We start from the raw sequence: 55,580 nt of genomic DNA on the forward strand, positions 1-55,580 counted from the left end.
CAAGGTCTGCCGGTGGCCAATGGGCCATCCCGGCGAACCCGACTTCCATTTCTGCGGGGTCGCGGTGAATCCCGGCTTCCCTTATTGCGTCGAGCATTGCGGACGGGCTTATCAGGCACAGCTGCCCCGCGGTGCCCGCCGTCCCCCTCCCCCCTTGCCTTTCGGCGGTCCGCGCGTACGCTGACTGCGGCCCAAGGCAAATTCGAAAGCCCGCCCTCCGAACTCTCGGAGCGGCGGGCTTTTCGTTCAACGAGGTGGCTGAAACTCAGCGCCGATGTGCGAACCAGATGGTATGATGCGGACCCTTGTTATTGGGCCGGGCACGCACAACGCGCTCCTCGACCTGGAAACCCGCTTCTTTCAACCTGATGCGAAACCGGTGGTCCGGCGCCGCTGACCAGATCGACAGCACGCCGCCGGGCATCAGCGCGTCGCGCGCCTTGCCGAGGCCGGTGCGCGAATACAATCTCTGGTTGCCGTCCCGCACGATACCGTCGGGTCCGTTGTCGACATCGAGCAGGATTGCATCCCACTTTCCGCAGGTCCCATCGTTGGCATCGTCGATCAACGCTGCGACATCGCAAAGCACGACCTCGCCCCGCTGATCTTCTAGGCTGTCTCCGGTCAAATGCGCCAATGGCCCCTTCGCCCATTCGAGGATTTCGGGCACCACCTCCGCCACGACCACCCGCGCGCCCTCGCCTGCCTTCTCCAGCGCCTTGCGGAATGTGAAGCCCATGCCATAGCCGCCGACCAGCACGCGCGGTGCTTTCCGGTTCAGTTCCGCCAAGGTGAGTTCGGCGAGCTGCTCCTCGCTGAACTGCATGCGCGTGCCCATCAGTTCGTCACGTCCGAGCATGATGATATGATCGCGTCCGTGACTGACCAGCGTAAGCGTTTCCCCTCCAGGGATTTCGGCAGTGGCAATGGTTTCACGGGGCAGCATGGCGGGCCTTTCGGGCTTGCAGGATCTACAACTCGCGCCCGATAGCGCGCTCGCTGCCACAGCGATAGTCAGCCCGTCACTTCGAGAACCATGTTGGTGGGCGTCTCCGATGCCCTACGAATATTGGAGAACCCTGCCTCGTTAAGAACCTCGGTGAGGCGCTTCTGGCCAGCCTGCGCACCCAGACCGAGACCAACAGGTTGAGACAGCGATGCAGGAGTGCACACGGTGGTGGAAAAGGCGTAGAAAATCTGCCCCAGGGGATGCATGTTATCCGCCATGGAATCGCCGGCCATCGGTTCGACCAGCATCAGCGTACCGTCATCTTTCAGCGTATCGCGAATGTGCCGGGCCGCGCCTACTGGATCGCCCATGTCGTGGAGAGCGTCGAAAATGCAGGCGAAGTCATAGTCGCGCCCGCTGAAATCCTGCGCGGTTGCCACCTGAAAATCGACATTCGTGACGCCCGCCTCTGCCGCCTTGCGGCGCGCCTCCTGAATCGAGGGCTCATGGAAATCGATGCCGTGGATAGTGGAGTTGGGATAGGCCTTGGCGAGCAGCACGGTCGAGGATCCGTGCCCGCATCCGATGTCGGCCACTTTCGCGCCCTTGGTCAGTTTGGCCTCGACACCGCCAAGTGCGGGTATCCAGGTCTCCACCAGATTGGCCTGATAGCCGGGGCGGAAAAACCGGTCGGTCCCACAGAAAAGACATTGCGAATGCTCTCCCCATGGCCTGCCTTGTCCCGAACGGAAGGTGTCGACCGACTTCTGGTGCTCTTCATATTGCGAGACCACCGCCATGATGAATCCCTGCATGTTTGCCGGCTGCCCTTCCCGCGCGAAGACAAGTGCCTGTTCGGGCGAGAGCGAAAAGGTTTCATCTTCGGGATGAAAAGTCACGTAGCCTGCCGCGCTGACCGAACCGAGCCACTGATGCAGGTACTTCTCGTTATATCCGGTCTTACCTGCGATCTGCGCTAGGGTCAGCCGCCCTTCGCCGTCGAGCGTGTCGAAAACGCCCGCCTGATCGCCGATATAGGCCATGAAAAGGCTTAGTGCGCCAGCGACGTCGCCGATCACCTTGCCGGCCAGTTCTTCCACTTTTGTCGTGTCGATCTGCTGGATCATTTTCGCTCTCCACAATGCAGGAAAAGCGACCCTTTGCGATCCGGGTCCTCAGTTGCCGCGACTCGCTCGTGCATGGCGAGAAACCGACTGCCGACCCTTTAGCACCTGCGATCCGACACAAGAAGAGGGGCCGCCGGCGGACCGGCGACCCCTCTGTGTCTGCTTGTCCCGCGCTTGCGGGCAAAGCGGCTTAGTCTTTCAGGAAGTCGGGCACATGGTTTTCACCGCCGCCATCGTTTCCGCCGCGACCTTCACCGCGACTACCGCCACGACCGCCGCCGCGGGGACCACCGCGACCGCCGCGACGATCACCGCCACCGCCGCCGCCGCGCGGGCCACGGTCACCACGATCACCGCGCGGTTCGCGCGGCGGGCGGGTGTCTTCCAGCTCTTCGCCGGTTTCCTGGTCGACGACGCGCATCGACAGTCGGACCTTGCCACGCTGGTCGATCTCGAGGACCTTGACCTTAACTTCCTGGCCTTCGGTCACGACATCGGTCGGCTTCTCGACGCGTTCGTTCTTCATTTCGCTGACGTGGACGAGACCGTCCTTGCCGCCCATGAAGTTCACGAAAGCTCCGAAGTCGACGATGTTGACGACCTTGCCGTCGTAGATCTTGCCGACCTCTGCTTCTTCGGTAATGCCTTCGATCCACTTGCGTGCTGCTGCGATCTCGTCGGCATTCGAGGAGCTGATCTTGATCACGCCTTCGTCGTCGATGTCGACCTTGGCACCGGTTTCGGCAACGATCTCGCGGATAACCTTGCCGCCCGTACCGATGACGTCACGGATCTTCGACTTGTCGATCTGCATCGTTTCGATACGCGGAGCGTGCTTCGACACTTCACCGCGAGCCGTGCCCAAGGCCTTCTGCATTTCGCCGAGGATGTGCGCGCGACCGGCCTTCGCCTGCTCGAGCGCCTTGGTCATGATTTCCTGCGTGATGCCGGCAACCTTGATGTCCATCTGGAGCGAGGTGATACCGTTTTCCGAACCTGCGACCTTGAAGTCCATGTCGCCGAGGTGATCTTCGTCACCCAGGATGTCCGACAGGACGGCGAACTTGTCGCCTTCGAGGATCAGACCCATCGCGATACCGGAAACCGGGCGTTCGATCGGAACACCGGCGTCCATCATGGCCAGACAGCCGCCGCAAACGGTCGCCATCGAGCTCGAGCCGTTCGACTCGGTGATGTCCGACAGGATGCGAATGGTGTAAGGGAAATCCTCGCGGCTCGGCAGCACCGGGTGCAGCGCACGCCATGCGAGCTTTCCGTGGCCCGTCTCGCGGCGGCTGGTGAAGCCGAAGCGGCCGACTTCGCCGACCGAATAGGGCGGGAAGTTGTAGTGCAGCATGAAGTGATTGTACGACAGGCCTTCGAGACCGTCGATCATCTGCTCTGCATCCTTGGTGCCCAGCGTGGTGGTGCAGATCGCTTGCGTTTCACCGCGTGTGAACAGCGCCGAACCGTGTGTGCGGGGCAGCAGTCCGACCATCGCCTCGATCGGGCGAACCTGGTCGACCTTGCGTCCGTCGATGCGGGTGCCGTCCTTGAGGATCGACCCGCGCACGATGTCGCTTTCGAGCTTCTTCACCAGCTTGAGCTTGCCGAGATATTCGGCCGGATCGTCGTGATCGAGGCCTTCGTAATGCTCGCGCGCCTTGGCACGGGCGGCGTTGATCGCATCCTGGCGCTCGGCCTTGTTGGTGATCTTGTAGGCGGCTTCGAGGTCTGCGCCGATGATGCCGCGAAGTTCGTCGAGCGTGGCCGACTTGTCTTCTACCGGATCGAGATCCCACGGATCCTTGGCAGCCTGTTCGGCGAGATCGATGATCGCACCGATGACCTTGCGGCTTTCCTCATGCGCGAACATGACGGCGCCGAGCATTTCCTCTTCGGTCAGCTCCTTGGCTTCGGATTCGACCATCATCACCGCGTCCTGCGTGCCGGCGACGACGAGGTCGAGGCGACCTTTTTCGTCCAGCGCCTTGTCGAGGCTTGGGTTGAGTTCGTATTCGCCATTGCGGAAACCGACGCGTGCGGCGCCGATCGGGCCCATGAAGGGCACGCCAGAAAGGGTCAGCGCAGCCGATGCGGCGATCATCGCGACGATATCGGGCTCGGTCTCGCCGTCATAGGACAGGACCTGCGCGATAACGTTGATTTCGTTGTAGAAGCCTTCCGGGAACAGCGGCCGCAGCGGGCGGTCGATCAGGCGGGAGGTCAGCGTTTCCTTCTCCGTGGCGCGGCCTTCGCGCTTGAAGAAGCCACCCGGGATACGGCCCGCGGCGGAGAATTTTTCCTGGTAGTGGACGGTCAGCGGGAAGAAATCCTGCCCTTCCTTCACACTCTTGGCGGCGGTCACTGCGCAGAGCACCACGGTTTCGCCATAGGTGGCCAGAACGGCGCCGTCAGCCTGACGGGCGATGCGGCCGGTTTCGAGGGTGAGGGTCTTTCCGCCCCACTCCAGCGATACGGTTTTCGTGTCGAACATGTATTTTCCTTTTGAACCCGCACGGCCTTATTGCGGTGCGGGGCCTACTGTGCCGGGCAATCCGTCCCGGTCCGGTTCGAGGCGATATGTCTTGCCTCTGGTGGGCCGCCCGCGCCGGATTGCGAAGGGGCCATATGCGAAAAGGGCGGCCCGTTTGAGCCGCCCTTCCCGAAAACTCTTATTTGCGAAGACCCAGCTTCTGGATCAGGGCATTGTAACGCTCGACATCTATCTTCTTGAGATAGGCGAGCAGGTTACGGCGCTTGTTGACCATCATGAGGAGGCCACGACGCGAGTGGTTATCCTTGTGATTGGCCTTGAAGTGGTCGGTGAGGTTGCGAATACGCTGCGTGAGGATCGCGACTTGGACTTCCGGCGAACCGGTATCGCCTTCGTTCTGGGCGTTGTCCTTGATGATTTCTTGTTTCTGTTCGGCAGATACCGACATGCATTTTACTCCGCGACATCCGGTAGGTTGAAGCCCCGCACGACCTTGGCCGAGCCTCCTTCGAGTTCCATCAGCGCCACCGGGATGTTTCCCAGCTTTGCAAGGTGGAGCCCGTCGGCCCATTCTCCATGAACGGGGGGCAGGTCCGACAGTACCCGGCCTTGGCGGACCGCCTGCGCGCTGTCGGGATCGAGGGGAAGGACCGGGATGTCGTCCAGTCCGGCCTCTAGCGGCAGGAGAAGGTTTTCGATGGGCGCGCCCTTAGCGATTTCCTCTGCCGAGTCCAGCGAAATCGCCTGATCCTCGCGGAACGGGCCAGCCTTTATCCGCCTGAGATAGGTGACATGGCCCACCGCACCAAGGGCGTGTGCGATATCCCGTGCCAGAGAACGGATGTAGGTGCCCTTGGAGACGTGCGCGACCAAGGTCACGCTGTCCGCCAGTTCGAGCGGAGCCTGCGGATCGTAGGGATCCGGCCTGCCGGAGGTTGTGGCAAAGCTGGAGCGCAGGTCAGCATCCTCGCGCTGGGCCAGCAAGCGGAGGTCGTGAATAATCACCCTGCGGGTCTTCATTTCGACCTCTTCGCCTGCCCGCGCGAGATCATAGGCGCGCTTTCCGCCGACCTTGATGGCCGAAAAGGCAGGCGGTGTCTGTTCGATTTCTCCCGAGAAATGTCCGAGCACCGCGGCGATGGCAGCCATGGGCGGGCGGCGGTCGCTGCGGTGGACAACCTCACCCTCGGTATCCAGTGTGTCGGTCTGTTCCCCGAACTGGATGGTGAATTCGTAGATCTTGTCGCTGTCCAGCATCCGCCCCGCCAACTTGGTCGCTTCGCCCAGCGCAATCGGCAATACGCCTTCCGCGAGCGGGTCCAGCGTCCCGCCATGGCCGACCTTGGTCTTCGCGTAGCCGCCCTGCCGGAGCACGCGCTTGACCAGTCCGACGGCCTGGGTCGAGCCGAGCCCGCGCGGCTTGTCGAGCAGCAGCCATCCGTGCGGTGCGGGTTTGCTGCGCTCGCTCACGTGATGAAATCCTCGATCCCGGCAGCGACGGAATAAAACAGGCCCGTCATCCACTCGACCGGTGGAAAGAGGGTATTCTCGATCCAGCGCGCATCGGGAAAGGCCCAGGTCGCGGCGATGAGCACGGCGAGCAGCAACATGCCCATGGCCTGCAGTTTCTGCCAATGATGAGCCCAGCGGCGCGGCATCAGCCCGCCGACGATATGCGACCCGTCGAATGGCGGGATCGGGAGCATGTTGAACAGGGCGAGGAAGACGTTGATGACGATGAAGGAGCCGAATGCGGTCAACATCCAATCGGGGAGCGCGACGCCCCAAGTCGTTGCAAGGCCCGCCAGCATCCCGAAGATGATCGCGCCGACCAGCGCGAGAACGATATTTGTCCCCGGGCCTGCAGCGGCAACGGCCATCATGCCGTAACGAGGGTTGTCGAGCCGGCGCGCATTGACGGGTACCGGCTTGGCCCAACCGAAGATCGGCCCGCCGAACAGCGCCAGCGCGCCCGGCACCAGCAATGTCCCGATGGGATCGACGTGTTTGATGGGATTGAGCGTCAGCCGCCCCATGTCGCGCGCGGTGGTGTCGCCCAGCGCCAGCGCGGTCCAGCCATGCGCTACTTCATGGAAGACGATTGCAATGATGAGGCACGGGATCAGGATCGCCGCGAGGGTAAGTGTATCGAGCATATCGCGTTATGTAGGAAGGCGGGAGGGCTGACGCACCCTCTAGCGGGTCAGCGCCTCGGAAAAGTGCCTGCGGCACATGGCAACATAGCGATCGTTGCCGCCAATTTCGGTTTGCGCACCTTCGCTGACCGCCTTGCCGTTTGCATCGACACGCAGGTTCATCGTTGCCTTGCGGCCGCAATCGCACACTGCCTTCATCTCAACCAATGCGTCCGCAATTCCCAGAAGCGCCGCCGAGCCGGGAAAGAGTTCGCCCTGAAAATCCGTGCGCAGGCCGTAACACAGCACCGGAATGCCCGCATCGTCAGCCAGCCGAGCCAGCTGCCAGACCTGATCGCGGGTAAGGAACTGCGCCTCGTCGACCAGCACGCAAGCGAGCGTGGTATCTTTATGTTCTTCCAGCACACGCGCTTCGATATCGGTGTCGGCTTCATAGCGATGCGCATCGCTGGCGAGGCCGATACGGCTAGAAATCGCGCCGAATCCGGGCCGGTCGTCCAGCGCGGCGGTCCAGAGCGAGACCTTCATCCCCCGCTCACCATAGTTGAACGCGGTCTGGAGCAGCGTGGAGCTCTTCCCCGCATTCATGCTGGCGTAGTAGAAATACAGCTTGGCCATCGCCGGCTTCTAGCCCCGGGGGACAGGGCTGTTAAGGAGATCGACAGACAGGATTGGGGATGAGATACCCCGAAAACTAACAAAAGGTGAGGTGAGCGGGATTCCCATGGCTGAAGCACAGGCAGGTTCGGGCACGCAGAGCGGCATTCTCGGCTGGATCGAAAGAAGCGGCAACAAGCTGCCCGATCCGGTTTTCCTGTTCTTCTGGCTGATCGCGATATTGGTGGTCGTTTCGATCGCCGCTTCGCTTGCCGGACTCTCCGCCGCGCACCCAACCGAAGTCGATGCCGACACCGGGGCGGCCACGGTCATCACTGCACAGAGCCTGCTGAGCGCAGAGAACATCGCGCGGCTCTGGGTCGAAATGCCGCAGACATTCACCCACTTCCACCCGCTCGGCTACGTGCTGGTCGTGATGCTGGGAGCAGGTGTTGCCGAGCGTGCGGGGCTGTTCGGCACCGCCATGCGGGCGGGCGTGCGAAATGCGCCCATTTACCTGCTGACGCCCATCGTCGCGTTCGTCGGCATGATGGGCAATCTCGCCGCCGATGCCGCGTACGTGGTCCTGATCCCGCTGGCCGGGATCATCTTCCATGCCGCTGGGCGCCATCCGGTTGCGGGGATCGCCGCCGCATTTGCGGGCGTATCGGGGGGATTTTCGGCCAATTTGCTGCCCGGCCAGCTGGACGCGCTGCTCTTCGGCATTACCGAGGCCAGCGTCGAGACGGTGTTCGGGGATTTCACGGCCAATATCGCAGGCAACTGGTATTTCATCGCCGCGATGACTTTCGTCTTCCTGCCGGTGATCTGGTTCGTGACCGACAAGATGATCGAACCCCGCCTTGGGCCGTGGAACCCTTCCATGGCGGGCAAGGCGGTATCGCCCGAACAACAGGGCGAAGTCGCCGATGGGGACCGCGCACTCTCGTCTGCGGAAAGCAAGGGACTGCGCTGGGCAGGCCTCGCCGTGCTGTTCGTCGTCGGCCTCTGGCTGTTCTTCACGCTCGGCCCGGGCACGCCGCTGATCGACGAGACCGCTTCGGCGGAAGCGCGGCTGACACCTTTCTATCAGAGCCTCGTCGCAGGCTTCTTCCTGCTCTTCCTCCTCGCGGGCTGGGCCTATGGCAAGGCCGCCGGGACGATCGAAGATCACCGCGGCCTGGTGAAGATGATGGCCGGCGCGATGGAGGATCTTGCCTATTACTTGGTACTTGCCTTCGCCGCCGCGCATTTCGTGGCGATGTTCGCCTGGTCAAACCTCGGCCTGATCCTCGCAGTGAACGGAGCCGACTTTCTCGGCAACAGCGGGCTTCCCGCATGGGCGCTGCTGACGGCGATCATTCTGGTATCAGCCCTCCTCAACATCTTCGTCGGTTCGGCGAGTGCAAAGTGGGCGCTGCTGGCTCCGGTTCTCGTGCCCATGCTGATGCTGCTGGGCATTTCGCCGGAAATGGCGACAGCTGCTTATCGCGTTGGCGACGGGGCGACGAATATCATCACGCCGCTGATGGTCTATTTCCCGCTGATCCTGATCTTCTGCCAACGCTGGCAGAAGGATTTCGGCCTCGGCAGCCTTGCCGCGACAATGCTGCCCTATTCGGTCGGCCTGTTGCTGGCAGGGCTCGCGATGACCATCGGATGGGTCGTGCTGGATCTTCCGCTCGGCCCGGGCGCCGAAGTTTTCATGGAAGTACCCACCACGGTCGATCCGACCGGACCGGCCAGCGCCGAGTAAAGCCTACTCTTCGTCCTCGAGGTCTTTCGCGACCTTGGGGTCGGAGAGCAGCTTCTCGATCCGTTCCGCCTCGTCGAAGCTTTCATCGGGCTGGAAAGAAAGTTTGGGCGCAAACTTGAGGCCCAGGCGCTTGGCGACTTCCTTCTGGAAGAACGCCGTATTGGTACGCAATGCCTTCAGCACCGCCGCTTCGTCCTGCCCCAGCAGGGGTTTGACATAGGCCTTGGCGTTCCTGAGATCCGGGCTCATCCGCACCTCGGTTACAGAGATGTTCGACGCGCGCAGCACATCATCATGCGCCTCCCCGCGTGCGAGCAGTTCGGACAGTATATGCCGAACCCGCTCGCCAACTTTTAGGACGCGAACCGATTGCTGTTCGGGAGTGGAAGAGTTTCTCACCATTATGCCCACCGGACCCACGAGCGAGAATCGAACTCGCCAAATGGTCGATACAACTCAACCACCTCCGCCGACCGGATCAGGGCCACAACGATCCTTTCTTATAGCGTCCGTTCGCGCTCCTCGACCTCGAACACTTCGAGCTGGTCGCCAGCCTTGATGTCGTTGGTGTCGGCAAGGACCACACCGCATTCCAAACCGGCGCGGACTTCGTCCACATCGTCTTTGAAGCGGCGCAGCGAGGCGATGGTCGTGGCTGAGACGATGACGTCGTCGCGAGTGAGGCGTGCGTGCAGCCCCTTGCGAATGACGCCTTCCTCGACCAGCAGGCCGGCGGCCTTGTCTTTCTTGCCCGAACGGAACACTTCCTTGACCGCGGCACGGCCGACGACGTGTTCGATCCGCTCCGGACCAAGCTCGCCCGCCATCTCCTTGGCGATTTCCTCGGTGAGGTGGTAGATAACGTCGTAATACTTCATCTCTACGCCGTCGTGCTTTACCAGTTCGCGCGCCTTGGCATTGGGACGCACGTTGAACCCGATGATCGGCGCCTTCGAGGCTGCTGCCAGCTGCACGTCGCTTTCGGTGATCGCACCCACGCCTGCGTGCAGAACGCGGACCTTGATGAGATCGTTCGACAGATTGTGCAGCGCGGTCGTGATGGCTTCCACCGAACCCTGCACATCGGCTTTCACCAATACGGGGAATTCGACCACATTCGAGGCGAGGTTGTTGAACATCGTATCGAAGCTGGTCGGCGCAAGCGCGGTACGCTTTTCGGTCGCCTTTTCCTGACGATATTGCGCGACTTCACGGGCACGCTGTTCGTTTTCGACCACGGTAAGCACGTCGCCGGCACTCGGTACACCGCCGAGGCCGAGGACCTCGACCGGCATCGAAGGTCCGGCCTTCTTGATCTGTTTGCCCTGGTCGTCGACGATGGCGCGGACACGGCCACTCTGGGTGCCGACCACGAAAGTGTTGCCACGCTCCAGCGTACCGCGGGTGACGAGCACGGTCGCGACCGGGCCGCGACCTTTGTCGAGCTGCGCTTCGATGACTGTTGCCTCGGCCATGCGGTCGGGGTTCGCCTTTAGCTCCAGCAGTTCGGCCTGCAGCGCAATCTTCTCGAGCAGATCGTCGAGACCGGTCTTCTCCTTGGCGGAGATTTCCACGTCCTGCACATCGCCGGACATCGATTCCACGATCACTTCGTGTTCGAGCAGACGGGTGCGGATATTGTCGGGATTCGCTTCCGGCTTGTCCATCTTGTTGATCGCCACAATCATCGGGACGCCGGCGGCCTTGGTGTGATTGATGGCCTCGATCGTCTGCGGCATGATGCCGTCATCGGCGGCAACCACCAGCACCACGATGTCAGTGACGTTGGCACCGCGCTGGCGCATCTGGGTAAAGGCGGCGTGGCCCGGCGTGTCGAGGAAGGTGACGGCATCGCCGCTCTTCGTCTGCACCTGGTAACTGCCGATATGCTGCGTGATGCCGCCAGCTTCGCCCTTCACCACATTGGCACCGCGAAGCGCGTCGAGTAGCGAAGTCTTGCCGTGGTCGACGTGGCCCATGATGGTAACCACGGGCGGACGGGGCTTCAGCGTCTCTTCCGGATCGACATCTGAATCATTCGCAATATCGACATCGGCCTCGGAGACCTTCTCGATATTGTGGCCGAACTGCTCGACCAGCAGTTCTGCCGTATCCTGGTCGATTGTCTGATTGACGGTGACCATCATGTCGAGATTGAAGAGCTCCTTCACGAGGTCGGCGCCCTTTTCGCCCATGCGCTTGGCCAGTTCGCCGACGGTGATCGCCTCGGGCACGATAACGTCGCGTACCTGCTTCTCACGCGGCTTGCTGGAGCCGCCACCCTGCATGCGGCGTTCCTTTTCGCGCGCACGCTTGAGCGCGGCGAGGCTACGCGCACGGCGGCCTTCGTCCTCGTTCAGGGCCTTCTTGACCGACAGCTTGCCGGAACGGCGCTTGTCCGGTGTTTCGGCCACGCGCGCAGGCTTGTCGTCTTTCTTCTTGGCGCGTTCGGGTTTCTTGATTTCCGGACGCTTGACGGGCGTGAACTGGCGAGGAGCCGGCGCAGGCGAGCTCTCATCGGCAGGCGCTTCCTCGTGAGCCGGTGCTTCTGCTGCCTTCTCGGCAGGCGGACTCGCGGGCTCTTCCGCTGCCTTGCTGGCAGCCTCTTCGTCGGCCTTGCGTTTGTCTTCGGCGCGCTTCTTCTCGTCTTCGGCGGCCTTCTTGGCCTGTTCGTCGTCACGCTTGCGCGCTTCTTCGGTCAGGCGCAGGCGCTCTTCCTCGGCTTCGCGGGTAAGACGCGCAACGCGTTCCTGAGGAGTTTCCGAAGCGGGCGCGGCCTTTTTCGGCGCGGGCTTCTTGGCTGCAGGCGCAGGTGCGGGAGCCGGGGTCGGCTCCGGAGCAGGCGCCGGAGGAGGCGGCGGCGGAGTTTCGCCGGGCTTCAGGAGCTTACGGCGGCGCTTCACCTCGACCGCCACCTTGTTGGTGCGGCCGTGGCTGAAGGTCTGCTTGACCTCGCCCGGCTGCGCGCCCTTGAGGCTCAGCGGTTTGCGGGCAGGTTTCTTGTCGTCGTCGCTCATTCTTGCTCGTTTCTCTTCGTTCAATCGTTCGTATCGTCAGCGGTGCGTACGGAGGCGCGCCCGAATTCGTCAGTCCAAGATCCGCTTGGAATTTCTTGCCCCAGATAATGCATCAGCCGCTTGAAGGGCTTGAGCACCCGCGCGGTCGCAGCATCGTCGGCCAGACCGAAGTGGACGACATTGTCGCGGCCCAATGCCACAGACAGCACCTCACGGTCCAGTGGCAGAGTCCAGCCGCGTTCGCCGCTGCCTTCCGCCTCGCGTCCTACGCGCCAGGCCTGATCGAGTTTCTTGCGCCCGTCTTCGCTCGCATCTCTGGCGTGGAAGAGTGCGGAAACTCCGCCCATACGCGCAGTCTCCGCAATGCGCTGCGTGCCCAAGATAAGGGCTCCGACGCGCATTTCGAGACCCAGGCGGTCAAGAAACACGCGAGTGAGCGCATCTTCGATCTTCTGCGGCAAGTCCTCGGGTATCTCGAGGTCACCAGTCTTGAATGCACGCGCCAGGCCTGCCTTCAATTTTCCGTTGGCCTTCGCCTCCTCGATCGCCGTGCGCGAGGAACTGACCCATGCACCCCGTCCCGGCGCCTTTTCCTGGGCATCCGGCAGGACGAGGCCGGAAGGCGAGGCGACGAGGCGAAGCAGCGCGTCGCGCGGCCCCGTCTCTCCGGTCAGTATGCAGCGCCGTTCGGGCTCCGGTTTACGGGGCCTGCGGGCTTCAGCGATGTCGGACGTCAGGCTCTCATTGGGTGGAGTCCGCATCGGCGGCCTCCTGCGTGTCGGCGGCAGCGGCAGATGCCGGAGCTTCCTCTTCGGACTTGGACCCCGACGAAGCCGCCTTCGGCTCTTCGTCCTCGAACCAGTGGGCGCGGGCAGCCATGATGATCTCGTTGCCCTGCTCTTCGGTCAGGCCATATTCGCCTAGCACTCCACCCTTGTCCTGCTCACGCATCGGACGGTCGCGGCGCATCGGCGGCCCATCGGTATTGTTCCGGCGGCGCGGAGCTTCGCGCTTCTTGGCGATAAGCTCATCTGTGGCGAGGTCCGCCACATCGTCGAGCGTCTTGAATCCTGCCTTGCCGAGCGTGACAAGCATCGCTTCGTTCATATGCGGCAGTTCGGCCAGATCGTCTTCGACGCCCAGTTCACGGCGCGCTGCACGATGCGTTTCTTCCTGCCGGGCGAGCGCTTCCCTGGCGCGGTTCTGGAGTTCTTCGGCCAGTTCCTCGTCGAAGCCTTCGATGCCGGCGAGCTCTTCCAGCTCGACGTAAGCGACTTCTTCCAGTTCTGCGAAGCCTTCGGCTACGAGCAGCTGCGAAAGCGTTTCGTCGACGTCGAGTTCCTCTTCGAACATTTTGGAGCGCTCGGCGAATTCCTTGCTGCGCTTTTCCGAGGCTTCTTCCTCGGTCATGATGTCGATCTGGTTGCCGGTCAGCTGGCTGGCGAGGCGCACGTTCTGGCCGCGGCGGCCGATGGCCAGAGAGAGCTGGTCGTCGGGTACGACGACTTCGATGCGGCCATCTTCCTCGTCGAGGACGACGCGGCTGACGGTGGCCGGTTGAAGCGCATTGACGATGAAGGTCGCGCCATCTTCCGACCAGGGAATGATGTCGATCTTTTCGCCCTGCAGTTCCTGGACGACGGCCTGCACGCGGCTGCCCTTCATGCCGACGCAGGCGCCGACCGGGTCGATGCTGCTGTCATGGCTGATCACGCCGATCTTGGCGCGGCTGCCCGGATCGCGGGCGGCGGCCTTGATTTCGATAATACCGTCGTAGATTTCGGGTACTTCCTGAGCGAACAGCTTACGCATGAAATCGGGATGCGCGCGGCTGAGGAAAATCTGCGGTCCGCGGTTGTTGCGTTCCACCTTGGTGATCAGCGCGCGGACACGCTCGCCCACACGGGCGGCTTCGCGCGGGATCTGCTGATCGCGGCGGATGACACCTTCGGCGCGGCCGAGGTTGACGATCACATGGCCGAATTCGACCGACTTGATCACACCGGTGATGACTTCGCCGGAGCGATCCTTGAACTCTTCGAACTGGCGCTCACGCTCGGCATCGCGGACCTTCTGGAAGATCACCTGCTTGGCGGACTGCGCATCGATGCGGCCGAGATCGACCGGCGGCAGCGGATCTACGATGAAGTCGCCGACCTTGGCGTCCTTCTCGAGCTTCTTGGCAGCCTTCAGATCGACCTGCTTGAAATAATCCTCGACCTCTTCGACAACTTCGACGACGCGCCATAGTCGAAGGTCGCCGGTCAACGGATCGAGCTTGGCGCGAATGTCGTTTTCCGCGCCATAACGGTTGCGGGCGGACTTCTGGATCGCCTCTTCCATCGCCTCGATGACGATGGATTTGTCGATCATCTTTTCCGATGCGACCGCATTCGCAATTGCAAGGAGTTCTGCCTTATTGGCGGAAATGGCACTGGCCATCAGTCGTCTGCCTTTTCTTCTACAATGTCTTCGGCACCACTCGTATCGAGCGGCTGGGTGGCGGCAATGAGCGCGTCGGTCAAGACGAGCTTTGCCGTGTGAATCTGGTCACGGTCGAGCTTCACCTTGCCCGCCTTGGCATCTGCAATGACCACGCAATGACCGTCGATGCCCTTGAGGTCACCTTTGTAATTGCGCTGACCGTCGAAGCCTTTGACCATGCTGATCTTCGCTTCGTGTCCGGCCCATTTCTCGAAATCCTTCTCGCGGGTGAGCGGACGGTCGATGCCGGGCGAACTGACTTCGAGGTGATAGGCGCCTTCGATCAGGACTTCGCCCTTTTCTTCGAGCTCGTCGATCCGGTCCGACACGCGGCGCGAAAGTGCAGCGCATTGTTCGATCAGCAGCTGGCCCGTTGACGGGTCTTCCGCCATAATCTGGAGCGCCTGCGCCCCGTCACCGGCTTCGGACGGCATCATCTTGACCCGCACGAGCTCGAATCCGAGCGATTTCGCTTCGGGTTCGATTACTTCGTTCAAGCGGTCAATATCAGCCATTCACACTCCGGTATGGACTTGCTTTGCGACAAGTGGGTTTCGTGCCGGCCCCTTGCGGCGCCAGCCCCACAGTGTCGCGACAATGTCGGGATTGACGGCGAGATAGGCTCGAGTCCCGCCAAAAGCAAGCCTCGTTCAATCGTCGTCGGTGAGACCGTGCTTTTTGATGGCATGGCGCAGCTGGTCGTAGCTGAGGCCCAGCGCCTTGGCCGTCTGGCGCTGGTTCCAGCGATGCTTGCCGAGCGCATGTTCGAGAATCGCCTTCTCATGCGCATCCACCGCGCTGCGCAGGTCCTCGACAGCGTCGAGATCGGGTGCGGCCGGTTGGGCCCTAGCCGTGAGAGCTGCGTCGGAACGTTTCCGCGGCGACGGCGGAGAGACGGGCTTCCAGGGGCTCTCGAACGGATCGAACTGGACGTGGCCGATCGGGTTTTGCCAATCGTCCCACCGATAGACCGCCCGTTCGATCACATTGCGCAATTCGCGGACGTTGCCGGGCCATTGATGATTCTCGAGCTGATCGGCGACGTGGTCGGAAAAGCCCGGCCAGGCTTCCCAGCCCAGTTCGGCGCCCATGCGGCGGCCGAAATAGTCTGCCAGCACTTCGATATCGCCCTCGCGCACGCGCAGCGGCGGCAAAGTGATCACTTCGAAGCTGAGGCGGTCGAGCAGGTCGGCGCGAAACTCGCCGCGCTCTGCCTTGGCGGGCAGGTCCTCATTGGTGGCGGCGACGATGCGGACATCGACATGGATCGGGCGCGAGGAGCCGATACGCGTTACCTCGCCATATTCCACGGCACGCAGCAGGCGTTCCTGCGCGCCCATCGACAGTGTGCCCAGCTCGTCGAGAAACAGCGTGCCTTTGTCGGCTTCTTCGAACCTTCCGGCGCGCTGTCTGGTAGCACCAGTGAATGCCCCGGCCTCGTGACCGAACAGTTCCGCTTCGATCAGCGTTTCGGGCAAGGCTGCGCAATTCATCGTGACCAGCGGCTCTTCCCATCTGTTGGAAAGACGGTGAAGACGTTCGGCGATCAGCTCCTTGCCGGTACCGCGCTCGCCGATGACCAACACAGGCCGGCGCATGGGCGCCGCGCGGCTGGTCCGCTCGACCGCATCGAGGAAAGCTCCCGACTGGCCAATATACTGATTTTCCCGCTCCATGACCAAGATATAGGAATTTTCACCAAGGGTTGGCAATAGCCGCCACTGTGCCATTCGTCGAAAACTTGGAGAATCGCAATTTTCCGCCGGAATCTAAGTTTGGCACACCGCTTGCTTAACATGGAACAACACCAATTCACGTCCAGGGAGGACACCATGTACAACCGCAAGTTCTTCAGCACACAGCTCGGCAAGGCGGCCATTGCCAGCATTGCGATGATGACTGCTTTCGTCGCGCTGAGCTCGCAAATCACGGTCTCTACGCCGATGCCGATGGTGGCTTCGATCGGCACCGTGGAAATCGCGTGAGCGACCACAAGCACCCTCTTGAGCCGGAGCGCCGCACTCCCGACAGTCCCCCGCGCAAGTCCCGCGCAGCGGACGCTCCGGCTCGCCCCAACCGCGTGACCCTGTCGCGCCTCGACAGCGAGGTCGAACGGCTGCGCCGCTCGCCCACGCCGACTCAGGACACCGGCCGTGAACGGACCAACCAGTTTTTCTCCAGTGGAGTACCTTTGATGGGAATCTTCAGCCGTACCCGCGATATTATCGCGGCCAATTTCAATGACCTTCTCGACCAGGCGGACGATCCCCAGAAGATGATCCGCATGATCATCATGGAAATGGAGGAGACGCTGGTCGAAGTTCGTGCCAGCGCCGCGCGCACCATCGCCGACCAGAAGGAAATGCATCGCCACACTGTGAAGCTGGACAAGCTCCAGGCCGATTGGGGCGAAAAAGCGCAGCTCGCGCTGTCGAAGGACCGCGAGGATCTTGCCCGTGCCGCTCTGGTCGAGAAAAAGAAGGCCGTGGACATGGCCGACCAGCTCAAGCAGGAAATTGGGGTGCTCGACGATGCGCTACGCGCTTACGAGCAGGACATTCACAAGCTGCAGAACCGCCTGCGCGAAGCCCGCAGCCGCCAGACCGCCATCGCTGCGCGTCTCGAAAGCGCGGAGAACCGCGTCAAGCTGCGCAGCCTGATGACCGAAGACCGCGTGGACGATGCGCTGAGCCGCTTCGACCAGCTCGAACGCCGCGTGGACTATGCCGAAGGGCGCGCCGATGCACTGAGCATTTCGGATAGCTCGGGCAAACCGAACCTGGCGGACGAAATTGCCGCGCTGGAAGGCGCCGACGCGATCGACGACGAACTTGCACAAATGAAGAAAGCGCTCGGCAAGTCCGAAGACGCCAAAAAAGAGGACTGAGCCGTGGAAGAAGTATTAGCCATTGTCGCCATCTTCATCGCCTTGCCGTGGATCATCCTCCACTACATCACCAAGTGGAAGACCTCGGCCACCATCACCACCGACGACGAAGCCCTGCTCGAGGAACTCTACAACCTCGCCAAGCGGCTCGATGAACGAATGGACACGGTCGAGCGCCTCGTCGCTTCCGACAACCCCGACTTCCGTCCCGCCCGCCTCGTCCATGACAGCGAGCAGGACAATCAGCAGCTGCGCGAACTCGAACAGCTGATCGCCGAGAAAAAAGGAGCCCAACAGTGAACAGCCCCCGCACCACCCTTTATCGTGACAAGGCCAATGCGAAGCTGATGGGCGTGTGCTCCGGCATCGCGGACTACACCGGTGTCGATGCCTTCTGGGTTCGTCTCGGCTTCCTGGGTCTGACTTTCATCACCGGCGGATCGACCATCCCGTTCTACTTCCTGGCCGGCATCCTGCTGAACAAGAAGCCCGCGCATCTCTATTCGGAACCGGACGAGCACCGTTACTGGCAGCGCGTCCGCCAGAGCCCGAAGCGCACCGCGCGCGAAATTCGCGCCAAGATGAAGGATGTGGACCGCCGCCTGGCCGATGTCGAAACCTTCTACGTCAGCAGCAATCCGCGCCTGAACGCCGAAATCGAACGGCTGCGGTAAGCACACCAGAAGGGGGAGGAGAACAATGGAAAACATGGGCATCCTGATACCGATCATCGCGCTGATGATCCCAATTGTGGCGATCTGGACAAAGCACCAGCAGAAGCTGGCCGAGATGAACGTCCAGACCACTGCACAGGCGACCGCCGAAAAGGCCGCCCAATATGCCAGCCGTGTGCATGATCTCGAAGACCGCGTTCGGGTGCTTGAGAGGATCGTGACCGACAAGGGGTACGATGTCGCCACCCAGATCGAAGCTTTGCGCGACAATCGCCGGGTGGACGATCAGGGAGCGGGCGTGCCGCTCGAAATGAAAAAGGGGGAGAGGGCATAATGGATTTCGGCGACGCGACATTCGTCATCGTACTCATCGGATTGAGCTATAGCGCGTGGGTAATCAACAACTGGATCCGCGCTAAGAACGGCTATCCGCTGGAAGACGAGTTCGGCGGCAAGACCGAGCGGTCGGACACGGTCGAAACGAAGGCCCTGCGCCAGGAAAACCGCCAGCTTCACGACAAGCTCGATGCCATGCAGGACCGCATGGTGGTGCTCGAAAAAATCGTGACCGACCGCGGCTATTCGCTCCACGACGAAATCGAGGCCCTGCGCGACCGCCAGCCCAATAACGGCGTACCGCTCAACGTGAAGTACGGGGAGAAAGCGTAATGGAACTGATCACCGAAACCACAGTGGTCCTCGGCGTCGTTGCGATGTCGCTGGCCTGGGTCGCCAATACCTGGATCAGGGTCAAGAACGGCTACCCGCTCGAAAACAGCTGGGGCAAGGCAGTCTATCCCAAGAACGACCAGGCGGTCGAACGGGTTAAACTGCTGACCCAGGAAAATGCCGAACTGCGCGCCGAGCTCGGCTCGCTCAAGGACCGGCTCGGCAATGTCGAGCGCATCGTGACCGACAGCGGCTATCACCTGACCAGCGAAATCAACCGATTGCGCGACGGCAGGGAGACAAACTGATGGACTCCGACCTCATCCTGATTTTCGGCTTCATCCTGCTGACGCTCATGATCGTCATGCCAATGGCCTATCTTTTCCAGAAGCGCGAGGCCGAGCACAAGGAACGCAAGCTGGAACTCCAGGCACGCGCAGACGAAGCCAAGGCGGAGCAGGCACGCTTTTCCAACGGCGACTACTCCAAGATGGAAGAGCGCGTCCGCGTGCTCGAACGGATCGCGACGGACGGCAATCATGCCTTGGCCTCGCAGATCGACGAATTGCGCAAGCTCGACCGGATCGAGGATCGCACGGGAGCATCGTCATGAGCGCCTGGGCCACTGTCGCAATCATCGCCATCATCGTGTGGGGCGTGGTTCAGCTGAGCAAGGCCCGCCACCGTGCCGACCGCGGCATCGTCGTCGACGAACGCGGTAACGAAAGCGTCGCGGACAGCGGAACCGATGCCGAGACGAACAGGGAAATCGAGGACTTGCGCGAACGCATCAAGGTGCTCGAGAGAATCGCCACCGATGGCAATTCGCTCGACACGCAGGAAACCAAGAGGATAGCCGCTGAAATCGAAGCCCTGCGCGACAAGCGGGCCGAGTGAGGCGGAAACTGGTTCAAGGAGGACATGGGGAAATGTTCGAACCGACACTGATAGTCGCCGCCGCCAGCCTGACTGGCCTGGTCATCATAGCCGCCGCCATGTTACGCGGATGGCAGGGATGGCTGGACCTGAAGCGCAGCGAGCTCGAAGGCCATAGCGGCCCCAGGCAGCAGGAAGGCTCGTCGATGGGTGCCGCCCGGATCGAGCTTGCCGATCTGAAGGAGCGGATCAAGAAGCTCGAGGCGATCGCCAGCGGGGTTGACCTGTGAGCAGCCGTACCGGAGACGCTGCACGGGCCGGCATCGGCCTCGGCAGCGCGATCGCCGTGGCGATTTCCTGGACCCAGAACCAGTCGATCCTGTGGGCCATATTTCACGGCTTCATCAGCTGGATCTATGTGATCTATCATGCCCTCACCCGGCCCGGCGGCATCACCGGCTAAGCGCAATGGACGCGTGCGCCGGCACCCGCTAGATGCCCCGCCCATGCGAGACCTTTCCGACATCCAAGAAGAATACGAGTTCCTCGAAGGCGACGAGCGTTACCGGCTGCTGATCGAGCTGGGCCGCGAGCTGGACGAGATGCCGGATGCGCTCAAGACCGACGCCACCTTGGTGCGCGGCTGTTCGGCCAGCGTATGGGTCTATCCCACGAACGAAGAGGGTCAGCTCCATTTCCTTGCCGACAGCAATGCCGCCATCACCAGAGGCATCGTCGCGCTGGTGATTGCCGCGGTTCAGGATCGGCCTGCTAGCGAGGTTGCCGAAATGGATATTCACGCTGCACTCGAGCCCTTTGACCTCAAGAACCAGTTGTCGAGCAATCGCACACAAGGCGTCCCGAACATGATCGCGCTGGTGAAACAACACGCGGCCCGTATCGCGGCCGACTGAGATGCGCACCCTGTACCGCGTGCTTGGCTATTTCGCGGTGGCTCTCGGCGCGATCGGGGCTTTCCTGCCGATCATGCCGACGGTCCCCTTCCTGCTGCTGGCGGTGTATTTCTTCGCCCGCTCCAGCCCCGAACTCGAGAAGAAAATCCTCGATCATCCACATTGGGGCCCGCAGGTGAAGGACTGGCGCGACCGCCGCGCGATCAGCCGCCGCGCCAAGACCTTGGCGATCGGCGCGATGATGACTGGCGCGGTGTTCACCTATTTCACACTGGGCGCGCCTTATTACTGGATATCGATCGCCATCCTCGTCATCGCGGGAAGCTGGATCGCGACGCGCAACGAATAATCCTCTTTGGAACACGCCAGCAGCCATGCCGTTGAGTCTCCATACGGCGGGCGGGCGCTACGAAAGGATTATTACCATGGCCATTCTCATACTCATCGCAACCATTCTGCTGCCGCCGCTGGGCGTTGCCGCAAAGCACGGTCTCGGCAAGACGACGCTGCTCAATCTGGTGCTGACCGTCCTCGGCTTTGTGCCAGGGCTGATTCACGGACTGTATGTGAATTACGCGCGGTAAGGACGTACCGGATTTTCCAGGAAGCGCCGGGGCTTCAGGCTCCGGCGCTTTCGCGTACCACGGCTTCGCCCGCTTCGCGCTGGCGCCTTAGTTCAGCCTTCAAGCTGGCCGGATCGCGGGCGAAGAGAAAGCCGAAGCTGACCCCGCCTTGCTTGCCGATGGTCGCATGGTGCAGCTTGTGCGCCTGAACCAGCCGCTTGGCGTAGCCCTTCTTCGGAACCCATCTGAAATATCGCTGGTGAACCAGCCCGTCATGCACCAGCGTGTAGATGATCCCGTAAAACAGGATACCCACCCCGATCCATGTTGCGGGCAACCAGGCATCAGCCCCCATGACCCACGGGCTGCCCAGCGCGAACATCGAAATGCTCATCACTGCGCCGACGATGGCATAGAGATCGTTTTTCTCCAGCATATTCTCGTGCGGTTCGTGATGATCGCGGTGCCATCCCCAGCCGAAGCCATGCATGATGTATTTGTGGCTGGCCCATGCCGCCCACTCCATGGCCAGCACAGTCGCCAGCACGATCAGTATGGGAAGGACGATTTCCATATTTGCAATATAGGCGCTGCCCGCGATCAGCGCAAAGTCTACTCAGCCGCGGCCGACGCCTTGCGCGGAATGCCGAAGCATTTTTCCGCGACTTCGCGGCTGATGCGCGCAGGCCGGTGACTGTCGGCGTCGAGGCAGCACCACATACTCTGCACCTCGGCCAGCACGTCTTCACCGCGGCGGATTACCGTATTGTAGAAGCTGCGCGCGCCCTTGATCTTTTCCAGCACGGTTTCGGCGATCACCTCGTCATCGAGGAAGGCCGGCTTCCGGTAGGTGATCTCATGCTTGAGCGCGACCCAGGCCTTGCTCGCCACCTCGTCCGCAGGCGCCAGCTTGCGCCAGTGCGCCAGCACGGTGTCCTGTACCCAGTTCAGGTAGCGCGCGTTGTTCACGTGCCCCATGAAATCGATATCTGTTGGAAGGACCTTGATGGGGAAGGAGAAGGGTTTTGCTGACATGAGTGTCAGTTAACAGACAAAACATTACGGTTCCATGATTCTCTGGTGACAAAGCCAATCTTGGGCCGCCCTTCGATTTGCCATTTTGCCAAATCCACCCACCCTGCCACACATTGGGCACATGACGAGCAAACCGCGCACACTCTATGAAAAGATCTGGGACGCTCATGTCGTGGAACGGCAGGAGGATGGCACCTGCCTGATCTATATCGACCGGCACTTGGTCCATGAAGTCACCAGCCCGCAGGCCTTCGAGGCGTTGCGCCTCACCGGACGAAAGGTCCGCCGCCCGGATCTGACATTGGCCGTTCCCGACCACAATCTCCCGACCACCGCCCGCACGGCCGCCGACGGTTCGCGGCTGCCCATCGAGGACGCGCAAAGCGCAGCGCAGCTTGCCGCACTCGAAGCCAACGCCCCCTCTTTCGGGATTGACTACATCGATGCCGTCGCGCCCGAACAAGGCATCGTGCATGTCGTCGGTCCCGAGCAGGGTTTCTCGCTTCCAGGCACCACGATCGTATGCGGCGACAGCCACACCGCGGCGCACGGCGGGATCGGCGCGCTGGCCTTCGGGATCGGCACGAGCGAGGTGGAACACGTCCTTGCTACGCAGACCCTGCTGCTGCGCCCGAGCAGGACCATGGAAATACGCGTCGAGGGTGAGCTTGGCCCCGGAGTTACGCCCAAGGATCTCATCCTGCATATCATCGGCGTGATCGGCACCGCGGGCGGTACAGGCCACGTCATCGAATACCGCGGCGATGTGTTCGAGCGCATGAGCGTGGAAGGGCGGCTGACAGTCTGCAACATGAGCATCGAGGGCGGCGCGCGCGCCGGGCTGATCGCGCCCGACGAGAACGTTTTCCGATATCTCAAGGGTCGCCCTTACGCACCCTCCGGCGAGGCATGGGATCGGGCCGTTCGGTGGTGGCGCTCGCTCGCTACCGAGGAGGACGCGAATTTCGACAAGTCGGTCGTCATCCAAGCTGAAGATATCGAGCCGACCGTGAGCTGGGGAACTAGCCCGGAGGACGTGGTTGCGATCGGCGGCAACGTCCCCTCACCCGACAGCTTCGGCGATCCTTCCAAGCAGGAAGCGGTACGCAAGAGCCTCTATTACATGGGACTTGCCCCAGGCACTCCGATGGAAGAGGTCGCAGTCGAAAACATCTTCATCGGTTCCTGCACCAACAGTCGGATCGAGGACCTTCGCGCCGCTGCCGATGTCCTGAAAGGCCGCCGAAAGGCACCGGGCGTGCGCTGGGCGATTGCCGTCCCGGGTTCGGGTCTGGTGAAACGCCAGGCGGAAGAAGAGGGTCTGGACCGCATCTTCATCGATGCCGGTTTCGAATGGCGCGAGCCGGGCTGTTCGGCCTGTCTCGCCATGAACCCGGACAAGGTCCCGCCGGGTGAGCGCTGCGCCTCCACTTCGAACCGCAATTTTGTCGGGCGACAGGGTCCCGGATCGCGCACCCACCTCCTCAGCCCGGCGATGGCCGCCGCCGCCGCAGTGACCGGCCGCCTCACCGATGTACGCAAACTGATGGGCGAGTGACCCCTTGCCCTCGACGCACGTAAATCCCATGAGTGGGACATGACAAAGCTCCCCAAAGGCAAGGCCGCCATCGCCGGTGCGATTGGTTCCGCCGCAATCGCCGCAGCGCTGCTCTATGCGAACAAGCGCCGCGAAAAGAAAAACCAACCGAAGCAGCCGGGGCCGATCCCTTCCGGCGAGAAACCGGAGACCGATTGATGGACAAGGTGTCGACGATCCATGGCCGCGCGATCCCGCTGGGCCTCAAGAATGTCGACACCGACGTCATCATCCCGGCGCACTGGCTGAAAACCGTCAGCCGCGAAGGCTTGGGCAAAGGCGCGTTCGAAACGATCCGCCAGACTCCGGGAAACCCCTTCGATGTCGAGGATTCTGCCGGAGCTCCGATCCTGATCGCGGGCGACAATTTCGGCTGCGGGTCGAGCCGCGAACACGCGGCTTGGGCCATGCTCGACATGGGCCTCACCGCAGTGATCGCGCCGAGTTTTTCGGACATCTTCTCGGGCAATGCCTTCAAGAACGGCATCCTCGCGGTCGAACTGCCGCAGGAACAGGTCGACCGGTTGCTCGAAGTGGCGAAGGATCACCCGATCACGATCGACCTAGAAAACCAGGTCGTCACCACCCCCTTCCAGGATCGTTTCGCATTCGAAATCGATCCTTTCCGCAAGCAGTGCCTCCTGAATGGCCTCGACGAGATCGGCCTGACGCTGGAACGCGATGCGGCAATCGAAAATCACGAGAAACAGCGCGCAGTCGGCCTTCCCTGGCTCGACGCGCCCAGTAAAAACCGGAGAGAACACGCATGAAAGCAGTCCTGTCGAAAGAGACCGGCGGCCCCGAAACACTCGTCGTCGAGGAGGTGGACACGCCCACCCCCGCCAAAGGCGAGGTGGTGATCGACGTCGCAGCCTGTGCGATCAACTTTCCCGACACGCTGATCATCCGCGACATGTACCAGTTCAAGCCGCCCCGCCCCTTCGCACCCGGCGGAGAAATCTCGGGCACGATCGAGGCGCTGGGCGAAGGCGTCGAGGGATTTGCGGTTGGCGACCGGGTGATCTGCGGCGTCGGCAATGGCGGCTTGCAGGAAAAAGTGGCTGTCTCGGCTGCGCGCCTGTTCAAGGTACCCGAAGGCATCGACCTGGTCCAGGCATCGGCGCTGCTGATGACCTACGGCACGACGATCCACGGGCTCAAAGACCGCGGCGATATCAAGGAGGGCGAGACCGTCCTGATACTTGGCGCGGCTGGCGGTGTGGGCCTCTCGGCGGTCGAACTCGCCAAGGCCTATGGCGGCCGCGTGGTCGCTGCAGTCTCTACCGAGGAGAAGGGCGATGTGGCGAAGAAGGCCGGGGCCGATGAGGTCGTGATCTATCCTCGCGCACCCTTCGACAAGGACCAGTCCAAGGCGCTGGCGCAGGCGTTCAAGGATGCGGTCGGCCCGAATGGCGCCGACATCGTTTACGACATCGTCGGCGGAGACTATTCCGAACCGGCCCTGCGCTCGATCGCCTGGGAGGGGCGCTTCCTCGTGGTCGGCTTCCCGGCAGGAATCGCGAAGATGCCGCTCAACCTCACCCTGCTCAAGAGCTGCGACATTCGCGGCATCTTCTGGGGCGCGTTCACTGCGCGCGAGCCGGAGCGGAACAATGCCAATATCGCCGAGCTGTTCGACCTCTGGAAGGCTGGCAAGATCAATCCGCTGATCAGCGAAACCTATTCCCTCGATCGCGCGCATGAGGCGATCGCCAAGCTAGAAAATCGAGGCGCCATCGGCAAGCTCGTGGTGACAATGGATTAATCCTGCCGAGCGTACTTGCTCCCCTGCGGCGCGAGGCCTATCCGGGAAGCAACTTCTTCCAAGGGGAATGACATGACCGACTTCAAGGATCGCGAACGCGGCGAAGAAACCAAATACGCCTTCGACCAGGAAACGGATTTCAAGATCGCCGCACGCCGTAATCGTCTGCTGGGCGAATGGGCCGCCGGGCTCATGGGCCTCACCGCAGAGGAAACCGATGCCTACAAGAAGGCTGTCGTCCAAGCCGACTTCGAGGAAGCTGGCGATGAGGATGTGGTCCGCAAGCTGCTGGGCGATCTGACCGCCGCCGAGTGCGACGTTTCCGAAGCGGACATCCGCACCAAGCTGGACGAATGCTCGGTCGAGGCGCGCCGCCAGTTCATGAGCGATCAGAAGTAAACGTCATGCCGATGAAATCCGAAGATATCGTCGCTCTCATCGAAGAAGCACTTCCGGGCGCCAAGGTTGAGATGCGCGACCTTGCAGGCGATAACGACCATTGGGCGGCGAAAGTCACAGCGCCCCAATTCGCCGGCAAGACGCGTGTCGCGCAGCACAAGCTGGTGTACGACGCCCTTGGCTCGCGGATGGGGGGCGAACTCCACGCCTTGCAACTGACCACCCAAGCCCCCAACTAATTTCCTGACAGTTTCAGCAATTCCAGAGGCAGGGCACTTATGTCCGACGTAAATTCGCGCATCTCCGACATCGTCAAAGGCAATGACGTCGTCCTCTTCATGAAGGGCACCCCGCTCTTCCCCCAGTGCGGCTTTTCCAGTCGTGCCGTGGCCATCCTCGACCATTGCGGCGTCGCATATGACAGCGTCGACGTGCTGCAGGACATGGAAATCCGCCAGGGCATCAAGGCCTATTCCGACTGGCCCACGATCCCCCAGCTTTATGTGAAAGGCGAATTCCTCGGCGGCAGCGACATCATGATGGAGATGTTCGAGGCCGGCGAACTCAAGCAGTTGATGGACGAAAAGCAGGTCGCCAAAGCCGAAAGCTGAACCTTCAACGAAACCCAAAAGAGAAAGGCCCGCCCAGGGGACAACCGGGCGGGCCTTTTTGTTTGATCGGGGAGGCGGACACAGGAGACCGGGACGGTCCGCCTCTCGAAGACCTTTGGGACGCCAATAACTATGCACGACACGTGCCAAACTCGGGGTCAGCCAGAATTCCGCCCAGTTCGATGGTTAACACCGATTTTCGCTGGAGCCGGTGTGTAAGAGTTTCCGACGGGCCGCGTTAACTATCGCACCTTGGCAAGACGGGTAGTTGGCGGCAGACAGGGCGCCATGAGCGCGAACCACGACAGCCCGCCCGATGGAATACCCGCAGCAACGGTAGTCATCTTCCGCAATGCCCGGGATGGCGGTGCGCCGGAAATCCTGATGACCGTCCGCTCTCGAGAGATGGTGTTTGCAGGGGGTATGGCGGTCTTTCCCGGCGGCCGCGTCGATCCGGCGGATTTCGAACTGGGCGCGATGATCGGCGGACCGCTCGATCCCGAGGAAGCCGCGCACCAGATTGCGGTTGTACGCGAAACGCTGGAAGAAACCGGCCTCGTCATCGGCTTGGCGGGCGATATCGATGGCGCCAAGGCGCGTGCGGCGCGCCGATACCTCCTTGAAACCGGAGATCTCGCCAGCGTACTCGACCATTTCGGTTGGGAACTCGACCTTGCTCAGCTCACACCATTTGCGCGCTGGTACCCTAAGAACGAACGCATCCCCCGCGTCTATGATACGCGCTTTTACATTGCCGATCTCGGTACCGGTGCGGTAGAAATCGAAGCTGATCTTTCGGAGAACACGCACCTGTTCTGGATCACTGCACAAGGCGCGCTCGATGCGGCAGAGCGAGGAGAGATCAAGGTCATCTTTCCGACTCGTCGTAACCTTGAACGCTTGGCCCTGTTCGAAGATTTCGCCGCTGCCAAGGATCAGGCCGAGCAAATCCCGGTACGCACGATTTCGCCATTCATGGGAGAGCGCGAGGGCACGCGCTGGCTCGAGATCGGGGAAGACCTGGGTTATCCGGTTACCGGAGAGCCATTGGATAAGGTGGCGCGGGGGTGACGCTGCCTTCGGCTACATGACACCTAACTATCGCGGTTTCGTCAACTAAGTGGTCCCTTTCATCTAATTCCACCATTTTCGAGTTTTGGCATTCGGTCAATCGGTCGGCTTCCGCATAGGTCTAGCTACGATTTTCCTGATTCCGAACGTCGCAAAGAAGCAAGAATGCGGTCGCGCGCCTCGCTTTTCGATATAACGTATTCGCAGGCGAAGCGAGCCTGCGATGACTCTTGCATATGCTGCCTTTTAGAACATAATAGGAACATATGCCCGATTCGCCCATCCTGCGCATGGCCCTGACCCCAAGGCCCGTGGCGACACCCCCGTCATCTTTAGCGGGGGTTCTGGCCTTCGGTATGCCTGTGGTCGACAGCTGGTTGAAAGGCGGCCTGCGACGTGACGGGGTGCATGAATTCTATGTCGCTCCTGAAAGTGAACCGGGGGCAGCAGCGGCAGTGGCATTGTTGCTCGGCGCGCGCGCTTGCGCGGGGAAGCGGCCGCTGATGTGGCTGCGGATTGCCGGGGGCAGGCCGAGCGGGCGCCCTTATGCGCCAGGGCTGGTCGAACTGGGAATGAATCCTGATGCCGTACTGCTAATGGAGCCTCCGGATCTCGACGCCCTGCTGATCGCTGGAGTGGAGAGCGTTCGCCACGGCGGGGCGAGCGCGGTGGTACTCGAAGTACATGGTCGCGCGCCGCGGCTCGATCTCACCGCCTCGCGCCGGCTTGCGCTTGCTGCTGAGCGGAGCGGGGCCATAGTGTTGCTGGTTCGCAGCGGCGCGGCGCCGGTATCAAGCGCCGCACACAGCCGCTGGGAAGTGGCCAGCGCTCCCTCCGCCGCTCTGGCCACGAAAGCACCTGGGCACCCGGTGTTCGACCTCAAACTGCTGCGCCAACGCGGCGGGCCCGATGGACTGCATGTGCAACTGGAATGGAACCGTGAGCAAGCTGTATTCCGAACGCCGCTATCTGGCAGCGCACCTGCCGTTCCTGCCCGCGGAACGGCGGATCGCCGCCGGCACCGCGCCGCCTGACGCGCCATTCGCGGTGATCGAGAAGCAGCGCGGTGCGCTGCGGATCGTCGCGCTGGCACCATGCGCGTGCGCACTCGGGCTGAGCCCGGGCATGGCGCTGGCTGACGCGCGGGCGCGCGTGCCCGAACTTGTCGCCTTTCCCGAGGATGCCAAGGCCGACCACGCGCTGCTCGTTTGGCTGGTCGAGGCGTGCGAACGCTATACGCCGGCTGTCGCGGCGGCGGGGGACGCAGCGCTGGTGCTCGATTTGACCGGCTGCCTCGAAGAGAGGGGGCAAAGCGAGGCGGATGTGGCGACCGATCTCGCCGCCCGGCTCGCGCGGCGGGGTTTGCGGGCGAGGCTCGCCCATGCCGCCACCCCCGATGCGGCGTTGGCGTTGGCGCGGTTCGGAGCGGGCGACATCGCAAGCCTGCCGGTGGCCGCACTCGACTTGAGCAGCGACAGGCATCTGGCGCTCACCCGCGCAGGCCTGCGCACGATCGGCGACCTTGCCGCGCGCCCGCGTGCCCCGCTCAGGGCACGTTTCGGGCGCGAGCTGCCTATACGGCTGGCGCGGCTGCTGGAGGAGGAAGACCGGCGGATCACCCCACACCGCACGCCCTCGGTGGTCTGGGCCGAACAGCGCTTCGCCGAGCCGATGGCGACGGTTTCGCCGCTGCTCGAGGTGATCGCGCGGCTGGCGGACGACCTCGAAACCCAACTCACCGGGCGCGGCGCTGGCGGTCGCCGGTTCGATGCGGCGCTGTTTCGTACCGACGGACATGTTGCGCGGCTGACCGTCCTCTGCGGACGCCCCCTGCGCGATCCTGTGGCGATCCGCGCGCTGTTCGCGGAACGGCTCGAATCGCTTGCCGACCCGCTCGATCCCGGTTTCGGCTACGACATGGTCCGGCTGGCTGCGCCGCTGGTGGAGAAGCTGGATCACGAGCAGCCCGATCTTGCAGGAGAGGACGCCACGAAGTCCGACCTCGCTCCGCTGATCGACCGATTGAAGGTCCGCTTCGGCGCGCACAGCGTGAGCCGCTTCCGCCCCCGCGACGAGCATCTGCCCGAATATGCCGCGACCCGCGCCCCGCCCGAAGCCGGACCATTCGCGTGGCCGACCCCCGAGCCGGACGAGCCGCCGCTGCGCCCGCTGTTCCTCTACGATCCGCCACAGCGCGTGAACGTGATTGCCGAAGTGCCCGATGGCCCTCCGCGCCGCTTTGGCTGGCGCGGAGGGCAGCACCGCGTGGTGCGTCACGAAGGCCCCGAACGGATCGCCTATCCCTGGTGGAAGCACCCCGAGGGGCACGGTCCGACGCGCGACTACTACCGGGTGGAGGACGATACAGGGCAGCGCTTCTGGCTGTTCCGTCACGGTCTCTACAGCGAGAACGAGCACCCGGACTGGTACATCCACGGCCTGTTCGCGTGAGCGGCAGCGGGCCCTTTTATGCCGAGCTCGCGGCAGCGACCAACTTCTCGTTCCTGCGCGGGGCGAGCCAGCCTTCGGACATGGTCGCGCGCGCGCTCGAACTGGGCCATGCGGGCATCGGCATCGCCGACCGTAACACGGTGGCGGGCGTGGTGCGCGCGCATGTCGCGCTACGCGAGGCGTGCGAGAAGGCGGAAGAGGAAGGGCTCGCACCGCCATGCTTTCGCCTGCTGGTCGGCGCGCGGCTGGCTTTTGCCGACAATACGCCCGAGGTGATTGCTTATCCTGCCACGCGCTATGGCTGGGGGCGGCTGACGCGGCTGCTCACCACCGGTAATCTTCGCGCCGCGAAGGGCGACTGCCTGCTCCATGAAAGCGATCTGTTCGACTTTTTCGACGATCTGCAACTGATCGTGCTGCCTCCTGCGGACGACGCCTTCCTGATGCGTCTCACCGCCGCAGCGCCGGGCCGTGTGTGGCTGGGCGCGACGATGCTGCGACAAGGGCGCGACGCGCGCCTTCTCGAGGGGCTGTGTCAGCAGGCAGCACGCACCGACGTACCACTCATCGCGCTCAACGATGCGCTCTATACCGATCCCGCCGCGCGCACCCTTCACGACGTGATGACCGCGATCCGCGAGAAGACAACGGTGCAGGCCGCCGGGCGCAAGCTCGCCGCCAATGCCGAACGTCACCTGAAAGCCCCAGAGGAGATGGCACGCTTGTTTGCTGCCGCGCCGGAGGCTCTCACAGCGATCGAGCCGTTCATGGCGGGCATCGCCTTCACTCTCGACGATCTGCGCTACGAATATCCGCACGAGCCTGTGCCCCCCGGCTACACCCCGCAGGACTGGCTCGTCGAACTGGTGTGGAGCGAGGCGCATGCCCGCTGGCCCGAGGGGGTGCCGGCAAAGCTCGACGCGCTGCTGCACGAGGAACTGGGCATCATCGAAGAGGCCAAATACGCCCCCTATTTCCTCACCGTTCACGACATCGTCCGCTTCGCGCAAGGGGAAGGGATCCTCTGTCAGGGGCGCGGGTCGGCGGCCAATTCGGCGGTCTGTTTCGTGCTTGGCATCACCGCGGTCGACCCCGCCGAACACAATCTGCTGTTCTCCCGCTTCGTCTCGCCCGAGCGCAAGGAACCGCCCGATATCGACGTCGATTTCGAGCACGAGCGGCGCGAGGAGGTGATGCAGTATATCTACAAGCGCTACGGCCGTCACCGTGCGGGGATCGCTGCCACGGTGATCCATTATCGCCCGCGCAGCGCGGTGCGCGAGGTGGGCAAGGCTCTGGGGCTGAGCGAGGACGTGACCGCGCGGCTCGCGACCACCGTATGGGGCAGCTACGCCTCGACCTACGAGCGTGAGCGCTGCGTCGAGAGCGGGCTAGACCCCGACAATCCAGCCATCGCGCGGGTCAACGACTTCGTGCAGCGCATCCTGCGTTTCCCGCGCCACCTGTCCCAGCACGTCGGCGGCTTCGTGCTGACGCAGGACCGGCTCGACGAGACGGTGCCAATCCACAACGCCGCCATGGAGAAGCGGACGTTCATCGAATGGGACAAGGACGATATCGACGCTCTGGGGCTGATGAAGGTCGACGTTCTCGCGCTGGGCATGCTGACCTGCATCCGCAAGGCGTTCGAACTGCTAAATCCGGGACGACCGGGGCGGGAATATACGCTCGCCAACATTCCCGACAGCGCGCCCGACGTGTTCGACATGCTGTGCGCGGGCGACAGCGTGGGTGTGTTCCAGGTCGAGAGCCGCGCGCAAATGAACATGCTGCCGCGCCTGCGCCCGCGCGAATTCTACGATCTCGCGATCCAGGTCGCGATCGTGCGTCCCGGCCCGATCCAGGGCGACATGGTCCACCCCTACCTGCGGCGCCGACAGGGGGTCGAGACGGTCGAATTCCCCTCGCCCGCGCCGCCGCACGATCCGCATGAGCTGCGCGGCGTGCTGGGCAAGACGCTGGGCGTGCCGCTGTTCCAGGAACAAGCGATGCGGCTCGCCATCGTCGCGGCCGGATTCACCCCGTCGGAAGCGAACAAGCTGCGCCGCGCGATGGCGACCTTTCGCAATGTGGGTACGATGGACAATTTCGAGGATAAGCTGGTCGAGGGCATGGCCGCGCGCGGCTACGACCGCGACTTCGCCCAGCGCTGCTTCCGCCAGATCGAGGGCTTCGGCAGTTACGGCTTTCCCGAAAGCCACGCGATCGCCTTCGCGCGGCTGGTCTGGGTCTCGTCCTACATCAAGTGCCGCTATCCTGCGGTGTTCGCCGCCGCCTTGCTCAATTCGCAGCCGATGGGTTTTTACGCGCCAGCGCAGATCGTGCGCGACGCGCGCGAGCACGGGGTCGAGGTTCGCGCGATCGACGCCAACCACAGCCGCTGGGATAACACGCTGGAGGATGCCGAAGGCGAGCCCGCCGTGCGGATGGGAATGCGCCAGATCGAAGGCTTTCGCGAGACATGGGCGGAGCGCATCGCCGCGGCTGCGCCCTGCACCAGCGTCGAGCAACTCGCGCGCAAGGCCGATCTTCCCCCGCGCGCCTTGCGCCTGCTTGCCGATGCCGACGCCTTGCGCTCGATCGGGCTCGACCGGCGCGAGGGCTTGTGGGAGGCGCGGCGAACCCCGGCGGGCGAATTGCCGCTGTTCGCCGCCGCGCGGGCGCGTGACAGCCAGGCGCGCGAGTTGGGTGAGGAACCGCCCGCCGCGCTGCCCGCCATGGCCCTGTCGGAACAGGTCGCAGCCGATTACCAGACCACGCGCCTGTCGCTCAAAGCGCATCCGATGGCCTTCCTGCGCCCCGTCTTCGATACCGAGGGCGTGTTGCCCTGTGCCGCCCTGCGCGATTGCCGCAATGGCGACCGCGTACAGGCCGCAGGCGTGGTGCTCGTGCGCCAGCGGCCGGGCAAGGGCAATGCGATCTTCGTCACGCTGGAGGATGAAGACGGGATCGCCAATATCGTGATCTGGGCACGCCTGTTCGAACGCTTCCGTCGCGAAGTGATGGCCGCGCGGCTGATGCTGGTGGAAGGCGAAGTGCAAAAAAGCCGCGAAGGCGTGATCCACCTGATGGCCAGCCGTATCGACGACCGCACCGCCGAACTGTCGCGACTATCCGAAACACATGACCCCAACCCCCTCCTATCGCGCGCCGACGAATTCCTCCACCCGCAACACCCGCGCAACGTTCGCGTCCTGCCCAAGTCACGAGATTTCCATTGACCGACGTCCGGAATAACACCGTCCATACTGTAGGTCGCCGGTCAGACGGCTCCTATTCCGCGCCAAAGCGATCTCGAGGCTGTACTTTCTTCGGCTTTAGCGGCTGATTTCAAACAAAAACGATTATTGAGAGTATCGCCTGCTCTCACCGCGGCCGGTCTTTGCATGGCAGCTCGCCGGCACCAGGGCGTCGCAATATGAGCATGTTGAATTTTCACCGAACCGATAACGAACGCCTCGCCAAACAGGACGGCGGCGTACTCTTACCGCGCACTCCAGCATGGATCGCGGACGGATGTTTTTCCACTCGTCGAGTTACACGGCCAATCCGATAGCCTGCGCCGCGGCCAATGCCAATCTCGCGATCTGGCGTGACGAGCCCGTGGAGGAGCGGATCGCGACTCTTTGCGATTGGGTCACGGTAAGGGTGTCCCAACAGCGGATTTTCGCTAATGGCGCGCCCGGCAGGACTCGAACCTGCTGCCTCAAGATTAGAAGTCTCGCGCTCTATCCAGATGAGCTACGGGCGCGCGCCGGCCCCGCCATAACGCGGCTTTGCCAAAGCGCCAATCGGCGATAGGCATGGTTTGATGGAAATTTCGCCCCCAGACGCCGCGCCGCAGCCGACGCGCTTTCGATATTACGACCTCGTGATGGCGGCGTTTGTTACCATACTGCTCCTGTCCAACCTGATCGGTGCTTCCAAGCCCAGCAATGTTACCCTCCCTGGCCTCGGCCAGTGGTCGTTCGGCGCGGGCGTATTGTTCTTCCCTGTAAGTTACATCATCGGCGACATTCTGACCGAGGTATATGGCTACGCCCGCGCCCGTCGCGTCATCTGGACCGGGTTTGCAGCGCTTCTCTTCATGGCCTTCATGGCCTGGGTCGTGGTCCAGCTGCCCCCGGCGGAGGGATGGCCTGGACAGGAAGCCTACGAATTCGTCTTCGGGAACAGTTGGCGGATCGTCCTCGCTTCAATGGTTGCCTTCTGGGCTGGGGAATTTGCCAATAGTTTTGTGCTCGCAAAGATGAAGGTGTGGACCGCGGGGAAGCACCTCTGGATGCGCACGATCGGTTCGACCGTGGTCGGTCAGGGGCTCGACAGCCTGATCTTCTACCCGCTCGCCTTTTGGGGTCTTGCCGGCTGGCCGGTGGAATTGCTGTGGCAGGTCGTGCTATCCCAGTGGCTGATCAAGACGGCTTGGGAAGCACTTCTGACGCCAGTAACTTATGTCGTGGTCGGGTCTCTCAAACGGGCCGAAGGTGTAGAAATCTTCGATACGGAGACTGACTTCTCACCCTTCGCCTCGTCAGAGCGGAGCGCATAAAAAAGGGGCGACCGGATCGCCGCCCCTCCCCTCTCCCGCGGGTAAACAGGATTTAGAACTTGGCTCCTACCGCGACGCCATACCGCCGTGGATCGAGCGTAAAGATATTCGTGAAGTTACCCGACGATGCATCGGTCAGGTAGAGGCCGGTCACCGAGTCTGAATCGAACATGTTCTGGACGAAGCCCCTCACGTAGAAACGCTGGTCCGGTGAGTTGAGCTGGACCTGCGCGTTCGCCTGAACGAAAGGCTCGATACGGTTCACATTGCCGTTGAAGACATTTCCGTACTGCTCGCCAGTCATGGCAATGTCGACGCGCGGCACGAGCGACCAGCCGCTCCCAAATTCGGCGGTGTACTGAACCCCCACGGATGCCTTGAATTCAGGTGCCTGCGGTAGCTTGTTGCCTTTGAGGTTAACCTCCACACCGGGGCTAAGGACGCTGATCGGACCGAAACCGTCGAGTACTGGCTGCAAAGGCGCTAGGTCCGGATTTACCGAGCCGATCGCGCCCGCAGCAGCGGCAGCGTAAATGTCGCAGATGCCGAAGGCACCCGACGATGCGATACCGCTGTCATCCGGGAATTCGGTTGTTCCCTGAAGTCCGAAGAACGGATTGAGGAAACTTACGAAGCCATCGGCTCCAGCCCCGGTCACTGCGCAAAGCGAACCATTGCCAAGGTCCTTGATGATCACGGCATCCGGATCGCCGCCACCTGGATCACGCGGGTTGGAGAAGAACTGATCTCCGGCAACTTCTGCGTTGAGGTAGCTGACGTTCATGTTGATCAGCCAATTGTAGCTGGGCGAAATGATCGTCTCCAGTTCCACGCCCCAGATATCGGCATCAATCGTGTCATTGACCGATGTGCGGGCTACAATACGGCTTAGCTGGAGATCCTTGTATTTGTAGTAGAACCCGGTGAGGTTCACCTGCGCCGCACCGTTCAGGAATGTATTCTTCGAACCGATCTCGAAGGCGTCGATGCTCTCCGAACCGAAGCTTTCATCGACGTCGAATACCGGTGAAAGTGGCGGGTTGATGCCGCCGGACTTGTATCCCCGCGAGTACGAGAAATAGAGGTTGCTGTCAGGGCTTACTTCGTAGTCTAGGACCGCACGGCCCGTGATTTCGTTGAAGGAAACGTCCCGCACATGGAGGGACTGGGGGCCATCAATACCCGGGTCCGCATCAAACCCGCCAGCGAATGGCGAAGTGAACGGATCTCCGTCGTTCGAGAAGGGATTGAGGAAGTCGGCCAATGTCGTCCGAGCCGAAACGGTCTTCGTATCGTCGTTGTAACGTAATCCACCGGTGAATTTCAAGCGGTCGGTAATATCGAAATAGACTTCGCCGAAGATACCGAAGCTTTCCAGTTTGAAGTCCGTCGTGTTGTTCCGGTACATCGACGTGGCGAGGTAGGATGGCGGCAGGCCATTCGCGAGCGCCGAAAAAGTACCCAGAATACCCGTGGCGTAATCGAGCCCGAATGCGTTCACATAATAGCTGTTTTCTTCGACTTCGGTCTCTGCGTAGATTCCACCCACTAGGAAATTCAACGGGCCGTCGAAATCGCTCGATAGGATCGCTTCGGCAGACCAGGCCGTTTGGTACTGCACCGAGCGGTCGAATGAGAGCGGCACGTCGGAACAGATCGAATTGCCTTCGTAGGACCCGAGGTTCTCGTCGTCATTGTCCGATGTGCAGAGCACGCCGTTCGGACCGTTCGGAATAAGTGCCTCGGCGATCGGCGAGAAATACGCGCTCGTTCCCGGAACGAAGCCGATGATGGCGCCGGTATCGGGATCGGTAATCGGCACGCCGTTATCGGCAAAGAATTGCAGCGTGTTCAGACCTGCTGCGTAGCCACTGCGATCGAGCACGCCGAGGTTGTAATCCTGGCGGGAGTCGACCGTCGTTTCCTGATACAGTCCGGTTACCGACAGGTTCATCGCACCCAGCCCCTGATCGAGATGGGCCTGAACCTGCAATTCGTCCGCGAAATATTCGGGCGTGAATGGCGTATTGACCTGCCGGACGTCGTCCGGTTCGTCGAAATTGGCAAATCCGTCCGGCCCATACACGCTACCGAGGGCGAAGGACTCCGGTATTCCCTGGATACGGAACAATTCGACCGAGGTCAGCACGGAGGCGAGCGTGGCATTGGCATGGGTGCTGTCGAAATCGCGACGCGTATTTAGGCAGCCAAGCACGCCCGTGGGATCACGCTGACAGGTCTGCTTCTGGATACGAAGCCGATCGTCGTTCTCACGGAAATAGAAGCCCATGAGGTCGATGGTCGTGGACGCCGTGGGCTCGAACCGCAAGGAGCCGCGAATGGCATACATGTCGCGGCCGTCTATGCGCGTGTCGTCATATAGATTTTCCGTATAGCCATCGCGGTTGAGATAATAGCCCGCCAGCCGAACCCCGATCGCATCACCGATCGGCACGTTGACCATACCCTTGACCCGGACGCTCTCGTAATTGCCGTATTCGAATTCGGCCGCCGCTCCGAAGCCCGAAAGGTCGGGCTTGGCGGTCACCACATTGACGACGCCAGAGGTCGCATTTCGGCCGAAGAGCGTTCCTTGGGGACCGCGCAGAACTTCGACGCGCTCAAGATCGAAATACTCGGTTTCGAAAAGACGCGTTCCGAAAAGGGGCGATCCGTTTACGTGAATGGCTGTCGCCGCATCGCAGGTGACACCCACACACAAGTCGCCGATACCGCGAATGGTGAAGCTGGACGCCGTAAAGTTGGATTTCGTGAACGATACGTTGGGCAGCGTGAGTTGGAGGTCGCTGGCGTTCTCGATCTGCTGTGCCTCGAGCGCTTCGCTGTCGAACGCGCTGACTGCAATGGGAACTTCCTGCAGGCTCTGCGCCTGGCGCTGAGCGGTCACGATAATGATACGTTCGTTGGTGGTTTCTTCCGCGATTCCGGATTCGCTGTCGCCTCCGGTAACATCTTGAGCGTAAGCTGGAACTGCAAAAGCACCGGCACAGATGCCAGCCATCAGGGTTGCCCTGATCCTCATAATCCCTCTCCTCATCCCTCACCTCTCATGACGGAGGCCCGGGAGGAAACTATCACACATTCGTATGCAAACAAGGTTTTGCGCAGGAATGTTGCGCACAATCGAGCGCTTGCGATTTGTTGTTGCAACGCAGCAAACTTGGGATTCTAAATTTCCGCTACGGCATTGGGATGTAAGGCTTCGCTTACCCTACGGCATTGCTGGTAGTGTCAAAGCAACTCGTGGCTTTGGGCGATGTGTGCAATGCCCCGCTTCCCGCTTGAATCGCGGCTGAGTTGCACGAAGACATCGATTACGCTGGCAGCGTAGGCGATTGTATCCGCCCTGGTCAGACCTATGCCGGTTTGCATCACCATTAGCGACAACTGCTCGAGCGCTCCGCTCAGGGAGTTGGCATGAATGGTCGAAAAGCTGCCCGGGTGCCCGGTGTTGATGGCGCGCAGGAAGCTGACGCTTTCGGCGCCCCGCAATTCTCCCAGCACGATCCGATCCGGGCGCAGTCGAAGAGCAGCCTGCAGCAGTTCGTTTGCGGTGACCTTCGCTTCGCCCAGCTCGCCTTTTACGGCGACCAGACCCACACCGTTCTCTCCGGGTAGTTTGAGTTCCGGCGTATCCTCCACCAATACCACGCGTTCCTGCTTGGGAATTTCTCCAAGCATGGCGTTGAGGAAGGTGGTCTTGCCGGTGCTGGTACCGCCTGAAACAAGAATGGTGCGACGCTGGCGGATCGCTTCGCGCAGGAAGGGTACAGGCTCCGCCTGGGCATCGGGCATTGCGCCCTGTTCTGCTGGCTTCAGTGGCCCGGTGTCATAAGCGTCGAGCGGAAGGTCCAGCCTCCTGTGACGCCTGATCGCCATGGCCCAATGCTTGCGCGCTGCTGGCGGTCCGCAGAACTGCACGCGCGCGCCGTCAGGCAAGGTAGCACCCAGCAAGGGGTGTTCCCGGTTGATTCCCTGATGGCTTACCCGAGCAACCTGTTCGGCGAGGCGCTGGATCAAACGGTCGTCGATATCGGGACGGACGATCTTCTGCATTCCGCCTGCCGCCGCGTCTTCGACCCAGATTTCTCCGGGGCGGTTGACGAGGATTTCCGTTACCGTGTCGCGCTCCAGCCATTCTGCGAATGGCCTGAGATAGGCTTCGAGATAGACGCTGCGTTCGCCTTGCAGGTCGACATTCGGCGCGTCTTCTTCCGGATGTTCGTCCAGCAGGAAAGGATGGATATCGGCGCTCACCGGATGAACTGGATCAGCTTACACGCGAAAAATCGAGATCGCGCGCGGTGAAGATGCGGATCGGTTCTCCCTGGCGGACCCGCACGGTCGGCCCGCGTTGCCCGTCCTGCTGGGCTGCCGTGGCTGCTGCTGACTGGCTTGCACCCCCAAGGACGATGCCGCCCGCTCCGCCGGTGGCCAGCGTTCCCAGTCCGCCGACGACCGAGAGCAACATGGCCGATCCGAAGCGCTTGAAGAACCCGTTGCCGGACACCTCTCCCGCGAGACCCGTCGTGCCATCGAACCCGATGGCAGGCGAAGCCAGATTGACCGATGCTCCATCAGGCCGGATCAGCCGGGTCCAGATGACATATGCGCGTTTCTGGCCGTTCTGCATTCCGGATTGGTATTGACCGATCAGGCGGCTCGAACGCGGGACAAGGACCCGCCTGCCGTCGAAGCTGCGGACATCCTGGCTCACCACGGCGCGGACATAGCCGGGCACATTGGTATCGATCGCAGTCTCCAGGATTGCCGGGATCAGCGTACCCTGCGTGACCGTAGTCGATGGATTGGTCATCGCCTTGGCCTGCGCAGGAGCACCGCCAACGCCGCCAACGCGGCTTGCGAAATCGCCAGCAGAATTGCCAGTCGCAGTTTCGGCGCCGCCTTCCGCAGCTTCCATTGCCACACCCTCGGCCGCCGCTGCTAGCGCGCTGCTGGAATCGAAGACGACAGTTGGATTGTTATAGGGATTGCCCATCGCCTGCGGTTCGGGAGCTGCGGAAAGTACAGGTGCGGGAGCCGGATCGGCCATTGCGGCCTGCTGCGCCGGGGTCGGGCGTTCGATCGTGACCGCGGGAGGCGCGGCGGGTGTGGCAGCCGGTTGCGCAGCTACTTGCGGGTTTCCAACGCCCTGCGGTTCCGGGACGCGAGCTGAATCCATGCTCCAGAGCGTCACTGCACCGAGTCCGGCGACGATAGCGATCCCGGCGACCATACCCATGGCATCGCCCTTGCCACCCGGCCGCGCAACCGCAGGGAACGCGTTGCGCTGCGCAAGATCGATGATCTCGGCATCGCTATCGTCACGCGGGTCGGTATCGTTGGCGACCGTGGTGTTTTCCGGGATGCGGTTGGCAAGGCGCATTACTTGTCTCCCCTCTGGGCGAATTCGGCATCGGAACGCTGGGCGGATGCACGCTCGGGTCCGAAATTGACGAGCGTGGCACTTTCTTCACCCGCACGCAGGATAATCGAACGCGGCACGCCATCGATGACGATGGTGTCGCCGCGCACGGTGTAATTGACCGGACCTTCATCGCCCTTAGCATTGGTTACGAGGATAGCCGGTACGTCGCGGCCGACCGGCCATGTAAGGAACGTGGCCTCGCCATCATCGAAGGCGCGCTCGGGCAGTAAGGCCGTATCGCCCTCACCGTTCCAGGCAAAGTTGAGATCGGCTGGATCGACCGCGGAGAAAGGATCGGCCGGAGTCTCCGGCTGCTGGGCGGCGGCCTGTGCCAGCTCCGCCTTGCGCGCTTCTTCCTCGGGATCAATCGGATAGTCGAAGCGCAACACATAGAGCGGCTTCGCATTCGGGCTGGCAACGAGGTCGAACAGGTAGGTGCGCTTGCTGGTCACCACTGTGAGATTGGTGGCCGCGCGCGGCTCGAGCGGTTTCACGAACAGGATGTTGGCGCGCTTGTTCGGCGTGACCTGCCATGTCTGCGAATTGCCGATCGCCACATTCTCGATCGTCTCATCCTCACCGAAAATGATGCTGGCCTGCACATTGACGCGGCCCGGAAGCGTGAAAACTTCCGTCTCGTCATACATGACCTCCTGCAGGCGCGGGTCGGCAAGTGCCGGTGTAGCGCACAAAGGCAGGACGACAGAAAGGGCAAGCGCGGAAAGTAGCGCGCGTTTCATGAGTGTTTCTCCGTTGAACCGAGACTGCGCGGGGGGGCCGATTTGAACCGGCTGCCGATACCGGACGTGCGGCTTGGACCGGCGGCGACCGGTCCGGTCTGTGCGCCGCCTGATGCGGTCGCATATACCTTGGTTGTGCGCGAGGTTGTTCCTGCCCCACTGTCATTGGCCGCAGCGCTGGTGGCGATGGCCGAGACGTCGATGCGCCGGGCCTGCTCGCTCGCCTGGGTGGCGGCCTGCGCCTGCGCAAGCGGCTGCGAGACATATGTTGTCGCAGCGGGAGCGGGCAGTGAGCCGCTGCTGCTCTCCTCTTTCGACGGAACGAGACCGAAGACCGTCCATCCGGATACCATCGCTCCGGCAACTTTCAGCACCATGATCATCAGTGCGACATGCACCGCCCCGATCATGAAAAAGGCCATGCCTGCCTGCGCCGGAACGACACCCGGCTGTGCCGTGAGCGCTGAAAGGATGGGAACTGCGAGTTCGAGCATGATCGAGCCACCCAGAACCGCGAAGAGCGGTGCCAGAGCGCACATTACCACGCCTTTCAGCCAACCTGTGAAGAGGCCTCGCGTACCGTTGAACAGCGCCAGCACGACGAAGACTGGCCCCAGAGCAACGAGGATGCCGAGCGCGATCTTGGTGGTGACCAGCAAACCTACGGTGCCGAGCATGAACAGCATCGCGCCGAGCCACATCATCCCGTGGGGTGAAAACGCCGAGAAATCCTGATTATTGCCGCTGGCTTCCTGGATCGCAATGAAGACGACATCGATCTTCTGCGCGAAGACGTCGGTTGCGGAACCCTGCGTACCGGTCAGCTGACCCGCCAACCAGTCTGGCGCGAGAACGAACATGTTCCACACCACGCTCTGGTAGGCGACCCAGCTCGTCGCGAAGGTCAGCACGAGCCCGAGGGTCATCATGCGCGGCACCAGCGCGCGGACCCCGATATTGGTTCGGCCGGTCAGCAGCAGGAAGCCGAAGATCGCGATATACAGAGTGAGAATTATCGTAAGTGTGGTGCCAAGTGCGCCGCCCGGCGCGAACAGCTTGCCGAAAGCCTGCGCGCTTGCTTCGCCCGCCACGCAGTCAACGCTCCGCAGCGCTGCGGCGACGCCGTTGCCTACCTGCTGGGCGACTTGCTGGCACGCAGCGCTGGTCATTCTGCGGCCAATCCTATTTCGAAATCATCGCCCATGGCATCGTTCGGCCCGCCCGGCCACGCGGAGCCAGTAAGCGTGGGATACCAGTCGGCGGGCGCATCGCCCATGGCTGCGCGCAGCACGTCGAGACGACGAACCGAACTCTCGCGGCCCGAAAGCAGTGTCAGCACTTCGGGCGCACCTGAAAGATCCAGGCGCACTACTACGCTTGCATCGGGTTGGCGCACGAGGAAGCAGCGGCTGTGTGCGGGCAGGCTGCGGATCAGCGCCAGCTCGTGGCTCGTCAGGCCGAACCCGTCACAGTAATCCTCTGCGCGGGCGCGGGAGTTGGGCATGAAGACCATGGTCGCGGTCTGCTCGACCAATGCGGTGGAAATACGGCTTTCCAGCGCATCGCGGGCAGACTGCGTGGCGAAACCGACGAGTGCGTTGCGTTTACGCAACGTCTTGAGCCAGTCGCGGATGCGGGCTGCGAATACCTCGTCGTCGAGCGCCTTCCACCCCTCATCGATCAGGATCATCGTGGGCTTGCCGTCCAGACGTTCTTCTATCCGGTGAAATAGGTACATCATGACCGGTGTGCGCAACTTCGGGTTTTCAAGCAGCGCGGTCATGTCGAAGCCGAGCACGCGCGCGGTTAGGTCCAGCTTGTCTTCGGCATTGTCGAAGAGCCAAGCATTCTCGCCCTCCCCGATCCAAGCGCCCAGGCGATCCGCCAGATCGCCGGGCTGCGGGCGGCGACTTCCCGAAAGCAGTTCCTTGAAATTGCGTAGGCGGCGCAGGCTTGCGTCATTTGCATAAGCGGCATCGACCGCATGCGCTATCGTCGCGTCCTCTTCCGGGCCCTCCGCCTTGAGCAGGACCGACAGCCAGTCGCGCAGGAACGCCTTGTTTCCCGCCGTGTCGGGCAAAGCCATCGGGTTGAACCCGGTCGGCTCGCCAGCCCGGATACTGTCGTAGCTTCCGCCGATGCCGCGGACGAACAGTTCGGCACCGCGATCCTTGTCGAACAGGATCGTACGGGGCGCGAATTTCTGCGCCTGCGCGGCAAGGAAGTTCATAACCACGGTCTTGCCTGAACCGGACGGCCCGATGACCGAGAAATTGCCCAGGTCGCCGTGATGGAAATTGAAGAAGAAGGGCGTCGCGCTGGTGGTTTCCAGCAGCGTCACCGCCTCGCCCCAGTGATTGCCCTGCGCTTGCCCGAGCGCGAATCCATGGAGGCTGCCGAAGCTCGCCATATTTGCGCTCGAAATCAGAGCGCGGCGGACGAGATAGCCTTCGTTGCCTGGGAACTGGCCCCAGAAGGCCGGTTCGAGATTGGTGTCCTCGCGAACGGCGATCGCACCGGTATCTGCAAGCGCGGCGGCACAGGCGGCGGTAGCATCGTCGAGCCGGCCGAGGTCACGTTCCTTGACCATAACGGTCAGGTGATGATCGCCAAACCCGACTGCGCCATTACCCAGCGCATCGCGCGCGGCCATCATGTCGGCTCGTTCGGCGGCAGCCTCTTCATCTGCACTCTTGAGGCGGCGGATCGCAAGGTCCATCCGTTCGCGGGCAGTCTGGCGCTCGGCGGGCGCATAACTTTCGGAAACGACCATCTCGAACGGCAGGCGCAGAAGCCCATCGAGCAAGCCCGGACTGGTCGCTTCGGGATAATCCTTGAGGCCGAGAATAGAGGCGAAATCGGGCGATCCCGAACCACGCATTTCGAGCGCGTCGAGACCGAAGCTCACGCGGCGATAAGGCAGCATCATGCCGAGATCGACATCATCCGATGGCTTGCGGACCGGGCGCATCTCGCCATTGTAGAGAGCCGAAAGCAGCTCCAGCATTTCCGAATTCACATTGCCTTGCGGCCCAACGTAGTCCCCGAGGACCGTTGCCCCGTAAGCCTGCAAGGAAGCGACCAATCCTTGCGATGCCGCCCTCAGCGATCGCAGATCTTTCGGATCGGCTTCCAGTTCGTGATTGCGACGCTTCGCTCTCTTCGAAATCCGTTCGACCAGGCCAGCCTTGCCTCTTGCGGGGCGCCGGATCAGCGTGATGAACTGGTCGTTCACGAACAACTGGCCGGAGCCGAGACGTTCCTTCCACCGGGCATCGATATGGCGACTGATCGGATCGGGGAATTCCGCGTCGAGTTCCACCGAGACACGGCGACGAATGACGTGGTGATACATGACGAAACGCGCGTCGAGCGTGCTGCGGAGCATTACCTCGCGCGTGGCGGCATGAGCGTTGAGGGCTTCGCTATCCTCCGTCTCGAAAAGGAGGCCGGGAACCTGGATCGCAGTCATCAAGCTGCCGTCGCGCATCAGTACGGTATGCTCGTCGACTAGCCTGGCATAGGGTAGCCGATCGCCCGCGCGAGCCTCTTTCGCACTCCACGAAGCGGGCCCGATCCATTTATCCTTACGCGGCATAGCTGTTACACCCCCAGCGCTTATAGTTCTTCACGCGCGGGCATTTCGACACCTTGGTCATCCAGAGGTCGAAAATGCGCGGCTCGCGCAGGCAGGCGAAATAGCCGACCCCGTGCATCACCAGCGCCGCGAACAGCGCCCAGAAACTGCCGGTGATCAGGAACACCTCGGTCGTCACCACCCCGTTGATGATGAAATAGTTGAACGTCACGCCCGCAAACATCTGCGGCCGCGTAAGCGCCCTGTGGACGGGGTGGCGGACGAGCGCAGTCATGTCAGGCCGCGACGCCCTGGATACCAGCAACGATCGAAGCCGCACCGAAAAGGATGAATACGCCGATGATCACCGTCGCACCGAAGCGCCAATTGAGGCGGCCCGTCAGCATCATGAAGCCGACCGCGGCAACCGCCATCACTGCAACGGCAGTAGCGACATTGCCCAGCAACGTACCCTGCAGCCAGCCCAGCGCATTGACGATGGGCCCGGACCCGGCCGGATCGCTCTGCATCGTTTGTGCGAGGGCGGCGGTTGGACCGAAAAGTGCAGCCAATCCGGCCACCATTGCGAAAAGCGATTTCAAGTTATTCTACTCCCGTGAGTGATCGGCAAGGCGGCCCATGATGGAGGCCACGTAATTCTGTGTTTCGCGGATGCGCGGAATTCCGTTCGCACGCTCTACCCGGCCCGGCCCGGCGTTATACGCCGCAAGCGCTTTCTCCAGGTCGCCATCGAACCGGTCGAGCTGCTCGCGCAAATACCGCGCGCCGCCTTCGAGGTTGGCGAACGGATCGCGCGGGTCGACGCCCATGTCGCGGGCCGTCCCCGGCATCAACTGGGCAAGCCCCTGCGCACCGACCGGCGACACGGCATTGTGCCGCCATCGGCTTTCCTGCCAGACCATCGCTTCGATCAGGGAAGGACTGAGGTCGAACCGCGCGGCGAGTTCCGCCACTTTGGCCCGATAGATTTCGGGAATGCCCTGCGCGTGGTTTTCCGGAACAGCGACTACAGTTTCCGGCACCCAGATATCCGCCGGAACTTCTGCGATGGGCGTTGCAAATTCTGCGCTCATGGCTTGGGCAGGAGCCATCGCGGCCTCTCCGCCGGCAATCCAGCGCGCGCCGTCAGCGTCGATCTCCAAGACATCCGCTTTCACCGGGAAAGCAGTAAGCGCCAGGCAGGCCAATCCTGCATATGGCGCAAAGCGTGCGCGAATCATTGTCGTACGCCCTCCGTGCGACCCCAGTGACCACCCTACATGACAATGGGGTGACAAGACCCTGAATGTACCAGAATTCCTTGCCCCTGCAAAGAGAAGGCCCGCACCTCCGGGATGGAGGAGCGGGCCTAGTCAGGAGATTCCCGGTGGCGGGAATAATTAGCGAACGGCTAAAGCCTCGTAGCCGCGGAACTCGCCTTGATCGAGCATTGCCAGGCCACGGCGAGCAATCACCTTGGAATCGATCCAATCGCCGGTGGACGTCTGCAATTCGTACCGCTCCGCGTTGCGGGCCGCGGCATCGAATCTTTCGCGAGCCTCTCCATAATCACCGAGACGCGCGAGCGCGATGCCGTGGTTGATTTGGCGAGCCGGATCATCGGTTGGCAAATTCTTGCAATTCTCGATCGCCTCAAGTGCGGCACGATCTTCGCCTGCGAGGAGTTCATCATAACCGATATCGTATTCAGCTTCGGGCGCTGAAACGATCATCACCGGAGCCTCTGCGGCGAAAAGCAGCATGGTTGCAGCCAATAAAGACATTGTCGTTCTCCCAAACTTATGGGGAATCGATACGACGCCAAACCTACATCTGCAACAAAACCGTAACATTGTCATATTTCTGAAATGTGCGCCGAACGATCCGAAATCTGTTGAAACTGCAACATAACGGTCATGAAGCGACACAAACTGTCACACGCCGCTCCTAGCTGGCGAGTCGCGATCAACGAATTCGCATTCGAATTTCTCGACTCATCCGGTTTTTTGAGGGGACCGCATCCGTGACCAAATTTCACCGCTCGCTCATCCTAGGCACTTCCGCACTGGCCCTTGCCGGCTGCGGCGCAGATGAAATCGTTTCACCCGGCACCGGTGGCGACGTCATCATCAATCCCGGCGGTGGTGGTGGTACACCAACACCCACCCCGACCCCGCCTTCGTCGGAGGTTACTCCGGCTGCAGGCTGTCCGACTATCAGCGACCCGGTCGGCCTGACGGATAGCGGCACCATTTCGGGTCCGACCGGCGAATATCGCGTCTGCACCATGCCTGCACGCTTTACCGCCAGTTCGACTTTGCCCTACATCGAAGGCCTGCTCTATCGCATGAATGGCCGCGTCGATGTTGGCACCGACGGCGGACCCGCCGCCGATGACAGCGACGGCCTTTCCGATACCGATGTCCAGTTGACGATTGAACCCGGCGTGATGGTGTACGCTTCCGGATCGAGCTTCCTGAACGTCAATCGCGGCAACACCATTCAGGCTAACGGCACCGCCGACCGCCCGATTATCTTCACCAGCCGCGACAACGTCCAGGGTCTCAATACCGACAGTTCTTCGGGCCAGTGGGGCGGCGTCGTGCTGTCTGGTCGCGCTCCGGTGACCGATTGCATCGCTTCGGGCGCGACTCCCGGTACGGTGAACTGCGAACGTCAGGTCGAAGGCGCGGCCCAGCCTGCCATCTTCGGCGGCGCGACTCCGGCGGACAGCTCGGGCAGCATGAGCTACGTCCAGATTCGTTACTCTGGCTTCGTCCTTTCCGGTGACAGCGAGCTTCAGTCGTTGACCACCGGGGGTACAGGTTCGGGCACCGAACTCAGCCACATCATGAGCTTCAACAGCTCGGATGATGGCGTCGAATTCTTCGGCGGTCGTGTAAACGTATCGAACCTGATCGTGGTCGGTGCGGAAGATGACGCGATCGATACCGACACCGGCGTCCAAGCCAATATGCAGTATGTCATCGCAATCCAGCGCCCCGGCGCCGGTGATACCATCATCGAATCGGATTCTGACAACGCCTTCAACGACAGCACTCCGCGTCAGAACACGCGTATCTCGAACGCCACGTTTGTGCATCAGAACGCCAACGATCAGGCTATCCGGATCCGCGGCTTTGCCGACTATTCGATCGCCAACTCGGTTCTCGTTTCGAACCAGGGCACGGCATGCCTCCGTGTCGACGGACAGGAAGAACTCTTCCGCGCTGCCGACGCCTCGATCGACGAAGCTGGGCCGGTCGCATTCGATAGCTTCGTGCTCGACTGCGAAACCCCGTTCCGTGACGGTTCGGGTTCGACTGCAGCCGAAATGGAAAGCGTCTTCGATGATGGCACCAACAACAATTCGGCCTTCACGAACACTCTCTCGATGCTGTTCCTTAACGGAACCAACGAAGATGCCGTCCCCGTGTTCGATGTGAGCACCTGGGCACCCTTCTTTGAAACGCCAGCCCGCATTGGCGCAGTTTTCACCGAAAATGCCGACTGGGTGAATGGCTGGACCTGCACCTCCGCCACGGTGACTTTCGACAGCTCCACGTCGGCTTGCACCAGCCTGCCGGTCTACGACTGATTGCACGACTAAGGAGCGGGGGCGTGCGCCGCACGTCCCCGCTCACTCATCCGATTGATACGCTTTCGACCTGATTTGAGGGGGTCACTCACATGTCATCCGGCAAGCAGCTAACCGCACTGCTCCTGCTCACCACCGCCCTGACCTTCCCAAGTGCCGCCTTTGCGCAGAGCACGGGTGCTGGAGGTCCGCCGCCAACCGAAGACGAAGTTCCCGACGAAGAACTTACCGACGACGTCGATGCGGCTAACACAACCGTTCCCGGCGACATTGTCGAGGAAGAGGCCCAGCCCGATATCTCCGTTCCAGGCGGCACCATCGTGGTCACGGGTCGCCGTACACGCGACGTGACCCGCGCCTCCCCGCAGGTCGTGACGGTGCTCGACACCGAATCCATCGCACGCACGGGCGAAGGTGATATTGCCGGCGCTCTCGGTCGCGTTACCGGTCTTTCGCAGCAGGGTAACGGGCTCGTGTATGTTCGCGGCCTTGGCGACCGCTACTCGCTCGCCCTGCTTAATGGATTGCCGCTACCTTCGCCGCAGCCACTCAGCCGGGTCGTTCCCCTCGACATTTTCCCCACCAGCGTCGTCGCGTCCAGCCTCGTCCAGAAAACCTATTCGGCCAACTTCCCGGGCGAATTCGGCGGCGGCGTGATCAACCTGACCACGCGCGCGATCCCGACCGAAAGCTTCCTGACCGTCAGCGGCTCTCTCAGCGGCGACACCGAAACCACTTTCGGCCCGGGCTACACCTATTTCGGCGGCGACCTCGACTGGACCGGCTTCGACGAAGGGCGCCGAGACGTATCCAATTACGGTGCCCTCCAAGGCTTTTTCGACAGCGGAGCACGGGTGAATGACGAAGGCGTCGATACCACCGCCATACTCAAGGATATCAACGATCCCAATCTGTATCTGCTGCAGAAGATCGGAGACGTGCCAACCAACTTCAGCGCGGGTGTGACTGCAGGAACTTCATTCGACGTCGGCTCCGACGGACTGCTGGGGATCATCGCTACCGGTTCGATCAGCAACAAGTGGCGCAATCGTCTCATCACCAAGCAGACCGCGGTGAACGAAGAACTCGAACTCGATACGGATTTCCGAGAGTTCGTTACCGACAATCGCGTCCTTGTGAACGGCCTACTCGGCTTCGGCCTGGAGATTGCCGAGCACAAGTTCCGGTTCACCAATCTCTATATCCACGACACGCTCAAGCGTGCATCGCTGGAAGAAGGAACCGATTTCCAGGATGGCGACGATGCGCTGATCCAGGATACCGCCTGGTTCGAACGCCAGCTGTTCAACAGCCAGTTCGTAGGCGAACTCGAATTCGGCGATCTGTCGATCGATTTGCGCGGCGGCTATGCCCAGACAAAGCGCGAGGCTCCGTTCGAATGGACCTTTGAATATGTCCGTACGAATAACGAGAACGACCCCTACGGTGATCTCTATCTCAACACGCTCGACCCCCAGCGCGGCGGTGCGATCGTCAGCTTCTCGGATCTGACCGAAGACCTGTGGTATGGTGGTGCGGATGTCAGCTACGCTTTTAGCGATTGGCTGAACGCGACCGTCGGCTATGCCTATACCGACACCGCCCGCTTTTCGACGCGGCGTGAGTTCGACATCCGTGCATCCTCGGGCTTTCCCGAAGGGTTCGGCGCCTTCCGCCCCGACAACCTTCTCGGCGATGCGCTGATCGACTTCGCCTTCGATCGCGATGCGCAGGAAGCGGGCGGCATTGGGCCATACGAGCTCATCATTTTCGAGACGACCCAGTCGGACCCGGCCTTTGCCGCAGCGCTGGAGATCCATGCCGGATACGGCAAGGTGAACCTGCGTCCGTTCGACCGGCTGACACTCGATGTCGGAGTTCGCTACGAGGATGCTGTCCAGTCGGTCGAAGCAGTCGAAGTGTTTGCCGAACCGCTCGGCTCGAACAGCGGCACACTGCTGGAAAACGACTATTGGCTGCCGGGCGGCACGCTTACTTGGGAGGTAACAGACAGTCTCCAGTTCCGTGCCAGCGCCTCCAAGACCATCGCTCGCCCGCAGTTCCGCGAGCTGATCTTCCAGACCTATTTCGATCCGGAAACCAACCGCCAGTTCAACGGTAACCCGCGTCTCATCGACAGCGAGCTGACCAATTACGAAGCACGCCTCGAATATTACATGGGCGGCGGCAGCCGCGCGAGCGTGGCGGGCTTCTACAAGGACATCGAAAATCCGATCGAGGTCTTCACCAGCTTCTCGGACAACGAGATCGTCAGCGGGTTCGCGAATGCTCCGAAGGCCGAACTGTATGGTGCGGAGGCCGAGTTCCAGTATAACTACGATCTGATCGATCTGGGCGGATGGTTCGATAGCCAGCAATTGGTGGCAATCGCCAACTACACGTACACGCAGTCGGAAATCATGGTTGGCCCTGACGATATTGCACGGGTCTTCCCCTTTGCCGACCAGCCGGCGACCAACTTCTTCGATAATGGCGTCCCGCTGACCGGCCAGTCCGATCACCTCGTGAACCTGCAATTGGGCCTCGAGGACCTCGACCGGCTGAGCCAGTTCACCGTCCTGCTGAAATACGCCAGCGAGCGGGTCACCAGCCGCGGTGCGGGTCCGCTTCCGGACATCATCGAAGAGCCTGGCTTCACGCTGGACTTCGTCGTCCGCCAGGGTTTCGAGCTGGCCGGCAAGGAATTCGAGCTTAAGCTGGAAGCGCGGAACCTCACCGGACAGGGCCATGAAGAGTTCCAGACCAACGGTACCAACCGGATCGAGATCAACAGCTACGATGTAGGCCGCAGCTTCAGCCTGGGCGCATCGGTCAAGTTCTGAGGTCTATCCCTCGGAGAGACTGCAGGGGCCGCTCCTTTCCGGAGCGGCCCTTTTTTATCGGCAGGTCTGAAAATCAGTGACTGTCGTAGACGTAGCCCAGCGACCGCACCGTGCGGATCGGGTCGCCCGCCCCCACGTCGCGCAGTGCGCGTCGCAGGCGGCCGATCCATACATCCACCGTGCGCTCGTCGATCGGCGGCTCCTGCTTGCCCAGCCCGTCGATAAGCTCGTTCCGACTGAGCACCCTGTCCGCGTTCTCGGCAAAGAACCGCAGCAGGCGGAACTCGTTGGGACGAAGCGAGATAGGCTTCGTCTGCCAGCGGGCCTGCAAGGCAGGGAGGTCAATTTCCAGATCACCCAGCTGGAAGGGGCGTGTCGATACAGTCGTCGCGCGTCCGGTGCCCAGCGCCAGGACACGGTCGAGGATATTCGTCCGCTCGACCGGCCCCACCATGTAATCGTCGGCACCTGCAGCAAGGGCGCGGCGCTTGTCTTCCTGGTCGCAGGTTTCGAGGACGATGGTGATGTGAGCGTCGGACGTACGCGCATCCGCCCGCAGGCGGCGACACATTTCCAGCCCGGACATCTCGTCCATCACCCAGTCGATGAAGGCGCAGACCGGTCCCTCGAGCAACCGGTGGGGACCCGCGCCAGTCAGCCGATCGAAAACATAGCGCGTATCGCCATGGTCGAAATCGGCAAAGTCGGCAGCCTCTTCGCCGGTCATCAATATCGTAATTACGTTCACGGGTGAGCGTCCCCTGGTCCCCTGTATCGGGGATCAGCGATGGCGCAGGGATATGACTGGTGTGTGACCGTCGGGTTCGGTTTGTAACAGTCGCCGGTCAGCCGTTCTTGGCTGTGATCTTTCCGAATGCGGGAGCGGTCGACTGCACGCCCACAGGGCTCTTGGGCAGATAAGGCGCTTCAAGCCGCTCGACTTCCTCTTCGCTCAGACGAAGCGACATCGCGTCGAGCGCTGCACCGATGTGGCCCGGCTTCGTAGCGCCGATGATGGGAGCAGTGATCCCCTTTGCAAAATGCCAGGCAAGCGCGACGGTCGCACGCGACGTGCCGCGCTCTTCCGCGATCGCGCCGACAGTCTCGATAACTGCGCGGTCGGCATCGATGTTCTGGGTGTAGAGCGTCTTTCCGAAACCGTCCGTCTCGCTCCGCACGGTGGTCTCGTCCCAGGCTCTCGCCAGTCGACCGCGGGCGAGCGGTGACCACGGAATCAGGCTCACGCCCTGGTCGCGACAGAGCGGGATCATTTCGCGCTCCTCCTCGCGGTACAGCAGGTTAACGTGGTTCTGCATCGAGACGAAGGTGGTCCAGCCACGGCTTCGTGCTGCCTCCTGCGCCTTCGCGAATTGCCATGCCGCCATGGACGACGCGCCGATATAACGCGCTTTTCCCGCTTTCACGATGTCGTGCAGCGTCTCCATCGTTTCCTCAATGGGTGTGGTTTCGTCCCACCGGTGGATCTGGAACAGGTCGACATAATCCATATCCAGCCGAGTGAGGCTATCATCGATGGCTTGCAGCAGGCTCTTGCGTGAAAGACCGCCCGCATTCGGAGTGTTCCGCCACGGGAGGTATGCCTTGGTGGCCACCACGATTTCGTCCCGGTGGGTGAATTCGGGCAGCAGCCTGCCGACAACCTCTTCCGAAGCCCCCTTGGAATACATATTGGCCGTATCGAAGAAGTTGATACCTGCCTCCACCGCTTCCCGGATGAAGGGGCGGCTCTCGTCTTCGCCGAGCACCCAATCCCCGTGCCAGCCCCTGGTAGTGTCCCCATAGCTCATGCACCCGAGGCAAAGCCGCGAGACCTTCATTCCGGAAGTGCCCAGATTGACGTATTCCATATCGATCAGCTTCCTACACTCAGACCGCCATCGACGCTGACGGTCTGGCCGACGACGTAATCGGCCAGTGGCGACGCCAGGAACAGCGCCACGCCTGCCATATCCTGCGGCAGTCCCAAGCGGCCACGAGGCGTGCTGGCGATGGTCGCATCGCGAAACTTCTCGTTTCCGAGAAACGCGTCGTTGATCTTGGTATGGACATAGCCGGGGGCGATGCCGTTGACCCGGATACCTTCTGCCGCGAAGGCGACGCCGAGCGATTTGACCATGCTGATTGCCGCCGCCTTGCTTGCGCCATAAGCTGGATTGCCGATCAGCCCGCGGTAGCCCCCGACGGAGCTGACGATCAGCAGGGATCCCCCGGTGTCCGCCAGTTTGCCCCGCACCGCGTTGGCGCAATCGAGCAAAGAGTCCAGATTTACGGCCATAACTTCGTCCCAGCCTTCGCGGCTGTACTCTTCGCGATTGTACCGCGCGATGCCCTGGCACAAAACCACCACGTCTAGCCGCTCGGGCCATGGGAATGCGTCTACGGCTGCTCGGTCTGCGACATTCAGCGAATGGAATTCCAGACCCGCAAGAACGCTGCCCTCGCTTTCGGAATAGTCATCTGGATTTTGCCGCGTGCCGGTTACATGCACCGTCGCACCCTGCTCGAGGAAACCGTGCGCGATACCATTGCCGATCCCGCTGGTCCCTCCGATGACGAGGACGGTCTTGCCTGAAAAGTCGAGTGGGTTTGCCATTTCTGCTTCCTTAAATCGAACGGCTGATGACTTCCTTCATGATTTCGTTCGTGCCGCCGTAGATGCGCTGGACCCGCGCATCGCGCCACAGCCGTGCAATTGGATATTCGTTCATGTAGCCCGCGCCGCCATGCAGCTGGAGCGCCTTGTCGCAGCATTCCCACTGCAGTTCGGTGTGCCAGAGCTTGGCCGCGCTGGCTTCATCGGTCGTTAGTTCGCCCTTGAGATGGCGCAGGATGGCCCAGTCCAGATGCGCCCAGCCGACCTGCAGTTTGGCCGCCAGGTCGGCGAGGACGAATTTGGTGTTTTGGAATTCAAACACGGTCTTCCCGAATGCCTTGCGGTCCTTCACGAATTTGACCGCCTCGTCGAAAGCGCGCTGTGCGCCCGCCTGCGCGCCAACCGCGATGGACAGGCGTTCTTGCGGGAGTTCTTCCATCAGGTGGATGAATCCGCGCCCTTCCCCGCCGAGCAGATTGCCCTTCGGCACCCTGCAGTCATTGAAGAACAGTTCCGAAGTGTCGGCGGAATGCTGTCCGATCTTGTCGAGATTGCGCCCACGCTCGAAGCCCGCCGTGCCCGCATCGACGAGGATGAGGCTAGTGCCCTTGGCGCCCTGCGCCGGATCGGTCTTGGCGACGACGATCACGCAATCGGCGTTCTGTCCATTGGTGATGTAGGTCTTGGACCCGTTCACCACCCATTGCTCGCCATCCAGTACCGCCGTTGTGCGCACGCCCTGCAAGTCGGATCCCGCGCCCGGTTCGGTCATGGCAATGGCGGTGATGATGTCGCCGGACACCATGCCGGGCAGGTATCTTGCCTTCTGCTCTTCCGTGCCGAGCCGCTCGAAGTAATTGACCGTGATATCGTTCTGGAGGGTAAAACCGGCAGACGAACCGAGATAGCTCAGCTCTTCGGTGACAATGCAGTTAAAACCGAAATCGAGGCCGAGCCCGCCATTCTCTTCGCTGACGGTCGGGCAGAGCATGCCCGCTTCGCCCAGTGCCTTCCACGCTTCGCGGCCGACGATCCCTTCTTCCTCGTGCTGGTCGAGGTACGGGGTCATGTGTTCGGCGAAGACCCTGCGCACGGTGTCACGGAAGGCTTCGTGGTCTTCGTTATAGGCAAAGCGCTTGCTGGCATCGAGCATGTTGGGGATCCTCAGGCGTTCTGGAAACCGGCAAGGCGTTTCGTGATGATCTCCTCGGCTTCGGCCATGATGGAGTCGATCAGTTCCTTGCAGGTCGGAATGTCGTTGATGAGGCCTGCCACCATGCCGCAGGACCACGCGCCTGCATCCATATCGCCTTCCGTCATGATGCGCGGATAGACGCCGGCGACCTGTTCGATGATGTCCTCGAACTTGAGGTCCGCGCCCTTTTCCTTTTCGATCCGCAGCAATTCATCGACCGCATCGTTCGCCATCACGCGCTCCGTATTGCGCAGCGGCCGCATGACGAGCCGGGTGTCAAGTTCGCTTGCCGCAACGATCGCTTTCTTCACATTCTCATGTACCGGGGCCTCCTGCGTCGCGATGAAACGCGTGCCCATATTCATTCCGTCCGCACCCATGGCGAGGCTGGCGACCAGGCTGCGCCCATCGGCCATGCCGCCGCTGGCGACGAAGGGGATTTCCAGCTCGTCCGCGGCACGCGGGAGCAGGATCATGTTCGGGATATCGTCCTCTCCCGGATGACCACCGCACTCGAAACCATCGACGCTTACCGCGTCGCAGCCGATCGATTGCGCCTTCAGGCTATGCCGAACGCTGGTGCATTTGTGGATCACCTTGACCCCGGCATCCTTGAAAAAGGGCAGGACCTGCGCGGGATTGTTGCCCGCGGTCTCCACGATCTTCACGCCCCCTTCGATAATCGTCCGCACGAGGCCCGGATAATCGGGGGCATTCATCATGGGCAGGAAAGTCAGGTTCACGCCGAAAGGTTTGTCGGTCATGTCCTTGCAGCGCGCGATCTCGTTGGCGAGCTTTTCGGGCGTTCCTTGCGTGAGACCGGTGATAATGCCGAGGCCGCCCGCATTGGAAACAGCCGCTGCCATCTCCGCAAAGCCGACATAATGCATCCCGCCCTG

General features: G+C 61.9%; 60 protein-coding genes, 1 tRNA gene and 1 pseudogene (2 of these 62 running past the window's edge). 31 read left to right on the forward strand and 31 right to left on the reverse strand.

Translation table 11 applies throughout. The features are described from left to right. Positions 1-184, forward strand: partial view of a GcrA family cell cycle regulator gene (locus GRI69_RS06345; RefSeq protein ID WP_160727412.1) — the 3' end only. 500 nt of this gene lie to the left of the window's left edge; only the last 184 of its 684 coding nucleotides appear in the window; the start codon falls outside the window, past its left edge; it ends in the stop codon at positions 182-184. A gap of 81 nt (positions 185-265) precedes the next feature. On the opposite strand, the gene GRI69_RS06350 is transcribed toward GRI69_RS06345, so the two are convergent. The 7 genes from GRI69_RS06350 to GRI69_RS06380 form a co-directional block, all read right to left on the reverse strand. After that, a complete protein-coding gene (locus GRI69_RS06350) occupies positions 266-946 on the reverse strand; it encodes a spermidine synthase family protein (RefSeq protein ID WP_160727413.1) in 681 nt (226 codons plus the stop codon). 68 nt (positions 947-1,014) lie between these two features. After that, the gene (locus GRI69_RS06355; RefSeq protein WP_160727414.1) at positions 1,015-2,076 is read right to left on the reverse strand and encodes a class I SAM-dependent methyltransferase; all 1,062 of its coding nucleotides are present in this window, start codon (positions 2,074-2,076) and stop codon (positions 1,015-1,017) included. A 190-nt stretch (positions 2,077-2,266) separates the two neighbouring features. Then, a complete protein-coding gene (pnp, locus tag GRI69_RS06360; protein WP_160727415.1) occupies positions 2,267-4,573 on the reverse strand; it encodes a polyribonucleotide nucleotidyltransferase in 2,307 nt (768 codons plus the stop codon). Between the two features lie 178 nt (positions 4,574-4,751). Further along, complete coding sequence (gene rpsO / locus GRI69_RS06365) at positions 4,752-5,021, reverse strand: 30S ribosomal protein S15 (protein ID WP_160727416.1); 270 nt, start codon at positions 5,019-5,021, stop codon at positions 4,752-4,754. A gap of 5 nt (positions 5,022-5,026) precedes the next feature. Continuing rightward, a complete protein-coding gene (gene truB / locus GRI69_RS06370) occupies positions 5,027-6,043 on the reverse strand; it encodes a tRNA pseudouridine(55) synthase TruB (protein WP_160727417.1) in 1,017 nt (338 codons plus the stop codon). Continuing rightward, positions 6,040-6,729, reverse strand: coding sequence for a site-2 protease family protein (locus GRI69_RS06375; protein WP_160727418.1), 690 nt, complete (start codon positions 6,727-6,729; stop codon positions 6,040-6,042). The genes truB and GRI69_RS06375 overlap by 4 nt, the downstream gene beginning before the upstream one ends. Before the next feature lie 39 nt (positions 6,730-6,768). Beyond that, positions 6,769-7,347, reverse strand: coding sequence for a thymidine kinase (locus GRI69_RS06380; RefSeq protein ID WP_160727419.1), 579 nt, complete (start codon positions 7,345-7,347; stop codon positions 6,769-6,771). 106 nt (positions 7,348-7,453) lie between these two features. On the opposite strand from GRI69_RS06380, the gene GRI69_RS06385 reads away from it, so the two are divergent. Then, positions 7,454-9,082, forward strand: a complete 1,629-nt coding sequence (locus tag GRI69_RS06385) for an AbgT family transporter (protein ID WP_160727420.1) — start codon at positions 7,454-7,456, stop codon at positions 9,080-9,082. Positions 9,083-9,085: 3 nt separating this feature from the next. On the opposite strand, the gene rbfA is transcribed toward GRI69_RS06385, so the two are convergent. The 6 genes from rbfA to pspF form a co-directional block, all read right to left on the reverse strand. After that, positions 9,086-9,484 carry a 30S ribosome-binding factor RbfA gene (gene rbfA, locus GRI69_RS06390; RefSeq protein ID WP_160727421.1) on the reverse strand — a complete coding sequence of 133 codons (399 nt, stop codon included), beginning with the start codon at positions 9,482-9,484 and terminating at the stop codon, positions 9,086-9,088. Positions 9,485-9,582: 98 nt separating this feature from the next. Then, positions 9,583-12,099, reverse strand: coding sequence for a translation initiation factor IF-2 (infB, locus tag GRI69_RS06395; protein WP_160727422.1), 2,517 nt, complete (start codon positions 12,097-12,099; stop codon positions 9,583-9,585). Positions 12,100-12,119: 20 nt separating this feature from the next. Then, positions 12,120-12,860 carry a DUF448 domain-containing protein gene (locus tag GRI69_RS06400; protein WP_160727423.1) on the reverse strand — a complete coding sequence of 247 codons (741 nt, stop codon included), beginning with the start codon at positions 12,858-12,860 and terminating at the stop codon, positions 12,120-12,122. After that, positions 12,841-14,541 carry a transcription termination factor NusA gene (gene nusA / locus GRI69_RS06405; protein ID WP_160727424.1) on the reverse strand — a complete coding sequence of 567 codons (1,701 nt, stop codon included), beginning with the start codon at positions 14,539-14,541 and terminating at the stop codon, positions 12,841-12,843. The genes GRI69_RS06400 and nusA overlap by 20 nt, the downstream gene beginning before the upstream one ends. After that, positions 14,541-15,098 (reverse strand): ribosome maturation protein RimP, encoded by a 558-nt coding sequence (rimP, locus tag GRI69_RS06410; RefSeq protein WP_160727425.1) that lies wholly within the window; start codon positions 15,096-15,098, stop codon positions 14,541-14,543. The genes nusA and rimP overlap by 1 nt, the downstream gene beginning before the upstream one ends. Before the next feature lie 135 nt (positions 15,099-15,233). Then, positions 15,234-16,259 carry a phage shock protein operon transcriptional activator gene (pspF, locus tag GRI69_RS06415; protein ID WP_160727426.1) on the reverse strand — a complete coding sequence of 342 codons (1,026 nt, stop codon included), beginning with the start codon at positions 16,257-16,259 and terminating at the stop codon, positions 15,234-15,236. A 156-nt stretch (positions 16,260-16,415) separates the two neighbouring features. Here pspF and GRI69_RS15735 point away from each other — a divergent pair, with 156 nt between their 5' ends. The 14 genes from GRI69_RS15735 (at position 16,416) to GRI69_RS06475 (ending at position 21,187) form a co-directional block, all read left to right on the forward strand. Further along, on the forward strand, positions 16,416-16,568 hold the full coding sequence (locus GRI69_RS15735) for a hypothetical protein (protein WP_202391866.1): 153 nt from the start codon (positions 16,416-16,418) through the stop codon (positions 16,566-16,568). A 101-nt stretch (positions 16,569-16,669) separates the two neighbouring features. After that, a complete protein-coding gene (gene pspA / locus GRI69_RS06420; RefSeq protein ID WP_160727509.1) occupies positions 16,670-17,470 on the forward strand; it encodes a phage shock protein PspA in 801 nt (266 codons plus the stop codon). Between the two features lie 3 nt (positions 17,471-17,473). Further along, positions 17,474-17,770, forward strand: a complete 297-nt coding sequence (pspB, locus tag GRI69_RS06425) for an envelope stress response membrane protein PspB (protein ID WP_160727427.1) — start codon at positions 17,474-17,476, stop codon at positions 17,768-17,770. Beyond that, positions 17,767-18,144: an envelope stress response membrane protein PspC gene (pspC, locus tag GRI69_RS06430; protein WP_160727428.1), complete on the forward strand. Its 378-nt coding sequence runs from the start codon at positions 17,767-17,769 to the stop codon at positions 18,142-18,144. The genes pspB and pspC overlap by 4 nt, the downstream gene beginning before the upstream one ends. 25 nt (positions 18,145-18,169) lie before the next feature. Beyond that, the gene (locus GRI69_RS06435; protein WP_160727429.1) at positions 18,170-18,478 is read left to right on the forward strand and encodes a hypothetical protein; all 309 of its coding nucleotides are present in this window, start codon (positions 18,170-18,172) and stop codon (positions 18,476-18,478) included. After that, positions 18,478-18,813, forward strand: a complete 336-nt coding sequence (locus GRI69_RS06440; RefSeq protein ID WP_160727430.1) for a hypothetical protein — start codon at positions 18,478-18,480, stop codon at positions 18,811-18,813. Before GRI69_RS06435 ends, GRI69_RS06440 begins: the two co-directional genes overlap by 1 nt. After that, complete coding sequence (locus GRI69_RS06445; protein ID WP_160727431.1) at positions 18,813-19,121, forward strand: hypothetical protein; 309 nt, start codon at positions 18,813-18,815, stop codon at positions 19,119-19,121. Before GRI69_RS06440 ends, GRI69_RS06445 begins: the two co-directional genes overlap by 1 nt. Further along, the gene (locus GRI69_RS06450) at positions 19,121-19,426 is read left to right on the forward strand and encodes a hypothetical protein (protein ID WP_160727432.1); all 306 of its coding nucleotides are present in this window, start codon (positions 19,121-19,123) and stop codon (positions 19,424-19,426) included. Before GRI69_RS06445 ends, GRI69_RS06450 begins: the two co-directional genes overlap by 1 nt. Then, positions 19,423-19,710: a hypothetical protein gene (locus tag GRI69_RS06455; RefSeq protein WP_160727433.1), complete on the forward strand. Its 288-nt coding sequence runs from the start codon at positions 19,423-19,425 to the stop codon at positions 19,708-19,710. Before GRI69_RS06450 ends, GRI69_RS06455 begins: the two co-directional genes overlap by 4 nt. A 32-nt stretch (positions 19,711-19,742) precedes the next feature. Continuing rightward, on the forward strand, positions 19,743-19,979 hold the full coding sequence (locus tag GRI69_RS06460; RefSeq protein WP_160727434.1) for a hypothetical protein: 237 nt from the start codon (positions 19,743-19,745) through the stop codon (positions 19,977-19,979). Next, a complete protein-coding gene (locus GRI69_RS15740; protein ID WP_202391898.1) occupies positions 19,976-20,152 on the forward strand; it encodes a hypothetical protein in 177 nt (58 codons plus the stop codon). Before GRI69_RS06460 ends, GRI69_RS15740 begins: the two co-directional genes overlap by 4 nt. A gap of 43 nt (positions 20,153-20,195) precedes the next feature. After that, positions 20,196-20,603, forward strand: a complete 408-nt coding sequence (locus tag GRI69_RS06465; RefSeq protein ID WP_160727435.1) for a SufE family protein — start codon at positions 20,196-20,198, stop codon at positions 20,601-20,603. A gap of 1 nt (position 20,604) precedes the next feature. Continuing rightward, positions 20,605-20,952: a YbaN family protein gene (locus tag GRI69_RS06470; protein ID WP_160727436.1), complete on the forward strand. Its 348-nt coding sequence runs from the start codon at positions 20,605-20,607 to the stop codon at positions 20,950-20,952. A gap of 76 nt (positions 20,953-21,028) precedes the next feature. Next, entirely contained in the window at positions 21,029-21,187 is a 159-nt protein-coding gene (locus GRI69_RS06475; protein ID WP_160727437.1) for a YqaE/Pmp3 family membrane protein, read from the forward strand. Between the two features lie 34 nt (positions 21,188-21,221). On the opposite strand, the gene GRI69_RS06480 is transcribed toward GRI69_RS06475, so the two are convergent. Further along, positions 21,222-21,740, reverse strand: a complete 519-nt coding sequence (locus GRI69_RS06480; RefSeq protein ID WP_160727438.1) for a sterol desaturase family protein — start codon at positions 21,738-21,740, stop codon at positions 21,222-21,224. 38 nt (positions 21,741-21,778) lie between these two features. Beyond that, positions 21,779-22,201 (reverse strand): acyl-CoA thioesterase, encoded by a 423-nt coding sequence (locus GRI69_RS06485; protein ID WP_160727439.1) that lies wholly within the window; start codon positions 22,199-22,201, stop codon positions 21,779-21,781. Positions 22,202-22,322: 121 nt separating this feature from the next. Between GRI69_RS06485 and leuC the strand changes: the two genes are divergently transcribed. The 12 genes and pseudogenes from leuC to GRI69_RS16050 all read left to right on the forward strand — a co-directional run. Next, positions 22,323-23,759 carry a 3-isopropylmalate dehydratase large subunit gene (leuC, locus tag GRI69_RS06490; protein ID WP_160727440.1) on the forward strand — a complete coding sequence of 479 codons (1,437 nt, stop codon included), beginning with the start codon at positions 22,323-22,325 and terminating at the stop codon, positions 23,757-23,759. Between the two features lie 39 nt (positions 23,760-23,798). Then, a complete protein-coding gene (locus tag GRI69_RS06495; protein ID WP_160608011.1) occupies positions 23,799-23,957 on the forward strand; it encodes an isopropylmalate isomerase in 159 nt (52 codons plus the stop codon). After that, positions 23,957-24,568, forward strand: a complete 612-nt coding sequence (leuD, locus tag GRI69_RS06500; protein WP_160727441.1) for a 3-isopropylmalate dehydratase small subunit — start codon at positions 23,957-23,959, stop codon at positions 24,566-24,568. The genes GRI69_RS06495 and leuD overlap by 1 nt, the downstream gene beginning before the upstream one ends. Then, positions 24,565-25,563: an NADPH:quinone oxidoreductase family protein gene (locus GRI69_RS06505; RefSeq protein ID WP_160727442.1), complete on the forward strand. Its 999-nt coding sequence runs from the start codon at positions 24,565-24,567 to the stop codon at positions 25,561-25,563. Before leuD ends, GRI69_RS06505 begins: the two co-directional genes overlap by 4 nt. Before the next feature lie 72 nt (positions 25,564-25,635). Further along, positions 25,636-25,962, forward strand: coding sequence for a DUF1476 domain-containing protein (locus GRI69_RS06510; RefSeq protein WP_160727443.1), 327 nt, complete (start codon positions 25,636-25,638; stop codon positions 25,960-25,962). Between the two features lie 5 nt (positions 25,963-25,967). Beyond that, positions 25,968-26,201, forward strand: coding sequence for a BolA/IbaG family iron-sulfur metabolism protein (locus GRI69_RS06515; protein WP_160727444.1), 234 nt, complete (start codon positions 25,968-25,970; stop codon positions 26,199-26,201). A gap of 39 nt (positions 26,202-26,240) precedes the next feature. Then, on the forward strand, positions 26,241-26,573 hold the full coding sequence (grxD, locus tag GRI69_RS06520) for a Grx4 family monothiol glutaredoxin (RefSeq protein WP_160727445.1): 333 nt from the start codon (positions 26,241-26,243) through the stop codon (positions 26,571-26,573). 288 nt (positions 26,574-26,861) lie between these two features. Next, on the forward strand, positions 26,862-27,644 hold the full coding sequence (locus tag GRI69_RS06525) for an NUDIX hydrolase (protein WP_160727446.1): 783 nt from the start codon (positions 26,862-26,864) through the stop codon (positions 27,642-27,644). 266 nt (positions 27,645-27,910) lie between these two features. Beyond that, entirely contained in the window at positions 27,911-28,678 is a 768-nt protein-coding gene (locus tag GRI69_RS06530; RefSeq protein ID WP_160727447.1) for an ImuA family protein, read from the forward strand. Next, positions 28,563-30,095, forward strand: coding sequence for a Y-family DNA polymerase (locus GRI69_RS06535; RefSeq protein WP_160727448.1), 1,533 nt, complete (start codon positions 28,563-28,565; stop codon positions 30,093-30,095). The genes GRI69_RS06530 and GRI69_RS06535 overlap by 116 nt, the downstream gene beginning before the upstream one ends. Further along, positions 30,092-33,337: an error-prone DNA polymerase gene (locus GRI69_RS06540; protein WP_160727449.1), complete on the forward strand. Its 3,246-nt coding sequence runs from the start codon at positions 30,092-30,094 to the stop codon at positions 33,335-33,337. Before GRI69_RS06535 ends, GRI69_RS06540 begins: the two co-directional genes overlap by 4 nt. Positions 33,338-33,605: 268 nt before the next feature. After that, a pseudogene (locus GRI69_RS16050) lies at positions 33,606-33,743 on the forward strand (adenosylmethionine--8-amino-7-oxononanoate transaminase); the annotation flags it as partial. Positions 33,744-33,790: 47 nt separating this feature from the next. Here the strand turns inward: GRI69_RS16050 and GRI69_RS06545 are convergent. Beyond that, positions 33,791-33,867 (reverse strand) — tRNA-Arg (locus GRI69_RS06545). Between the two features lie 60 nt (positions 33,868-33,927). Here GRI69_RS06545 and GRI69_RS06550 point away from each other — a divergent pair. Beyond that, complete coding sequence (locus GRI69_RS06550; RefSeq protein ID WP_160727450.1) at positions 33,928-34,665, forward strand: queuosine precursor transporter; 738 nt, start codon at positions 33,928-33,930, stop codon at positions 34,663-34,665. Positions 34,666-34,717: 52 nt separating this feature from the next. On the opposite strand, the gene GRI69_RS06555 is transcribed toward GRI69_RS06550, so the two are convergent. The 10 genes from GRI69_RS06555 to GRI69_RS06600 all read right to left on the reverse strand — a co-directional run bounded on the left by GRI69_RS06555 (position 34,718) and on the right by GRI69_RS06600 (position 46,215). Beyond that, positions 34,718-37,708 (reverse strand): TonB-dependent receptor, encoded by a 2,991-nt coding sequence (locus GRI69_RS06555; RefSeq protein WP_202391867.1) that lies wholly within the window; start codon positions 37,706-37,708, stop codon positions 34,718-34,720. A gap of 209 nt (positions 37,709-37,917) precedes the next feature. Next, positions 37,918-38,943, reverse strand: a complete 1,026-nt coding sequence (gene virB11, locus GRI69_RS06560; protein ID WP_160727451.1) for a P-type DNA transfer ATPase VirB11 — start codon at positions 38,941-38,943, stop codon at positions 37,918-37,920. A 13-nt stretch (positions 38,944-38,956) separates the two neighbouring features. Continuing rightward, positions 38,957-40,072 carry a TrbI/VirB10 family protein gene (locus tag GRI69_RS06565; RefSeq protein WP_160727452.1) on the reverse strand — a complete coding sequence of 372 codons (1,116 nt, stop codon included), beginning with the start codon at positions 40,070-40,072 and terminating at the stop codon, positions 38,957-38,959. Further along, entirely contained in the window at positions 40,072-40,854 is a 783-nt protein-coding gene (locus tag GRI69_RS06570; protein ID WP_160727453.1) for a TrbG/VirB9 family P-type conjugative transfer protein, read from the reverse strand. The genes GRI69_RS06565 and GRI69_RS06570 overlap by 1 nt, the downstream gene beginning before the upstream one ends. Beyond that, positions 40,851-42,023, reverse strand: a complete 1,173-nt coding sequence (locus GRI69_RS06575) for a TrbL/VirB6 family protein (protein WP_160727454.1) — start codon at positions 42,021-42,023, stop codon at positions 40,851-40,853. Before GRI69_RS06575 ends, GRI69_RS06570 begins: the two co-directional genes overlap by 4 nt. After that, positions 42,020-44,452, reverse strand: a complete 2,433-nt coding sequence (locus tag GRI69_RS06580; protein WP_160727455.1) for a VirB4 family type IV secretion/conjugal transfer ATPase — start codon at positions 44,450-44,452, stop codon at positions 42,020-42,022. Before GRI69_RS06580 ends, GRI69_RS06575 begins: the two co-directional genes overlap by 4 nt. Further along, complete coding sequence (locus tag GRI69_RS06585) at positions 44,442-44,726, reverse strand: VirB3 family type IV secretion system protein (protein WP_160727456.1); 285 nt, start codon at positions 44,724-44,726, stop codon at positions 44,442-44,444. The genes GRI69_RS06580 and GRI69_RS06585 overlap by 11 nt, the downstream gene beginning before the upstream one ends. A 1-nt stretch (position 44,727) precedes the next feature. Beyond that, positions 44,728-45,015 (reverse strand): TrbC/VirB2 family protein, encoded by a 288-nt coding sequence (locus GRI69_RS06590; protein WP_160727511.1) that lies wholly within the window; start codon positions 45,013-45,015, stop codon positions 44,728-44,730. Between the two features lie 24 nt (positions 45,016-45,039). After that, the gene (locus tag GRI69_RS06595) at positions 45,040-45,672 is read right to left on the reverse strand and encodes a lytic transglycosylase domain-containing protein (RefSeq protein ID WP_160727457.1); all 633 of its coding nucleotides are present in this window, start codon (positions 45,670-45,672) and stop codon (positions 45,040-45,042) included. Between the two features lie 159 nt (positions 45,673-45,831). Further along, on the reverse strand, positions 45,832-46,215 hold the full coding sequence (locus GRI69_RS06600; protein ID WP_160727458.1) for a hypothetical protein: 384 nt from the start codon (positions 46,213-46,215) through the stop codon (positions 45,832-45,834). A 239-nt stretch (positions 46,216-46,454) separates the two neighbouring features. Between GRI69_RS06600 and GRI69_RS06605 the strand changes: the two genes are divergently transcribed. Continuing rightward, the gene (locus GRI69_RS06605; protein WP_160727459.1) at positions 46,455-48,029 is read left to right on the forward strand and encodes a hypothetical protein; all 1,575 of its coding nucleotides are present in this window, start codon (positions 46,455-46,457) and stop codon (positions 48,027-48,029) included. 92 nt (positions 48,030-48,121) lie between these two features. Further along, positions 48,122-50,872 (forward strand): TonB-dependent receptor domain-containing protein, encoded by a 2,751-nt coding sequence (locus GRI69_RS06610; RefSeq protein WP_160727460.1) that lies wholly within the window; start codon positions 48,122-48,124, stop codon positions 50,870-50,872. Positions 50,873-50,945: 73 nt separating this feature from the next. Here GRI69_RS06610 and GRI69_RS06615 read toward each other — a convergent pair whose 3' ends face one another. The 5 genes from GRI69_RS06615 to GRI69_RS06635 form a co-directional block, all read right to left on the reverse strand. Beyond that, the gene (locus GRI69_RS06615; RefSeq protein ID WP_337191037.1) at positions 50,946-51,620 is read right to left on the reverse strand and encodes a response regulator transcription factor; all 675 of its coding nucleotides are present in this window, start codon (positions 51,618-51,620) and stop codon (positions 50,946-50,948) included. A gap of 97 nt (positions 51,621-51,717) precedes the next feature. Further along, entirely contained in the window at positions 51,718-52,740 is a 1,023-nt protein-coding gene (locus tag GRI69_RS06620; RefSeq protein WP_160727461.1) for an aldo/keto reductase, read from the reverse strand. Between the two features lie 5 nt (positions 52,741-52,745). Further along, the gene (locus GRI69_RS06625; protein WP_160727462.1) at positions 52,746-53,486 is read right to left on the reverse strand and encodes an SDR family NAD(P)-dependent oxidoreductase; all 741 of its coding nucleotides are present in this window, start codon (positions 53,484-53,486) and stop codon (positions 52,746-52,748) included. 10 nt (positions 53,487-53,496) lie between these two features. Next, entirely contained in the window at positions 53,497-54,639 is a 1,143-nt protein-coding gene (locus GRI69_RS06630; protein ID WP_160727463.1) for an acyl-CoA dehydrogenase family protein, read from the reverse strand. A gap of 11 nt (positions 54,640-54,650) precedes the next feature. Further along, on the reverse strand, positions 54,651-55,580 hold the 3' portion of the coding sequence (locus GRI69_RS06635; RefSeq protein ID WP_160727464.1) for an NAD(P)H-dependent flavin oxidoreductase. It continues 48 nt past the right edge of the window; 930 of the gene's 978 nt are visible here — the last part of the coding sequence; its start codon lies beyond the right edge, outside the window; the stop codon is at positions 54,651-54,653.

Source organism: Qipengyuania vulgaris, from assembly GCF_009827325.1.
In the GTDB taxonomy this organism is placed as follows: domain Bacteria; phylum Pseudomonadota; class Alphaproteobacteria; order Sphingomonadales; family Sphingomonadaceae; genus Qipengyuania; species Qipengyuania vulgaris.

Excerpts from the sequence above, each read along its gene's own strand:
- leuC (WP_160727440.1), top strand. The coding sequence starts at position 22,323 with ATGACGAGCAAACCGCGCACACTCTATGAAAAGATCTGGGACGCTCAT.
- GRI69_RS06580 (WP_160727455.1), bottom strand. The coding sequence starts at position 44,452 with ATGCCGCGTAAGGATAAATGGATCGGGCCCGCTTCGTGGAGTGCGAAA.
- GRI69_RS06590 (WP_160727511.1), bottom strand. The coding sequence starts at position 45,015 with ATGGTGGCCGGATTGGCTGCACTTTTCGGTCCAACCGCCGCCCTCGCA.
- GRI69_RS06550 (WP_160727450.1), top strand. The coding sequence starts at position 33,928 with ATGGAAATTTCGCCCCCAGACGCCGCGCCGCAGCCGACGCGCTTTCGA.
- rimP (WP_160727425.1), bottom strand. The coding sequence starts at position 15,098 with ATGGCTGATATTGACCGCTTGAACGAAGTAATCGAACCCGAAGCGAAA.
- GRI69_RS06505 (WP_160727442.1), top strand. The coding sequence starts at position 24,565 with ATGAAAGCAGTCCTGTCGAAAGAGACCGGCGGCCCCGAAACACTCGTC.
- GRI69_RS06435 (WP_160727429.1), top strand. The coding sequence starts at position 18,170 with ATGGAAAACATGGGCATCCTGATACCGATCATCGCGCTGATGATCCCA.
- GRI69_RS06525 (WP_160727446.1), top strand. The coding sequence starts at position 26,862 with ATGAGCGCGAACCACGACAGCCCGCCCGATGGAATACCCGCAGCAACG.
- pnp (WP_160727415.1), bottom strand. The coding sequence starts at position 4,573 with ATGTTCGACACGAAAACCGTATCGCTGGAGTGGGGCGGAAAGACCCTC.
- GRI69_RS06610 (WP_160727460.1), top strand. The coding sequence starts at position 48,122 with ATGTCATCCGGCAAGCAGCTAACCGCACTGCTCCTGCTCACCACCGCC.
- GRI69_RS06575 (WP_160727454.1), bottom strand. The coding sequence starts at position 42,023 with ATGACCAGCGCTGCGTGCCAGCAAGTCGCCCAGCAGGTAGGCAACGGC.
- GRI69_RS06620 (WP_160727461.1), bottom strand. The coding sequence starts at position 52,740 with ATGGAATACGTCAATCTGGGCACTTCCGGAATGAAGGTCTCGCGGCTT.
- GRI69_RS06480 (WP_160727438.1), bottom strand. The coding sequence starts at position 21,740 with ATGGAAATCGTCCTTCCCATACTGATCGTGCTGGCGACTGTGCTGGCC.
- GRI69_RS06385 (WP_160727420.1), top strand. The coding sequence starts at position 7,454 with ATGGCTGAAGCACAGGCAGGTTCGGGCACGCAGAGCGGCATTCTCGGC.
- GRI69_RS06515 (WP_160727444.1), top strand. The coding sequence starts at position 25,968 with ATGCCGATGAAATCCGAAGATATCGTCGCTCTCATCGAAGAAGCACTT.
- GRI69_RS06625 (WP_160727462.1), bottom strand. The coding sequence starts at position 53,486 with ATGGCAAACCCACTCGACTTTTCAGGCAAGACCGTCCTCGTCATCGGA.
- GRI69_RS06450 (WP_160727432.1), top strand. The coding sequence starts at position 19,121 with ATGGACTCCGACCTCATCCTGATTTTCGGCTTCATCCTGCTGACGCTC.
- GRI69_RS06475 (WP_160727437.1), top strand. The coding sequence starts at position 21,029 with ATGGCCATTCTCATACTCATCGCAACCATTCTGCTGCCGCCGCTGGGC.
- GRI69_RS06460 (WP_160727434.1), top strand. The coding sequence starts at position 19,743 with ATGTTCGAACCGACACTGATAGTCGCCGCCGCCAGCCTGACTGGCCTG.
- GRI69_RS06350 (WP_160727413.1), bottom strand. The coding sequence starts at position 946 with ATGCTGCCCCGTGAAACCATTGCCACTGCCGAAATCCCTGGAGGGGAA.
- GRI69_RS06375 (WP_160727418.1), bottom strand. The coding sequence starts at position 6,729 with ATGCTCGATACACTTACCCTCGCGGCGATCCTGATCCCGTGCCTCATC.
- GRI69_RS06555 (WP_202391867.1), bottom strand. The coding sequence starts at position 37,708 with ATGAGGATCAGGGCAACCCTGATGGCTGGCATCTGTGCCGGTGCTTTT.
- GRI69_RS15735 (WP_202391866.1), top strand. The coding sequence starts at position 16,416 with ATGTACAACCGCAAGTTCTTCAGCACACAGCTCGGCAAGGCGGCCATT.
- GRI69_RS06585 (WP_160727456.1), bottom strand. The coding sequence starts at position 44,726 with ATGACTGCGCTCGTCCGCCACCCCGTCCACAGGGCGCTTACGCGGCCG.
- GRI69_RS06355 (WP_160727414.1), bottom strand. The coding sequence starts at position 2,076 with ATGATCCAGCAGATCGACACGACAAAAGTGGAAGAACTGGCCGGCAAG.
- leuD (WP_160727441.1), top strand. The coding sequence starts at position 23,957 with ATGGACAAGGTGTCGACGATCCATGGCCGCGCGATCCCGCTGGGCCTC.
- GRI69_RS06535 (WP_160727448.1), top strand. The coding sequence starts at position 28,563 with ATGTGCAACTGGAATGGAACCGTGAGCAAGCTGTATTCCGAACGCCGC.
- rpsO (WP_160727416.1), bottom strand. The coding sequence starts at position 5,021 with ATGTCGGTATCTGCCGAACAGAAACAAGAAATCATCAAGGACAACGCC.
- GRI69_RS06495 (WP_160608011.1), top strand. The coding sequence starts at position 23,799 with ATGACAAAGCTCCCCAAAGGCAAGGCCGCCATCGCCGGTGCGATTGGT.
- GRI69_RS06465 (WP_160727435.1), top strand. The coding sequence starts at position 20,196 with ATGCGAGACCTTTCCGACATCCAAGAAGAATACGAGTTCCTCGAAGGC.
- nusA (WP_160727424.1), bottom strand. The coding sequence starts at position 14,541 with ATGGCCAGTGCCATTTCCGCCAATAAGGCAGAACTCCTTGCAATTGCG.
- GRI69_RS06570 (WP_160727453.1), bottom strand. The coding sequence starts at position 40,854 with ATGAAACGCGCGCTACTTTCCGCGCTTGCCCTTTCTGTCGTCCTGCCT.
- GRI69_RS06440 (WP_160727430.1), top strand. The coding sequence starts at position 18,478 with ATGGATTTCGGCGACGCGACATTCGTCATCGTACTCATCGGATTGAGC.
- rbfA (WP_160727421.1), bottom strand. The coding sequence starts at position 9,484 with ATGGTGAGAAACTCTTCCACTCCCGAACAGCAATCGGTTCGCGTCCTA.
- GRI69_RS06470 (WP_160727436.1), top strand. The coding sequence starts at position 20,605 with ATGCGCACCCTGTACCGCGTGCTTGGCTATTTCGCGGTGGCTCTCGGC.
- infB (WP_160727422.1), bottom strand. The coding sequence starts at position 12,099 with ATGAGCGACGACGACAAGAAACCTGCCCGCAAACCGCTGAGCCTCAAG.
- GRI69_RS06595 (WP_160727457.1), bottom strand. The coding sequence starts at position 45,672 with ATGATTCGCGCACGCTTTGCGCCATATGCAGGATTGGCCTGCCTGGCG.
- pspF (WP_160727426.1), bottom strand. The coding sequence starts at position 16,259 with ATGGAGCGGGAAAATCAGTATATTGGCCAGTCGGGAGCTTTCCTCGAT.
- grxD (WP_160727445.1), top strand. The coding sequence starts at position 26,241 with ATGTCCGACGTAAATTCGCGCATCTCCGACATCGTCAAAGGCAATGAC.
- GRI69_RS06380 (WP_160727419.1), bottom strand. The coding sequence starts at position 7,347 with ATGGCCAAGCTGTATTTCTACTACGCCAGCATGAATGCGGGGAAGAGC.
- GRI69_RS06630 (WP_160727463.1), bottom strand. The coding sequence starts at position 54,639 with ATGCTCGATGCCAGCAAGCGCTTTGCCTATAACGAAGACCACGAAGCC.
- GRI69_RS06510 (WP_160727443.1), top strand. The coding sequence starts at position 25,636 with ATGACCGACTTCAAGGATCGCGAACGCGGCGAAGAAACCAAATACGCC.
- GRI69_RS06400 (WP_160727423.1), bottom strand. The coding sequence starts at position 12,860 with ATGCGGACTCCACCCAATGAGAGCCTGACGTCCGACATCGCTGAAGCC.
- GRI69_RS06600 (WP_160727458.1), bottom strand. The coding sequence starts at position 46,215 with ATGTCTTTATTGGCTGCAACCATGCTGCTTTTCGCCGCAGAGGCTCCG.
- GRI69_RS06445 (WP_160727431.1), top strand. The coding sequence starts at position 18,813 with ATGGAACTGATCACCGAAACCACAGTGGTCCTCGGCGTCGTTGCGATG.
- GRI69_RS06455 (WP_160727433.1), top strand. The coding sequence starts at position 19,423 with ATGAGCGCCTGGGCCACTGTCGCAATCATCGCCATCATCGTGTGGGGC.
- GRI69_RS06565 (WP_160727452.1), bottom strand. The coding sequence starts at position 40,072 with ATGCGCCTTGCCAACCGCATCCCGGAAAACACCACGGTCGCCAACGAT.
- GRI69_RS06530 (WP_160727447.1), top strand. The coding sequence starts at position 27,911 with ATGCCCGATTCGCCCATCCTGCGCATGGCCCTGACCCCAAGGCCCGTG.
- GRI69_RS06485 (WP_160727439.1), bottom strand. The coding sequence starts at position 22,201 with ATGTCAGCAAAACCCTTCTCCTTCCCCATCAAGGTCCTTCCAACAGAT.